Source organism: Vibrio sinus, assembly GCF_023634645.1.
Classification (GTDB): Bacteria; Pseudomonadota; Gammaproteobacteria; order Enterobacterales; family Vibrionaceae; genus Vibrio; species Vibrio sinus.
On the sequence record NZ_JAMKMR010000005.1, the window covers coordinates 230687 to 279794 of the forward strand.

Genomic DNA, 49108 nt, shown 5'->3' on the forward strand with positions numbered 1-49108 from the left:
CCCACCACTCAAGGAACGGGGTTCTTAGGGTTGTTCGGGCCAAAAGAAGTGAAAGGTGAGCCCTTTGCTCAATCTTTGAGTAACAAGCTGAAAAGTGAAGGCTTTGAACAGCCAGACGTAACAGGATACCATGGTGCTGGGGTTAGCTTGTCACAAGAGCATCAGCATCGCCGCATTCCGAAGTCTAAAGAACAAGACGCTCGCTCTTCGACTGTCAAACAACATTTCTACCCCAACCGATTCCCCCTCCTTCAACCCTCCATCAAAAACGGCCACCAACCAGCTGAATTGATACCGGAAACCAGTCACGATAATAATGTGCCATCAAAAAGCTTATCTCCGGAAACTAAAACTTCATCAATTTCAGAACCTAATTCAAGCACTAAGTCAGAAACTATTCCTGTAAATTCTAAATCAGCGGAAAGCTCTTCAGCTAATCCTTCTATATCACAGGTAAAGAGCAGCTCATCGGAAACACAGCATTCCACTTCTGTAATAAGTGGTTTTAATATGGCAGGAACGACTTCTCCTGTTGAGGAGAAACCTCAGAAAGAAGCAGGCAAAAATATAACCAACTCATTACTTGGAGAGTATAGATTTGGGAAATATGCTCCATCAGAACCTATTCCTCAAGGAGCACAAGTAAAATATACTGAACTGTATACAACTAATGAAGTGGTTAAAGAACAAGCCAAGCACTCTTCAAGAACACATGCCACTAGTCGAGATCCAAACCGAAGAGATATCGTTGATTTGCTAAAAGGTACTCAGCAAGCGGACGCTCAGCTTCAAGATGTACGAGATGCGAAAGTAGGGCTTACAGGTATACTAGAAAAACGATCAGCTAAGAAAGAAGCGAAGCAAGAGGTTAGAGAAGCTCAACAAAGGCAAGGGAAATGGGAGCGGGCCTATACCGAGAAATACCGAGAAGAAATTGCCCCTCATGAAAAACGAATGGAATCTGCGATCAGGCAAGTGATGGATGAACATGGTGCCCCTATTGCTGAGAAAGAGCGTAAAGCTAAGCAAAATGCAAACTCATTACTAGAAGACCTTGGTTATGGCACCTACTCCCCATCAGAAGCTGTACCTCCAGAAGCACAAGAGTTATTTAGTCGGTTATATGAAGAGAACGAGGTTGTCGAAAAACGAGCGCATCAATCTGCTAGAGCTTCTGCGATAAGAGCAGATAAGAGCAATATTGACATAGATAAGATAAGGGAAGACGTTAAGCGAGCAACTGCAAACATTGAAGCAGCAAAGGGCAAAAACGATAGCGAAGAAAAGAAAGGAGTTAAGAAAGAACTTCGTGAAGCCCAAGTTAGAGAGTCTAATTGGAATGGTAGATATACAGAGGAATATGAAACTAACATAGCCACTCATAAAAAAAGAATGGACTCTGAGCTCAAGAAGGTGATGGCTAAGTATGGTCCTCCTGAAGCCGAAATAAACCGTGTCTCCAGAAAGTTGGAGGAAGCGATTGCTAAGGGACAAAAAAATGTCAAGTACTACACAAACCCAACAACAGGAGAGATTCGACTCGGAGGTTATAATGGCGCAGATACAGAGATAAAAGGTAAAGTTGAGGATGTCCTAAGAGCAAACCCCCACTATCCGTATGCTAAAGAGGCCCGAGAGGCGGTTTCTTCAGTGAGTAACAGTTTGTATAGTGCATCAGAGGCAAATCTTTCTCAATATCATAGAGATAAAGCGAGACAAGAAGGTGAGGCTTATTACCAAAACCAGCAAGCAATGACGGCGGCAAGGCGTCAAGCTGATGATGAGGCTTACAAAGCAAGAAATGAAGCCGACTATCAACAAAGAAAAGCGATAAAAGAATATGAGCTGGCAGCCAGTATAGCCAAACAAGAATATGATGCGGCAGTGAGAGAATACCAGAAAGCTGAGAAAGCATCGCAATCACAGGAGGCTCAGAAAGTACCTCACTCACAAGAGTCTAGAGAAGTATCATCATCCCAGGGATCTCAAAAAGTACCACCATTACAAGAGACTCAGAAAGCTTCACGCCCTCCTTTAGATGTGAAAAGTTTGGAGGCTCAAAAAGCTAACTTACAGCAACAAATAGATAATATTAATGCCATAAGGGAAAAAGTGTCAGATGCAGTAAGAGAAAAATTAGATAACATGGTGATGGCTCTTGAGACCCAGCACTCTAATGCAACAGTACTTCAAGCTTTAGTCGTATCACATGGCGCATTAGCTGCTAAGAATATGGAAAATATAAGAGCGATGGAAAGTTTCAACCGCCACAGCCCAACCTTCCAATACGATATGACTAAGTTCGATACTAGTGATGGTACCGCCAAATTAGTTACTCCTCCGCACATAGCCGAAGCTTCAACTAGCAATACTGCCCGAAATCCTGGCTTGAAGTTACCTGAGGCTCCCAATATGGACGCTGGAGATAGAATTAAAAGTGGTGCAAGGAGTAAAGTAAAAGCAAAAATACCTTCATAAAAGGTGTGATTGGGGACGGTAAGACGCCACTTCTCTGGATACTTCATAGTTATGTAATTTAACTTGAGCAGAAAAATAGTATTTATTTCCCCATCAGTGATACAGGCGCTAGTAACAATATCATTAATATAAGATGATGAATTTATTACGTAGGTGATAATAGCTAACATTGATATCAGTACTAGCTTCCTTTTCATATTTCCAACCACACCTCCAAACATAATTTTTAATGATAAAACTCACTATTTAGGCACCAAAAACAGTAAGTTTTATAGCAAAGTCATATTTTTCATGCATCAATCAAATCATAGTATCAAAATAATACGATCTTAAGCATATAGTAAAAAATTTGTTAAAATTATTTATTTATAAAATGTTTTACTTAATGTTACATTTTTTCAGAAAATAATTTCCAATCATTATAAATACTAGTAGGAGATAGGTTCATGTTAGCAAAGTTGGTTAAATTAGTTGGAGTTTTGTCAATAGTGACAAGCGTCCATATATATGCACAGGAGGTAGATAGTTTACATTCTACACCTGATCCATCAAATATTACTGATGTAAAAAGATCAATAGCCCAAGATATTAGTACGAATTATGAAGCGCTGAAACCTTTACTAATATCGAAAATTGATAAAGATAACCCCGCTATATCACTCAGTCAGCTTCAGTCTAATAACCTGCCTAATAGTTTCCACAAAAATTTATTGAAAGCAGAACACCAATTTCAAAGTCTAAAAGGAATCAGTGATAGCACTCAGTCTTTGATGGAATTACGAATTGCAAATAAGTCAATGTTGGACGAGTGGAAAAAGGGCGCAGAGCCACTGATCGCTTTTGAGCCGTCTGGTAACGAATCTAGCTGGCAATATATCGAAGCGTATGACGTAACTGGTCAATTGGTTACCTTGGATATATACAATATGCCAAAATCGCCCGTATTTGTGGTCGATAGTGACCGTAAGCAAATGCTTCAAGTTGGGTTGGCGACGCTCAGCGAAGAGATTCAAAAGTTGGGGGTAAAAACTTATTTGGTAGATGATCAAAACTTAAAGCCTCAGATCGAAAAGGCCAGCCAAAACGCGTCAACAGAGCCGCTAGACGTTACGCAGCTTACAAAAATTCGATTAAATGATGACAAAGAACCTTGGATATCTGGCAAAGCAGAAATTTACGCTATTGTGGTAGGTATAGACCCAAGCGCTGACGAAGGGAACATTACCATCGTTGAAATGCCTTATTTAGATTATGACAATACTGATTATTACCCAAACCAAACGATGATTCTGTGGCCAAGATATCGCTGGGGGGCTGTTGATATGGTGTTAATGGAGCAAGATGACGGTACAAATTATAAAGACTTAGCAAAATTACTCGTCGAAGCCATAGGAGATGTCTTGAAAACCATACCGGATGTAAATGCGCAGGGGTATTCAGTGCTTGCTCAAATAACCAACAAGATAATAGATGTGCTTCCTGATGCGTGGTTTACCAATGATGATGATTATGTTGATGTGTATTACACATTAATGAAAGACCAAACATATATCGACCACCTCGGCGCAAGTAGTAACGCCAAGGCAAGCTTTAAGCCACTCATTATACCGCCAACAAACTAAATTTAATGAGTTCATTTTTTGAAAGCGTTCGGTATTAGCATGGTATTTTACACTCAGGTTACAAAACGAAAAAAATGATATGTAGGATCAATCATATCTAGCAAAGAATTGTAAGTTGCAGTCGAGTTAATGGTTGAGCGTAGTCGTTATTTTATAACATTTTATTCGTTCTTATTTGCACTAATTCTTCCTGGGAAAGAATTAGGTCCCAACTTAGAGGGGAGATGGCAAAGACAAAAGCTCGATATATTGGCGTGGCAGGAATCAGAGCGTCGCGTAACTCGCCGAGAGTTAATGAGATTCCCTAAGCGCCTATTTTTGCAACATCCGACATACTCTGACCATATAGTATTTAACTGTCATCAATGTGTTCATTTCTCTTGCAGGGACAACCTACAGTGTATAGTAAGTTTAAATAGTCTTTCATCTATACAAAACTCAACAGCTCATGTGTTGAGTGGGATAAAGCCAGAGAACATTGAACAGGGGTTGTCAGATAAGCTCTATAATGGTCCAAATAATAGCAACTCATATCTAAACTCCAACTCATGTCCAAGCACATCAATGGGTTCATCTTTCGTTCTTGCAATTTTTCTGTTGTTGTTTGCCTCGATAAAAGGATTATATGTAAGAAAACAGCAACTAAAGGAAAAACAGTTTTTGCTCGAGCTATTGACACATGAACTGAGAACTCCAGTTGCGAGTCTTGGGTATACTGTTGAGTTACTTAGAGATCAGTTGAGTGACACTAGTGGACTTAAGGAACATGCAGTGGGTAGATTAATATCAGATCATCAAAGACTCAATCAGATCACTGAAATAAGCAGAGCATATATAAGCAACAGCAGAAAACTGCAATTTAAGACCTTTGAAGCTGATCTATCGGAGTGGCTTGATTCGGTGTGTACTAAATATGGACTTCACTATAGCCTCAACAAAGATATTCGTATCGAGCTTCCATACTATTGGCTATCTATTTGTCTAGAGAATTTAATAAAAAATGCTATTCAGCATGGAAAAGGAGAGGTGAAAATTATAGCGACCGTTACGGATAGAATTTGTATTTCCGTAAGTGATGACGGCCAATTTCCGAGTTTTAGTCGACGGTTAGTAAAAATTATTGCACCGAAAAAATCGCGAAGAAATATGGGTATAGGACTGTCCGTAGTTTCTAGGCTAATGAGAAAGTTAGGTGGAAAACTGGTTATCCACAAAAATCCAACCAGGTGTGTACTTGAGGTTAAAGTTTAATGAATAGTTAATTATACATGTTTTATAAAATAAATCTGTAATAACTAATTTACACAGTTCTATCATTAATGGTAAATAGGTGGATTTTACTTTTAATTGGTTTGATTTTGCTTCCAAATAATATTACTTAGGTGGCCAATAGAAATAGACATTTATATCTATATTTTTATTTTTTCGTTTAAATACAACTGTTTCTGTTGATGTGTTGATTATTTTTATTTCCTACTTTAATTATTTAGATTCCCTTCTAATGTTAATACTTAAGACGTATGCCGTCGTAACAATATCTAATTCATACTAATCGGTTATTGAATTTAAATGTTTCAAAGAGCAGGTGTTAACTAAACTTAATAGAAGGATACCACTATGAGAAGGGTTACTTTAGCTTTATATACTGCAACTGCTGGCATTGTGTTTGCTCTAATCCCAGAATCATTACGAGCAGAGCCTGAGTATGACTCATATCTAGATCCCATCATGACAACCTCTGAGCTCCCAAACATACCGGATGTTAAAAATAAAGAATATGCAGCAGCAAATAGCGTGGAAGAGCTTCAATACAATATTTTTAATGACACGGAGTTTTATGTTCCGCTCGCCTATTTGGGCCATTACCTTGGGTTTGGTTGGGCGGGCGGTACGAACTCTCGTTTCGTCGGCGGAGATATGGAAGTCAATCGAATTGACTCGACGACTTACACTATAAACGCTCGCTATAACTCTAACGATCCATACGCTGATGGCTACAGAGCAAGCGAGCGACTGAAAATCAAACTGAAAGATGTTCAATTAGTGACCAATCCCGCCGATTTAGTATTGGGAGAGCCTGAAGTGCATGATCTAGAAGAATTATCTTCCCTTGACGCCGTTGTTTATAATTGTGGTAATACAGAGGATACTGCTCCCATCGATATTGGATACATCGAGACGAGAAGCTGGTCGAAAAGTTTTGATTACTCCTTCACCGAGTCGGCGAGTGTGACGAACAAATATTCGGTGGGCTTGCCCGGTATTGGGGGTACAGCTTGGGAATTTACGGTAAATTTCGCTGCTAACCAAAAGTGGGGCAGTACTAATGGTGAAACCGTTACGATCAGTCGAAAAGCCCAATACCGGGCGCAAATTCCCTCTATGAGCAAACGTTATATCACCTTAACTTTGTTTAATCAGAAATCCAGTATTCCCTATCATTCCTTTGCGTATCTTAGCTATAACATTGACCTTGAAGGCTTTCTCCGTTGGAGTGGAAATGCTCGTTCAGATCATCCAACCGACCGTCCTTATATAACCTATTCATTTGGGAAAAACGACGGATTGAATGGTCCTCAACAAGTTTTGGATGAATACCAGCACTCTTATATCGAGGGTTACAGTGTTTGGGACTGGCAATGGATGAGCGAGGAGTTTGGCCAATCGAACTTGGAAGTGGTACTCGGGACAGTCGCAAAACGAAAATACGGTGGACCGATGTCAGGTAAGTTTATGATTGAGAGCAGTAGCCAATACAATATCGTCGCAGGTGCGCCTATTCCTTTAACGGCAGATGAAATCGCCACATTACCTCGCTGTACTTCACCAGCCATGTGGTTAACGACGGAGGCGGAAGACAAAGCTTCTAGCTCTGCCGCTTTATCTGGTATATCAATGAGCCTTGGTGAACAATCCGGTGACTAAATGCTTGCAATGACCAGAAGAGAAATAGTAGTTGTTCACTGATAAAGGATTAATAGAAAGTAAAAAGGGCTGAAAAGTCAGCCCTTTGTTGATTGGATGCTAAGCTTAGAAACTATAGCTATATTGGATACCTGTTTCTACGGCATCTGCTTTAGTTACGGCTGTTAATGTTCCCGTGGCTCCAGCTTCTGTGACATTAGTATCTTCGCCCATAATATAAGCAATACCGAAGTCAACTGTATGATGCTCATGGAAGTGATAACTCAACCCTGCGGTAAACCATTGACGGTCGGAGTCTGGTACTGAAATAGACGTCACCTGATCTTGTGCTGCGGTGTCGTACATATAGCCAGCACGTAGTGTCCAGGCTGTATCCAAGTAATAGGTACCACCGATAGCGTAGTGCCAACCATCCTGCCACTGGTAGTTCTTAATAGTTACGTCTGAACCATCGACCGCACTACCTCTAGCATCTAGCGTTTTAAACACGCTCCAGTCAATCCATTGAATAGAGTAGTGCAGGGCAAATTTACTGTTTTCAAATCTATGGTAGCCAGAAAATTCGGCAAAACTTGGAAGAGGTAGGATAACCTCATTGTAGTTGGTACCAGCAAGGCCGTATTGAACAGTGCCTTTTGCCTTTATCTCAGGGCTATAGTGATAGTCTAAACCAAAGCGAGTATTTTTATCGACTTCATATACAACACCAGCATTCCATCCTAGCCCCGTGCCATCAGCATCTATATTGGTAAGCTCAGTAGTGCCTGAGCCTCCTAAATTACGTTGTAGTTTACCGCTGCCATGGACGATATCCAGTCCAGCGCCAAAGGATAGGTGCTCGTTTAGACGATAGGATGTTGTGAGTGCATAGTTAATACTTTTAATTTCGGTAACACCACCCAGTTGATTGGCTGTCGGAGCGCCTGCTCCCCCCCAATTGTCGGGGAAGTCATTTTTAGTACCAAAGTTGGAATATATACCCGCGCCAAATGCCCAAGTGTCATCCAAACGATACACATAATAAATGTTAGGTACTAGAGTGCCTTCTCCATTGTGGGCGTCTTCGACACTGCTTCCACTGAATGTTACGTCTTTAACGCGTATGGAGGTGTTAAGTACGTTCACCCCAGTTGAAAATTGAGACGACTTAAAAAGTGCCATCGCAGCGGGGTTTTTTGCCATTACTGAGGCGTTGTCAGCGATAACGGCATCACCGGCAAAGGCGCGTCCTAGACCGGTGGCTGATTGGGCGTTTAGCTGGAAGCCTGCAGCCATAGCATGTTGAGAAGCAAGGCCGAGTGCCACTGCCAATATCGACTTTTTATACAAACGAGAATGATGCATCGGAGCTTTTCCTTTTGTTAACTTTTTAGCAGGTTCACCTCTGGCGGGTGATTGGGTATATAAAAGTGTTTTAAGGTGGAGTCAGTATACTTATTAGAGCTCTGACCACTAGCTCATTTTTGCTTGTATTTAACAAACTGTTAACTCAGTAGTCAAATGTTGTTAAATTAAACAAGCGTTTAGAGTATTAGCTCTAAACGCTTGTTTAATTTATGCTCTGATAGGCACTGCATGTCAACAAATTATGCAGTGCACTTTTTAGGCAGGACCAATTATGTTGGAGAGTTGTTACGCAGTTTGTTCATTTATTCTCCTTGATTGTGATGAATAAAGTAGTTTCGGTTACCAACTTGGCTTGCCTTGATTGCGTGTTGATTAAAGATCAACAACAATCGTTTTACTGACTTTGGCACCATTATCATCCATCACGGTTAAACGGACTTGATGCTTGCCATAGGTTGGGAAAATAGACGTAAATACGCGTCCTCGTTTAACGTTACTGTTCGGTAAGGTCCATTCCGTATCGACAATTCGTCCATCAGGATCAGAGCTTGTTGACCACATGGTAACCCAACGTCCGAGATGGATATAACGGGCGCTGACCTCCGGTAATGCATTCTTCGCCTCAACAGTGATAGATTTACTTGTTGTATTTTGCTCGCCCTTATCATCCGTGACAGTTAATGTGACGGTATAGCTGCCTGGGTTGAGGTAGGTCCACGTTGGCGACGATTCTGTGCTTGATTCGCCGTTACCGAAGCTCCAGTTGTAACTGACAATTGAGCCATCGCTGTCAGAGCTGGTGTTACTTGCGGTCACAGTTAACCCATCAACGTTTAGTGAAAACGCAGCAGTTGGCGGCTGGTTGGGCTGTTCAGCTTTCGATACTTTAATGACGCCGTAGCTGTTATCAGCGGCTTGATCGATGACCTCAATCTGGACGCCATGCTCAATGAGAAGCCGACCCGCGTCTGGAGCTTGTGGGTTTGAATAGTTTTGGTTGTCGGAGAAATACGCGATGCTGTTTAAGCTTACGTCTTCTAACACGTCACCGTCACGATTTTCGAGGCGCATTGGCGTTTGGTTGTGAAGAGAGAAGGCGGCGTCACGCACTTGATAACGAGTTTGCGCTACGCTGCCAGATTGAGCCCAGATCATCGCGTTTTGATCAGCATCGACGACACCTAACCAGCCTTCTCCAGGGTGCTTGCCAACCCAGTTATCTGACATGGAGTTATCCACATACCAAACAATTAACCCAGGATCGAAAGACATCAAGCTGCCAAATCGTTTGATGTTATTTAAGCCTTCATCCACATCATTATGGCTGCGCCACTGGAGCAGATAGTAATGAGCCGATTCATTGAAGCCATTGTTGAGACGATAACCGTTAAAGGCAAAACTCGAATTCCCTTCTGCGTCATCGATGAGTTTGCTATTACCATCGGTGACGATAGAGATGTTATCGATGTGCAACCCTTCCATGGCTAAGCCACCATCGGTTTGATAATCAAAGCCAAGCTCTATGGTTTGTCCTGCCCACGAAGTGAGATCAAACTCGGCATCCACCCAGCCTTTTGAATCACCAGAAATAGCAGGAATCAGTCCGGTACTGTTCGGGTCATCCATTGTGGTAATGCTGCCCGCTATTTGTTTGCCGTTGATAAGCACGCGCGCATAATCGTAATCTTTTTCAATTTGGTACCAGGCTTTAAATGCCAACTTCACATCGCTACCCACTGGTAGGGTAATTTGGCGAGACATGCTGTTTTTTAAGTCATCACCTTTGCCAGAATAAAAATCGTGCTCACCTTCAAATGGTTTAAGCCCTTCAGTACGTTTTACCGGGAGATCAACACGAATCATGTTTTGTTGATCGTTATCGGTCGTTTGGTGAAGGGTGATTTCTTCACCTTTAGTGGTAAGAGCATCGAAAGCGATGGTCTTGCTATCTATCCATTTACCGCCAATCGACTCTTGCATGAACTGTTTTGCCCATGAGCTGAATGCGGTTGGCTGCGTGCCACCAATTTTGCCTGCCCAGCTACCTGAAGACATGATTGACCAATAGGATACTGGTTCACCTTTTCCGGTGTATTGAGTGTCATATTCGTCAGGTAGGCCAAGATCGTGACCATATTCGTGAGCACAAACCCCTGCTGCTGCATCGATGGGTTGAATTGTGTAATCGAAAGCGGCGTATTGGCCACCAAATCGGCTAGGTACGGTACTTGTCGTTCCTTTTAAAACGTGGGGCTTACCGAGGTTGTAGCGGTGTGACCAAATAGCGTCGCTGCCTAACACGCCACCACCAGCTTCTTCACCAACAGAAGAGTGAAATACCATCAAGTGATCAATGACACCATCTGGCTCTCGATAGTTGCCATTACCATTGTAGTCATAGCGGTCTTCAATATCGTACTCAGCCAAGTTAATGTTGGGATCTTTTGCAAGCTGATTTAGCGCTTCACGAACTAACTCTTGAGCATTGAGATCATTATCTGTTGTTGGTGAATTGCCACCATAATATGAGGCGTTCTTCGAAGCTCGGTACCAACCGGCTGCTTGTCCGGCTACACTGTACGTTTTTCCTGACTCGCTTTCGTAATATTGGCGCATGGAAATGAGGTTTTCACCGTTTGGCCCTAAATATCCTGCGTCTGAAAATAACAGGTTTTGATAGTGCTCTGGTTTGTAGCTATCATAGAGCATTTCGGTGTGTTCTGACGTTAGCCTGTTGTCATTCCAAGGGAGATCAGGAAAATCAACGAGTAGAGCAAGTACTTTGTCAGTTCGCGTTTGGGATAAGTCTAAAGCAAATATATGCGCTTTATGTTGACCCTTTTTGGCTTCTATCAACTTAAGGACTTTGGCTCGTTTCTCCAGCGATTGTTTACCAAATTGAGCATCGCCTTTGAACCCTTTCTTGAGTTTTGATTCAATATAAGAATTCAGCGCTCGTTTTTGTTCTTCAATGGTTGAATGTTCATCGAGAATACCGTTCCTAACCAGCATTTCGATGATTTTGTCTTCATTCATCACACCTAAGTCAATAGGGGTTTGCGCGTGAGCACTGACATTAAATAGAGTCAGCACCGCTGTGGCCAGCAGTGTTTTTCTGATAGGACCCATACTAATTTCCTTATTATATTTTTTTGATTGTTATATACCACTTAATAAAGTGGGTTATATGTTGTGTGAACAACAAACTTCCTTATTGAAGGAAAGGGTTTAAACGTGATTAAAGCTAACCATTATTTTTTTGAAGCTGAAATACACTGTTTATTGGTCGTAGTATCATTTTTATTTGACGTGTTATTACTTTTATCTGCCTTATTATTTTTATTAAATCTTTTGGAAAGATAAATCTGCAAAGACTTTTGATTTTCTTCAAAAGTTTGATTGCCACAAATGACACCACGCTCTATTAACGAGCTAATAAGTTTTTCATCATTAGGAAGCGGGTTTGCAAAAATAATTGACGAAAATAGAGCGAATAAAAAACTGACAAACTTCATTGTTATTTTGCTTTATTATAAAAAACATCAAACTACATTTGTTTACATTATGAATCAATTTGTAAAGTAGTATTCATTATATGTTTCATTGGAATTGAGACATGTTACCAAAAAATATAGGCTCGAATATAAGGCATGAAATAGTTTAATTATCGCTCTAAAGAGGCAATCAGCTACTGATTGACTCCGTTGTGCGGTGTGATCTGCGTGGACCGACGACACCTTCCTACCTGACTGGTGTTCAATCCTTTCGATTTTGCTGAAATTCGCATCTTGACGTCACTTGGACCTATATTTGTATAGGCACTAAAGGAAAGTTAGAAGTAAGGAATGCTTGTCATGATTAAATATACAATCATGTGCGCGCTAGGGTTGTCCATCACCTGGGCTAGTTATGCGAATGAGAGAAACGCAGATGAAGTTGCGATTGGTGTGGCGTGGGTCGGACAGTCTAACATGTCTAACCGGGTGCTTGCAGGAATGACACAGCGATTGAATCAAATTGCGCCAAATGTACAGATTGAAGAGCGGAAAGAGCTCTCATCCCACACCGAGTTGGCAGAGTTGGTTTCACAGTGGAATGAGTCTAAGCAGGGCATGGTGATCATGAGATCTAATGGTTCAAAATGGTTGTCTAACAATCCGCCTGTCATTCCCACGTTTACTGGTGGGCATACTCATCCAAGAACACTGGGTGTCTCTAATTTGCCAAATATAACAGGCGTAACCTATTACTTGCCAAAGGCGTTCCAATTCAATCTGTTGAAGCAACTTATGCCAGATATGAAGTCCATATTATTGTTGCTTGAAGAAGGGCACCCGAGTTCCGCTGTCGATCAAACCGATACAAAATGGGTTACAAACAAAATTGCTCTTCAATATAACGAATATGTTGTATCCGATATTAGTAAACTCGACGGAGTCATCAAAGTTTGGAAAGATAAAGTGGATCTAATCGTGCTTGGTAATCAGGCCCTTATTGCAGATAATGCGGAGCATATCGTTCAGTTGGCTGGTGACACAGTTGTGGTGTCTTATCATAGTGAACCAATTTACAAAGGGGCGCTGGGAGGATTTGTACCTGATGACTACAAGCTAGGGGCTATGTTGGCGGACTCTATAAAGTCGGTGCTAATTGATGGCGTGGACATTACATCTATTCCTTATAAAACGGATGACACGCCTACGTTTTTGGTTAACGGGGAAGCGATGAAACGATACCAATTGGTTCTACCGACTAACGTAAAAAATCGAGTGAAGTTTATCGAGTAGGCTGGGTATATTACTCCATCAAAAAATCGTGATTTCAAAGTTTTGAATTTCTATATTTGAACACTACTATGACAGCTTACGTTGTGCTTGATTCATGCGACTCCAATATCTCTATCGCTTTATCAAAATCAAATTCTTCCAGTGCATTCCTAAGGGCGGTAAAGTCATTGGGGTTGAGCCCAATAGATTGAGGGGCAGGGAGATCGTCTAGATAGGCGAGGGCCTCGGTATCACTTTGCTGTATTAGCTCGATAAGCTCTGTATGACGTTGTGCGTCATACAATGTCGGGGCATTGTCATTGCGCGCTTTAGGGGTGCTAATGCTTAATTCAGGGTGCGACAAAATAGTGGCGATAAGAGTTTCTAGGGCATTGGTTAGCTTATCTTGTATTGCTTGGCTATTCAAATTATTTTCAACAGCTTGGCATAGAGTATGAAGTTCATTAGCGCCTAAGTTTCCTGCCACTCCTTTTAGTGTATGCACATACCGTTTTCTATCTTCAATATTTTCGTTACTGAGCTGTTCGGTTACCTCCGATGTATTTTGGTAGCTAGACACAAATCGTTGGATAAGCTTGATATACAATTTCTGATTTCCATTCGCCCTTGCTAGGCCCTGAACGGTATCTATTCCCAAGATATTCAGTGATGGTGTGTAATTAGAAGATGTATCCTGTTGGCCTACCGATGTCGGTTTTTTGGGGGTTATCCAACGTGATAGAGTTTTAAACATATTATCAACATCAATGGGTTTGGCTACCATGTCATTCATACCGACAGCGATTATTTTCTCCTTATCTTGCTCCATGACGTTCGCTGTCATCGCAATAATGGGAATACTTGTGTCACCTAGCTCTTTTCGAATATACGCTGTGGCTTCGTAACCATCCATGACTGGCATTTGGCAATCCATCAATATGCCATCAAAGTGATGAGATTGATAAAGCTCGACAGCGATTTGGCCATTTTCGGCTACGGTGACATCCATTCGCTGGCCCTGCAAAAGCTCTACTGCAAGCTCTTGGTTAATCTCATTGTCTTCGACTAACAAGAGGTTTGCGCCTTCGAGGTGCTTTGTATAAGCGTTGAGGGAATGGTCATGTTGCTCAGTCTGGCTAATTCGAGAATGCTCATAGCCAAATAGACTGGCAATAGTCGAATAAAGATGTGAGGAAATAATAGGTTTGTCTACAATACTAACGCTGGGCAGGTTGCGCTGACTAATAGCGTCTGATAGCTCCTCTCGGCCGTGAGCGGTCATCATAATCATTTTTGGCATCACTGCCAGTTGTTCTGAGTGCAGGCTTTTCACAAGATCAATACCGTCTCGTGCAGGCATTTTCCAATCAACAATGAGTAAATCATAGGGAATATTCTGGTTAATTCGGTTCTGAATAGCTTTCAACGCATCATCTACACTTGCCACCGCATCATTTTTGAGATGCAATGAGGTTAAAATATCTGACACGATAAGTCGCGAACTCGAGTTATCATCAACGATTAACACGTTGAGGTTGCCAAGCGATTGTGATGAGATTGGTAGGTGTTGTCTCAGGGCGTGGCTGACTTGCATCTTAGTTGTGAAAGTGAAGGTTGAGCCTTTACCTAGTTCACTTGTCACGGAAATATCGCCTCCCATTAGTTGGCTGAGCTCTTTGCTTATGGCCAGTCCAAGTCCAGTACCGCCGTACTTTCTCGTTGTTGATGTGTCGGCCTGAGTAAACTTACTGAACAACTTGCCACATTGTTCAGTAGACATACCAATGCCGCTGTCGCTGACTGAATATTTTAGCGTGACATTCTCATCGGTATGTTCAACGAGCGAAATGTGGATTTTTACTTCTCCTTTCTCGGTGAACTTCACTGCATTGTTGGCTAGGTTGATGAGTATTTGCCCCAGTCGTAGTGGGTCTCCTATGAGTGTGGTTGGTACGTTGTTTTCGACATGGATTAACAGTTCCAGACCTCTTTCTGAAGCCCTTAGACCGACCAGGTTAGAGACGTTATCTAGTACACTTTCGAGGTGGAAATCAACGTGTTCGATGTCCAACTTGCCAGCTTCTATTTTCGAAAAATCTAAAATGTCGTTGATGAGGCCCAGTAGACTATCGGCAGAGAGTTTAACTTTTTGGATGTAGTTTCTTTGGGTTTTTGACAGCTCGGTTTTTAAAGCAAGGTAACTCATACCAATGATTGCATTCATCGGTGTACGTATTTCGTGGCTCATATTAGCCAGAAAATCTGATTTCGCCTGATTGGCAGAGTTGGCTTCATCCCTTGCTTTCGCTAGCTGCTGCGCAAACTTCTCTAAGGCGCGGTGCGACTTATTAGCAAGCCCACCAAGAAGGAGCAACGCTAATAAAAAGCAGCCACCTATAATTGCGATGTAGGTGGTATAACCTTCAGAGTTCTCAACGACATCAAGCTGGTTGTCGTACGTTGGTTTTATAAAAGCGACCATGTTGCCGTAGTATTCGTTCAGTTGATCACGCATGAGATTCATTGCTGACTTTTTGCTGACTAGCTCGCCAAATAGAGAAAGGTAGCGACGAGTATTGGCGGCGATGGTGTCGAGCAACTCGCGGTTATCGCCTAAGTCGAAGTCACTCTGTAATGAGTGAATCGTGGTGAGTGCGCTCTCTAGGTTTGCGGATATGTCCTGAGAAAGCTGACTTTGCTGTGTAGGAGACATCGAAATGGAGAAATCTCGATCGAGTTGTTGGGTATTGCTGATGTCGTTGTGAAGCCTAAGTAGAGATGTGCCAAATGTGATTTTGTCGTTGACATCTTGTTGAAGTTCAGTGAGTTCAGATTGAATATCTTGAATTAGGTTTTGATAATAGTTTTTTAAGCTTATGGTGGAACGAGTCAGTTCATCGGCGGCATTTTCTACATTCTTAATCACCATCTCCTTATGAGTACGTGGTGAGTTGGTAATATTGCTAAGCTGAGCGCTGGTGAGCAAATAGCGATTCACTGCGTTACGTACCAGCAATATCTTACCTCTGCTTACTGCGTCTTTTGACTGATCCAAGAGCAATTTAATAATGTTATTGATGTTGTTTAATTCCCATTGGAATTGAGCGAAATAACGGGATTGCCCAGTTTTGATGTAGGACTGAACATTGGTGGTTGCGCTGTAGTTGTGCTCAATGATTTTTTGCGACTCAAGGGTAATTGTTGTGATTGAGTCTAATTGACGCCTGGCTAGATTAACTTGGGAAATGGTATCTTCGACGAAAGTTTTATGTTGTTGCTGCAACGACTGGATGGTCGATGAAAGATCCTCTGTTGTTGCGGTCATGTTGTTACGAATTGATGAAGCGAGCATGTCGGTGGTGACATACTCCTTGAATTTTAATTCGTAGGCATTAAGTAAATGGTCCACTTTTTCCCGCTCGACAGAAGGGGTGTGGATAGAATGGACTTTAGCGAGGTCAATTTCGTCTAATACGTATTTGGCCACTTGCGGAGTCGGTAAGTTGATATAGTTTTGCTCCCAAAGCTTTACTTTATCAATACTAGAGAGGATTTGAGCATTGTGAGCGTACTGATCAATGGTGTCGAAACGTTGGCTTAAGCTGTACCACCCAACGGCGGCGGCGACGAACAAGAGCAATGACGCGAGAACAAATCCGAACAAAATTCTTTTTGAGTCAATGGCGTAATTTTGTGGTTGAATCATCGAGAAAGCCCGCTCCTTTATAGGTTATCTTTGAAAGACTCTTTAATCGCCAAGATTTCTTCTATTTGCTCCACGAACTTAGGTACCAATTGGGGGTCGAAGTGCTGACCTGATTGCTCCTGCAAAAACAAAATAGCGTCGTCAATCGACCATGCTTTTTTATAGGGCCGCTCACTTGTCAATGCGTCAAACACGTCGGCAATGGCGACGATTCTTGCGCTCAAAGGTATCTCTTCGCCTTTTCGTCCATGCGGGTAGCCGCTGCCATCCCATTTTTCATGATGATTGAGTGCAATTTCTCGTGCTAGCTGAATGAGTTTGGAGTCGCTTTCTCCAATGATGTCACCGCCAATGGTCACGTGCGTTTGCATGATTTTCCATTCGTCCTCGTCCAGCTTTCCGGGTTTGCGGAGTATATGGTCAGGGATACCGATTTTTCCAACATCATGCATTGGTGAAGCTTGGAAAAGCAGCTCTACCCAGCTTTCACTAACCTCAAGTTGCCGAGCAAGGATCTTTGAATAATGACTCATTCGCACGACATGCATGCCGGTCTCATTGTCTTTATATTCCGCGGCTCTACCCAATCGTTGAATGACTTCTAATCGGCTTTGTTCAAGCTGTTGTGTTCTTTCTCTCACTTGATTTGCAAGCGCAAGATTTTGATCGTGTAAGGAAATATGGGTTTTCACGCGTGCAATAACGATCGGAGGACTTACAGGTTTAGTGATATAGTCAACGGCACCAAGCTCAAATCCTTTTTGTTCGTCTATCGTCTCGGATTTAGCGGTAACGAATATGACTGGAATGTCAGCAGTGTAGGGGTTGGATTTCAGAGATTGGCAAACTTGGTAACCATCCATCTCTGGCATCATTATGTCGAGCAATATTAAGTGGGGTTTTGGGGAGGAATTCGCGATTTGAATGGCTTTCGCGCCTTTTGTTGCCGCCTTAATCTTGAAATCCTCTCCGAGGATACCTGAAAGGGTGTGTATGTTATCTGGAATATCGTCCACGATAAGAATAATTGGCTTGGTTGTACTGTCCTGAAACATCGTAACGTTTTCCTTCCACTTGATCTTTTGCTTATCTAATAGGCATTCTTATTCAAAGTTGAAGCGACTTATAGCGCTAAGTGTGCCTTGGCGCGATACAGTAAAGAAAGCCTTGTTAAAAGATAGCCTTAACCACGATGGATGCCAACGTTTAGCATGTAGAAATAAGAGGAAAAGGGACACGCGCACAAAGTAAAGAATTGGTGCGCCAATTCTTTACTTAGCCGCTTAGTATATGCCAAGCGTTTAAGTGGACAAACTTGGTAAATAGCGTTTAGTTATTTCATTGAAGGGCAACAAAACTCTGCTCGCCAAAGTACTTTGCGGCAACCACTACCTTTCATTGTACTAAGCACTTCCTTTCCAGACATTTGTGGGTACGAGTAAATCAACTGCATCTCGTTGTTCAGAGCGTTACCTCGATAAACTCGGATATGAGTAAAAGTATCGCCAAGACGTTCGGACAGCATCGACTTTGACAAACAGATTCCGAAAACGTCACGCTTCATGATTTTTTCCTTTAACCTTGCCATACGTTGTTCCTTTGACTTTTTTGCTTGTGAATACCGTTATTTATGTAATTGGTTTTGTCGGTTTCGCACAAAGGGTCTTAAGCGTCACTAGATACCACATCATTATACGTTTTTGTTGTTTGTCTGTACAAAAAATGCACTACAGGTTGTGTGAGTAGTTTCAAATAATCTTATGTATATCCTATACAACTAGACGGCTTGCTAATCCACACCTACATTTTAATGATCAGGATATGGGTTTATGAGGCGGAGAGATGAAATGGAAAGTGCAGTGTTACTTGGCTGCCATTTTAGTGTTCAACTCAGGTGCTTTACATGCTGACCATTCGACTTCGTTGGATCGGCTGACTTATGTAACAGAAGAATACCCCCCCTACAATTATACGTTCGACAATGAGCTGACAGGTATTGCTGTTGATTTGTTGCTAAGAGCCTCTGAGATTTCCGGCGATGTCATCCCACTTTCTGGCATATCAGTTCTGCCCTGGTCCGAAGGGTATCGAGCTGCTCTGGTTGGAGATGATACCGTGGTTTTTTCTACCACGCGCACTAAATTGAGAGAGCATTTATTTCAGTGGGTTGGCCCAATTAGCAAAACACGCATTGTTGTCCTTGCCCATCGAGAGAGCGGCATTTCCATTAATAGCGTACAAGATCTTATGAATCATAGTATTGGAGTCATTCGCGATGATGTAGGAGAACAGCTACTGCTTGAGCTCGGCGTGCCTCGAGAATCGATGCAAGAGCGCAGTGGTGCGCAAGCATTGGCGAGGTCGTTGAAGAAAAAACGTATCGACTTGTGGGCCTATGAAGAGAACGTTGCTCGCTGGTGGTTTGATAAGTCTGGCTACAATCAAAAAGACTTCGAGGTAGTTTATCTGCTAAAAGAGAGCGAATTGTACTACGCTTTTAATAAAAACATAGACCTAGTTTTGATTAATAAGCTGCAACGAGCACTCAATATTATTAAAGAAAATGTCGATCAAAATGGGTTAACGGAATATCAAACGATTATAAATAAGTATCGGTGAAGAAACAGCATGGCCAATTCGAACAGCACAATTTTAACCGAAAGCGGAACTAACGAATTAGAAATTATAGAGTTTCACCTTAACAAGCAACTCCCTGATGGTGGCAGTAAGATTTGTTATTACGGGATTAATGTCGCGAAAGTACGGGAAGTGATTCAAGTACCTGAAACTACCGATTACCCAAATGCTCAGCCTCATATGATAGGTGTGTTTTCTTCTCGCGATATTTTAACTCCACTAGTGGACTTGGCAGGTTGGCTTGGTGTGCCAACACCACAAGACATCAACAAAAAATTTGTCATCGTTACCGATTTCAACAAAATGACCAATGGCTTTTTGATTGATAGTATCAGCCGTATTCACAGGATTTCATGGAATGACGTTGAATCGCCAAGTCAATTTCTTGAAGCGGGAGAGCAAGATTGCGTGGTAGCGGTGGTTCGTAAAGATGAAAATCTGATTATGATTCTTGATTTCGAAAAAATCATTGCGGACATCAACCCAGAACTCAGTATGGAGAAATACGACATCAAGGTGGATCGTTCGGTCGACTTGAATGAAGATATGGTCGATAAGCGCAACAGTAAGACTATCATGGTAGTTGACGACTCTGCGTTTATTCGTAGTTTGATTCAAGATACCTTGTCTTCGGCTGGCTACAATATCATTGCCTGTAAAGATGGTGGCGAGGCGCACGAAAAATTGATAGAGATACAAAAGGTCTCTGAACAAGAAGATGTGTCGGTGTTTGATGTGGTGAATGCTGTGGTGACCGATGTGGAAATGCCAAGAATGGACGGTATGCACTTAGTCAAACGTTTACGCGATAATGAGGTCTACATGGAGTTACCTATAGTGATGTTTTCCTCTTTGATGAGCGAAGACAACCGTATGAAAGCACTGGCTCTAGGCGCGAATGACACAATTACTAAACCTGAAATTGGCAAAATAGTTTCTATGATGGATAAATTTATTTTTGGTGAGGAGTAGACTAGCCACCAGTTTTTGAATGAGTATACTTAAATCCATGGACCCCAACTGTATTGAATATCAGGGATTTGATGGAAAATATCATTATAATTTTTGTTCTTCTGGTTGTGTTTTTCATTCTTGCTCAAAAGAAATTGGTCAAGCAAGACACGCTACAAGAAAGTTCTTATAAAAAGAAAGGCCCCTTACTTAACTTAAAAGAAGGTGCCTTTTTTAATGCGCTCAAAACGGCAGTGGGTGACAATGGCGTGGTCATGGCGAAAGTTAACATGGCCTCCATCGTCGGCCCTGAAGCGAAAAGCAAGAAACAATGGTTTGTGGCAAATAATAGAATTGCTAAAAGCTATTTTGACTATGTCGTTTGTGACCCTCGGACGTTGGAAGTAAGGGTTGTCATCGAATTAGACAACGGGTTTGAGCTAAATAAAGGCAAAGTAGAAAGAGAAAAATTGCTCATTCACGTCTGTAAATCCGCCAATATTCCTCTTATTGGCACATCCATCAAACATAGTTATCAAGTGAGTCGCTTACGTCGTTTACTCGCCACTCACATTGATCTTATTGAAGAAGATGCCGATGTTCGTTTTTGCAAAAAGTGTGGTAGCCCTATGGTTATCAAGGTTGCAACGGTTGGTGAGTTTAAAGGGAGACGCTTTTTTACCTGCAGTAGGCAACCTCAGTGCTCTTACACAGAAAACTATAACGTCGTGTTTGACAGTGAAGACGATGAGAAAGACTCGATCTAGGCTCAGGTGTGCTTTGCATAAATTGCATATCAAACCTGATATAGATGTTTGTTTTTACTCGGTGTTGTTGGTGCTCATAATTGGCCGCATAAAGCCTGAATAATTGGAAATTCCCGACCTTACAGCCATACTGAATAATGCGAATCGAATCGCGTTTAATGCCTAAGGAAGGATTAGATGGAAAGGTTATTGGCAAAGTCCAACAAAATATTTAATCGGCGAAGCCTATCTAATAAAATTCTCTTTTACATTCTTTTGTGCAGTACTTTTCTCGCTCTAATCATTACAGTGCTGCAACTTCTATGGGATTATCGCCATGATGTCAGCCGAATTCGCAACAATATCGACCAAATAGAAGCCAGTTTTCTAGAGCCTATTGCAGCAAGCTATTGGAGCTTGGACGAAGACCAAATACGTGTCCAAGTCGATGGCATCATGAATTTCCCAAGTATGAAATACGTCATGGTCTCCGAAGGCACCGAGGAGAGTGACGCGCCACTCATTGAACGTGGGAGTCTAGACGGCGGATTTGACATACAACGAGAGTTCGAACTGGTATTTGAAGGAGAAGTCGTTGGGCGGCTGTTGGTAGCAGCATCCTTGAAAGAAGTGTATCAACGACTGATGGAAAAGTCAGTTTTGCTTTTAGCGAGCCAAATGATTAAGACATTTATCGTGTCTGTAGCCATATTGTGGATTATTTATATGGTGCTTATTCGCCACTTAAACAGGATGGTGAATTTTACCTATGCGTTAGACTTCGAAGGTCAGCTGATACCTTTACAACTAAAAGGGCGCTCGCTAGACCCCAAAAACCCAGATGAGCTGGATATTCTCACCAAAACCATTAACGACATGAGTGAGAAGATTCATGATGAGTTGGAGGAGCGAAAACTAGCCAATCAACGGCTTAGCCAAGAAAAAGAATTCTCGGAAACAATCATTGAGTCATCCAGTACCATCATTTGTTGTATGGACGAAGACCTTGCCATCAACACTGTTAACAGTGCTGGCGAAAAGCTCTCTAGTACCATTAGAGAGGATTTGGTTGGAAAAAACTGGCTGGATATATTCACTTTCGATCAAAACTCTAACGCTCTAGCCTCGAAAATAAAAAGTTCTGCGAGCTTGCAGGAGCATGAAATTCCGATGAATACTACAGAGCATGGTGTCAGCACATTAATCTGGAGTTTTGTGCCATTTTACCAACAAGGGCAGCTTCAACAGTACATTGCGTTCGGCTACAACGTAACGCATCTGAAGAAAATTCAATCAGAGCTCAATGCGCTCAATGACAGTTTAGAATCCAAGGTAGCCGAGCGAACGGAAAGTTTGGAAAAGAGTAATGCGCAACTTGCAGAAGCTTTTGAACAGTTAAAACAAACGCAAAATATCTTAGTGGAGTCTGAAAAAATGGCCAGTTTGGGTGGCTTAGTCGCAGGGATTGCACACGAGATTAATACACCTTTAGGGATCAGCCTCACTGCTGCTTCATTCTTACGCGATCAGAGTCGCGACTTTGACCGTATTTTAGAAAGTCGCGAGATAACGGAAAACGACCTGAAAGAGTTTATAGACGGTGTAGGAGAGTCCACGGATTTGCTTATTGGCAGCTTAAATCGTGCTTCTCAACTTGTTCGTAGCTTTAAACAGGTCGCTGTCGATCAGTCCAGCGAAGCTTGTTATCGTTTCCACGTAGCCGATAATCTCGAGCAGGTTCTGACTTCACTTAATCACAAATTGAAAAAGGCCAATTGTAACGTAGTCTCTAACTGCGATCCTGAACTAACGATAACCAGTTTCCCCGGCAGTTTTGCACAAATTTACTCTAATTTGGTGATCAACTCTCTGATACATGGTTTTGAAGATTGGGAAGGTGACAGAAAAATTCTTATCTCAATTGAGCAAAAAGAGGGAAAACTCTTTATCGATTATAGTGATACAGGGAAAGGCATCAATGCCGAAATTGCAGGTAAGATATTTGATCCCTTTGTGACGACTAAACGTGGTGAAGGAGGAAGTGGGTTAGGAACGCACGTTATCTATAATCTTGTTGTACAGCTGCTGAAAGGGAGCATTGTTTGTAAGCATGATGTCCCACAAGGAGTACAATTTCTAATTGAACTGCCATACAAAGAGTAAAGTTACCTCATCTGGTGATATATAGGGTTGAAAATTTTAAGAATTTTAGATCTATATAACTGTGTAAAATTGGAAAAATTTCAAGCTCCAGCCATACTTTGTTAGGAGCGGGTAATTGATCGTCTATGATGCAGTTAATGGCCGCCTAAATATTTGAAGGAAGAGATAATACTCCTGGGCAAAGGTAATATGAATGCTTAAATTGAAGCCGAGTTTCAAGAATGTCGCTGGTCAGAAAAGCCTTTCGTTTAGCCTATTGTCCTATATTCTGCTCTGCAGTAGTTTACTCGCTATCATCATTACTGCGATTCAATTACTGTGGGATTATCGTCAAGACGTTAGCCAAATCGAAAATAGCATAGACCAAATAGAAATCAGTTTTTTAGAGTCCATCGCCACGAGTTACTGGAATCTCGATCAGGCGCAAGTTGAAGTTCAGCTCGATGGAATCATGCGTTTGCCGAACATGCAGTATGTCGTGGTCAAAGAGATTTTAGGTGATGCACTTGTGCCACTGATTGAGCGGGGAGAGCTTAAGAAAAACTACGACATTAGTCGCGAGTTTGATTTAGTGTACCAAGGGCAAATGGTTGGAAAGCTCTTCGTTGCTGCAACCTTAGATGAAGTGTATGACAGAATTTTTAATAAGACTCTTCTCATCTTGGTCACTCAGGCCATCAAAACCTTTGTTGTTTCTATTGTTATCTTGTGGCTTATCTATGTGTTAGTTATACGCCATATCAACAAACTCGCCAATTACACCAAAAATATGGACCTCACTCCAGACGGTACACCACTGCTTCTAGACGGCAGAGTCCATTCTCCTAACTCTTCTGATGAACTCGACATTTTAACCAGCAGTATCAATGAAATGCGGGAAAAAATTATTGATGAGTTAGAGGCTAAAAAACAATCTAACGTGCAATTACAGCAAGAAAGGGATTTTTCAACCACTATCATAAAGACATCAAGCACTATCATTTGTTGCCTTAACGAAGACTTCACCATTTCGAGTATTAATCCTAGCGGGGAAAAAATCACCGGTTTAGATTCAAATAAGCTGTTAGGGAGAAATTGGCTGAACTTGTTTGCCAGAGACGATAATAAGCAAGGCATCGTTGACAAAATTCGTAGCAGCGGGAAAATTAAAGACCTCGAAATAGTGATGATGAGTCATGCTGGCCATTTATGCACTCTTATCTGGAACTTCATTCCCTTTCTACAAAATGATGAGCTTGAATATTACATAGGTTTTGGTTACGACGTCACGGATTTAAAAGAGGTCCAGGCGGAGTTCAAACTGTTGAACGAGCAGTTAGAACAAAAAGTCGCAGAACGCACTGCAAGTTTGGAACAAAGCAACGAGCAGTTGACCAATGCAGTGACAGAACTAAAACAAACTCAGGATATATTGGTTGAATCGGAAAAGATGGCCAGTTTAGGTGAACTGGTTGCTGGTGTCGCTCATGAAGTAAATACCCCACTTGGTGTGTGCGTAACGGCTTCCTCTTTCTTGAAAGAACAAACGGAGATATTTGAAGGCAAATATAAAGAAGAAACTTTGACCGAAAACGATCTTGTGGATTTTTTGGCGTGTATTAATGATTCATCCGATATTTTGTCCAACAGTTTAAACCGGGCATCTGAGCTGATTAAGAGCTTTAAGCAAGTGGCGGTGGATCAGTCAAGCGAGGCCAGTTACAACTTCAACATGGCTGAAAACCTAGGCCAAGTGATTGCTTCCTTACATCACAAAATCAAAAAGGCGAGCTGTGAGGTGATCATTGATTGTGAAAAGAGCCTCAACATTACAAGCTATCCGGGAAGCTTTGTGCAGATTTATTCCAACTTAATTATTAACTCTGTGATCCATGGTTTTGATGACTGGGATGGTGAAAAAAAGATTTTTATCTCAATTAAGAAACAAGACGACTACCTTTATATAGACTATAGAGATACCGGAAAGGGCTTAGATCCAGATATCGCTCACCGAATATTCGATCCTTTCGTGACGTCCAAAAGAGGGCTTGGAGGAAGTGGCTTAGGAACCCATGTTGTCTATAATTTAGTTGTGCAGCTACTAAAAGGTAAAATTGATTGTAATGCAGAGGTGAATCAAGGAGTCCAATTCAATATCGTGATTCCGTATACTGCCTAGTAGCATTGAAGCCTTATCTATTTCGTTGAAACTCGCAGCTGGACGTAACTTCGGGACACATTAGTTTTTGTACAAAAAGATCGAAAAAACGTCATTCAGGTGATATGTTCACCAGTTGGTTCATGAATCAATAAATTATACTTGCACCCACACAAAACAATCGTTAATATCCACCCCGTTCCCAAGGAATGCGTCCGTAGCTCAGTTGGTTAGAGCACCACCTTGACATGGTGGGGGTCGGTGATTCGAGTTCACTCGGACGCACCATTCCTGACTGCATAACAGTCACTAGAACACAAAATTTGGGTCCGTAGCTCAGTTGGTTAGAGTACTACCTTGACATGGTAGGGGTCGGCGATTCGAGTTCGCCCGGACCCACCAAATTTACAATAAAGCCCGCTTTACGCGGGCTTTATTGTTTCTGGCGATCGGATATAGAGTTACATAGCCTATCGATCCAATCGAGCGTCAGTTTTTACATCAATCGTTGCTCTGATTCCTGCATCTTAAAGTTACTACCTGATTCATGTATGCCGCAATCTGAAAGATTACTTTCTTGAGCTTTTAAGTTATACCCGGTTCCTTGGTGTGACGGCAATCGCGGTCGTGCCTATGTGTACTCTATGGGACAGAGCCTTGCTTAGATCTAACAGCTCAAAATTTTGAACTGTTAGAAAGCAACAATTTGGTGCTGGCTTAACCAGATCTCAGGCTGGTTAGTTTGGGCTTTCCCACGATATCACTCACTGTCAAAACTGAAATGATAAGAGGAAGCGTTTACGTTAGCCATTAACTTCCTCAAGGGTGTTGCAATTTATTTGACAGAGGGCACCTGACTATTGTTGATCAGACGGCGCAGAAGCGGGATCAGGATAGCCAGTACAACAGCCAGGGCGACCGCGCTCCATCCCAGGTGGCCAAACACAGTGCTGTAGCCGGGGTTGGTCTCAAGGACGGTCTGACCCGCAGTGTGTTGTGGCATTAGCCCTGAGAAGTAGGAGGAGAGTACGGAGGCAACCCCTGTCACCATCATCCAGCTTCCCATCATCAAGCCCTGGTAGCGGCTTGGAGCGAGACGACCAATCATAGCGTAGCCGATGGGAGAAATCAGTAGCTCACCAAAGGACTGCAGTACATAGCTCCAGGCGATCCAGGAGAAGGCTACCATGCCCGTCGGCCCTGCTAGGGAGATCCCCATAGGCAGCAGCAAAAAGCCTGCACCGATCAGCAACAAGGAGAGAGAGAACTGCAGCGGGATATCGATACACCAGCCGCGCTCACGTAGCTTGTTAAACAGAATCGTCATTAGCGGGCCACCAATGACGATCACTATGGTATTGATGTTCTGGATCCACTGAGGGGCGATGGTGATGCCCATCACATGGCGGTTAATGTTGTATTCGGCGAATAGCTCCAGTCCCATCGGCGCAAGCTGATAGAGGGACCAGAAAAGAAGCGAGCCCAGCGCAAGGATCAGATAGGCCGCCATGCGTTTTTTCTCATCCAGGGGTTTGTGGCGCACGGTCAGGAAAATTAAAAACAGCAGTACCAGGATCCCCAGGCTAATCACAAAGGAGTTACTGAAATTTGCATGCTGGAGCAAAGAGCGGATCACCGGAACCAGCCCGATCAAGATCAAGATGGAGATCCCAAAGCGGATACGGAATCCTGCCGATGACTGTTGGAGCAGGGGAGTGTCGGTATCAGCGATAACTTTCCAGCGAAGCAGAGCCAGTACTGTGGCGATTACATTACCAATGGCTGCAAACATGAACAGGGCATGGTAGTTCTCACTGAGCTGATAGTAACCGGCCACGGCAAATCCGATAAAGAATCCGAGATTCATCCCGGCGTAGTTCCAGATGAAAGCGGTTTCCCGGCGTGGGTCTTCAGGGGTAAAGCGCTGGGTCAGCATCATATTGATGCAGGTGACGTTCAGGCCGCTACCGGTGAGAAACATCCCCAGTCCCCAATAGAGGTTGGCCACCGTTCCGCTGGCGATCAGGGCACAACCGATCCCCTGGAGGATCATCCCAAAGACAAACAGATTTCGGTTACTGAGAAAACGTCCGCCGAGGCATCCTCCAAAGAGATGTAGCCCGTAGTTGAAAGCGCCGAAGACCCCCATGATCGCGGTGGCCTCTTTGGGGGTGAACCCGAGTTTTTTTGTGGTGTAGAGGACCAGGGTTGAATAAAGAACGGCGAACGCTAAGGTGGAAAAGATCTGAATAAAGAAAAGCGCTGCCGCGCCTCGAGGTATCCGATCCTGAAGAGGGAGGCGGTTTGCTGTTGAAGCTAAGGACATAGAAGTACTACCCGTTTCCTGTAATTAGTCAAATGAAAAGAAAAACTTGTTTGTTTTATATAGTGCTCTCGGATCAGCTTATGAATATAAATTGCAAATGCTATCTTGCTGTAAATTATCGGTATAAATTGCCTGAATATCCGAACACAATTTGCTCACTTTGCCCTGCTGGCCAATGGCGAGCATTTATCAATAACAACTCCTTGAACTAAAATCAATGTTCATTTTTTTGTTTGTCCTATTTTGGTAACGATAATCTAGGTATATAACAGTTAACACTGTATAAGTCTCTTAGAGTTAAAATCGATGTAATGGATACTCAATTTTTTTCGATTTTATTATTAACTCAGTTTTGTAATCTATGCTTTCACATATCAATCATTGAACACGTCTGACCATTAATTAGTCTTTTGATGATGAAAGTGTTATTACGCTATTGATAAACATCAATAATAACTCTGTTTAGTTTCTGCACTAAAAATGAGTTGAATATTAACCATATTTATCCTATTTGATATATTTAATACTACTGTTATATAGAAAAAACCGGCATAAATTCAATAGTTTTGGTTAAAAAATTTAACCAATTAAAGTGTTTATTATTTATCCAGGAAACCAGATTAATTGTAATGTGTGTAAGGGTTAAGGCTCTATATTGACTAAATTATCACTAAAGTCAGGAGGCTGAGATAGCCAACGCTCTCCTGGCTGGCGCAATGGATAACAGCATGTGAAGGTATTGATTTTTTTTATTTATTATATATCATTGTCGAAAATATATAAGAGCTGATCATTTTTTAATCAGTCAATAATAAAAACAAAAAAATAATATTAATTAAGCTAGGGAAAATATAACTTTCCGTAATTGAATAATATTTGTCCACATCATTAAATTTGTCAGTATTAATGATAGAAGAGACAAGAAAAGATTAGTTGCTAATAGTATTGCCTAAAATTTGGACACTGACCAAATATATCTAATCTACCTGGTCATGTAATCAAAAATTAACCAGGTATAATTGTAAACACGGAGAGATATAATGTCGAAAGAGGGCAGCGTAGCGCCTAAGGAACGTATTAATATTAAGTACGTTCCTAGTACCGGTGATGTACAGTCAGAAATTGAACTTCCACTAAAAACTTTGGTTGTCGGAGACTTTAAAGGGGGAGCTGAAGAAACACTTCTGGAAGAACGCAAAACCATGTCTATTGATAAGAATAACTTCGAATCAGTCATGCGTGAAAATAATTTAGGCGTTAAAACGGTAGTGAAAAACAAGCTTTCTCAAGAAGCCTCTGATCTATCTATAGACGTATCATTTAAGTCATTGCAAGATTTTTCCCCAGATTCGATTGCAAAACAAGTACCTGATCTAAAAAAGCTTATTGAGTTAAGAGAAGCGCTCGTCGCACTGAAAGGCCCGTTAGGAAATATTCCTGCGTTCCGTTCTCGTTTGCAGGAAATTGTTTCATCTGAAGAGTCACGCAAACAGTTGCTAGACGAACTGCAATTGGCGAGCAATGACTCAGATAGCTAATCAATCGATATTTATAGATCTAACTTAGGCTTCAGGTGGCTGGAAAATGACTGTACAACAGGCTGAAAAAATCACGAATGCAAACAGCGGAAGTTTACTCGACGAAATTATGGCGAACACTAGGATGGAACCTGGTGAAGAAGGCTATGACATCGCCAAAAAAGGCGTGACGGCGTTTATTGAAAATCTTCTTGGTAACGGTTCGGATATTGAACGAGTCAACAAAACGCTTGTTGATCAAATGCTGGTCGAGCTGGATAACAAGATAAGTGCCCAAATGGATGAAATTCTTCACAATGAAGAAATTCAAGAAATGGAGTCGGCATGGCGCGGCGTTAAAATGCTGGTCGAACGCACAGATTTCAACGAAAACAACAAAGTTGAACTGCTACACGTAACGAAAGAAGAGTTACTTGACGACTTTGAATTCGCTACGGAAACGTCGCAGTCGGGCCTATATAAACATGTATACTCGTCTGGTTACGGACAATTTGGTGGTGAGCCTGTCGGAGCGATAATTGCGAACTACGCTTTTACACCATCTGGTCCTGACATGAAGTTGCTTCAATATGCGAGCGCAGTTGGTGCAATGTCTCATGCTCCTTTTATCTCCGGAGTTGCGCCTGAGTTCTTTGGAATTGAGTCGTTTGAAGAGCTTCCAAATATTAAAGATATTAAGTCGATTTTCGAAAGCCCGCGTTACATCAAGTGGCGTCAACTAAGAGAATCGGATGACGCACGCTATTTGGGCTTAACTGCGCCTAGATTCTTGTTGCGTACACCGTATGACCCAATAGAAAACCCAGTAAAAACCTTTAACTATCGTGAGGACGTCAGTGAGTCGCACGAAAGTTACCTTTGGGGTAACACGGCGTTTGCTTTTGCAACGCGTTTAACCGATAGCTTCGCAAAGTACCGTTGGTGTCCAAACATTATAGGACCACAAAGTGGCGGCACAGTTGAAGGTCTACCCGTTCATTTATTTGAATCTATGGGCGAGTTACAAGCCAAAATTCCAACTGAAGTACTCATTACCGACCGTAAGGAATTTGAGTTGGCGGAAGAAGGGTTTATTGCTCTTACCATGAGAAAAGGCAGTGATAACGCCGCATTCTTCTCGGCTAACTCTGTACAAGCGCCAAAGCTTTTCCCAAATACCAAAGAAGGCCGTGAGGCAGAAACAAATTTCAAACTCGGTACACAGCTTCCTTACATGATGATCATCAATCGTCTCGCACACTATGTAAAAGTATTGCAGCGCGAACAAATTGGTGCATGGAAAGAGCGTCAGGATTTGGAACGTGAGTTGAACTCTTGGATCAAACAATTTGTTGCCGATCAAGAGAATCCGCCAGCGGATGTTCGTAGCTTGCGTCCTCTTCGCGCCGCCAAAATCGAAGTGCTAGAGGTAGAAGGTGATCCAGGCTGGTATCAAGTGGCCATGTCTGTTCGCCCACACTTCAAATATATGGGTGCGAACTTTGAGCTATCCTTGGTTGGTCGCCTAGATCAGGCATAACCTGCATGACGTACATTCCACTAGAGGATAGTGTGTATGGTGTCAGCCTCTTTGAGTCATTAGAGGCTGACAGTCCATCGAGATCCGTCATTAAAGGGCCAGAACCCCAACGAGTCGTCGATTCAATAAAGCGTAATATCTCTCAGTTACTCAATACTCGCAGTGGCGAGTCATTGAGTGCCCCTGAATTAGGCTTGATTGACTTTAACGATGCAACGTTGGGTTGTCATGATTTAGCGGTTCAAATCAAACTCGCCATACGACAATGTTTAGAGCGGTATGAACCTCGATTGAAAAACATCGATATTCGTTATACGCCTGACAGTGATAGTCCACTTAATTTGAGGTTTCAGATTAAGGCGAGTGTGAATACCCAAGCAATACATGACTCTGTTCAGATCGATTTGCTATTGGATAACAGCCGAAAATACAGAGTAGTTTGACTGTGTCACGAGAAAAATATTTCCGCGATGAGCTTGCTTTTTTGAAAGAGCAAGGTGTGGTTTTTACTGAAGCCCATCCGCAGCTCTCGAGATTTCTAAATGGACGTACTACGGACCCGGATGTTGAAAGGTTGTTGGAAGGCTTTGCTTTTCTGACAGCACGATTGCGCGAAAAAGTAGAAGATGAGTTTCCTGAGCTTACGCATTCACTGATAAACATGCTCTGGCCGAATTATCTCAGGCCAGTACCAAGTTTAAGCATTGTTCAGTTTACTCCTCACAAGACAGTGTTGAGTAATGGCCAAACCGTTGCGTCGCGAACCAATTTAGACAGCGAACCGGTTATGGATACAGTTTGCCATTTTCAGACCTGTCGTGATGTGGAAGTCTACCCCATTGTACAAACAGGCGTAGAGGCCAATCGCAGTCGAGAGTCCACGAGTATTGATGTTAATCTCAAAGTCCTTGGCGAGCAGAGTCTCGCTGATATAGAGCTCAAGAAACTGCAGTTTTATATTGGCGGACACACTTATAGTGCGCAGATGCTGTATCTGTGGCTCAATCATTATTTAGCTCGTATCGAACTCATATGTGGCAAGAAGCATTTAGCGATTCCTGCAAAGCACTTTAAAAGTGTTGGATTTGAAAGCGGCGATGGATTCATGCCATACCCGAAGAATGTGCACGAAGGGTATCGCGTTTTACAAGAATACCTCACGTTCCCCGAAGCATTTTTATTTGGAGAGGTGAATGGGCTTGATCGCTTTATCACGGCAGATATGGGAGAAGAGTTCTCGTTAAGGTTTCTGTTTACTAAAACTTTGCCGCCGGAAGTTCGGGTTAGGAAAGAGAGCTTTTCCTTATACTGCACACCGGTGATCAATTTGTTTCGTCACGATGTTGAGCCGATAGACCTGACTGGAAAAGGTTCAGAATATCGAGTATTACCGTCAAGCCGATACCCCACGCACTATGAGGTATTCAGTGTTGATCGCGTTGAAGGATGGCAAGAGGCCCATGCTGGCCGAGTTCGTGGCCAAAAACGAGTATATACGCCGTTTGAAAGCTTCCAACACGAGCTAGAACGAACCAACCATGGTCAATCGCTCTATTACCGCACCCGGGTAAAAGACAGCTCGAGAGGTGATGGCTTCGATCATTACATATCCTTTGTGCGTAGTGATGAAGTCTCAAGTATTGGTATTAGTGAAGCGATTTCAATACAAGCGACATGCACGAATAGACAACTGCCAGTTGAATTGGGTATTGGAGATATAAAGCATTCTACAGAAAACTCTCCTTCGTTCGTCGAGTTTGAAAATATCATTGAGCCGACTCAACCATTGCGTCCCAATATTGATGGTACTTTGCTATGGCGATTGATTTCTAATCTATCACTGAATTATTTATCGTTGCTATCGAAGGGCGCGCTGTGCTCTGTCATCCGTGCTTATGACTTCAGAGCTTTGGTAGATAAACATGCTGAACGAATTTCAAAACATCGTTTTGATGGGATTGTAAGCATTACCTCTAAACCCATTGAGAGAATTCTAAAAGGATTACCTGTACGCGGGCTTCAGTCGGAGATAGAACTCGATCAAAGTGCGTTTGGCTCTGAAGGTGATTTGTATCTATTTGGTTCGGTGCTTAGTCGTTTCTTTGCTTTATATGCCAGCATCAATTCGTTCCACGAACTGATCGTGATTAACAGTGCGAGTCGGGAAAAATATTCATGGGGAACACAAACTGGTCAACAGCCATTGATCTAGATGATCAAGCTGAACTACCCAACAACGAGACAGCACTTCCAAGCGCTTTGAAACCATTCGAATACTTGCAAAATAATGCTCGAAAGTATGATTTCTACCAGCTTGTTGAGTTGATACATGATTTAGCGGAAGCAGACCCGGGTAGTGAAGAGTGGGAAATGAACTGCCAACTGCTGTTTAGTGCAAATCCAAGCTTAGGCTTTGCTTCAAGTGATGTATCCAGTTTGCAGTCAATTTCAGCAGAGCGTCAGCAATTAGAAACCAATTTCTTGGGCTTAAATGGGGCGCATTCGCCATTGCCTGGATTCCTGCTTGACCAAATTGCAACGGAAAGCGAGAAGGGCTTGCGCCGTGCGTTTTTGGATTTCTTTAATAATAGGTTGCTGTCACTCGTCTATCGAATCTGGCGAAAGTATCGTTATTACATACGATACAAGCCGAACGCGAGCGATGATTTCTCCGATCAATTGTTTTCATTGGTTGGGTTAGCCGATAAAGATTTGCAGGGTAAGACGGCACTCAACAAAAGCAAAATGCTCGCGTATGCCGGTACATTGGCAGGTCGGAGCCGATCTCCACAGGTCGTTGCGGGGATCATTGCTCATTACTTTGACTTGCAACATGTATCAATTCGCCAGTGGGAGCTACGTACCGTTGCCATCGAAAATGATCAGCGAATGCAGTTAGGCATCAACAAATGTGAGTTGGGAGAAGATGTGACACTTGGCTCGAAAGTGGAGGATCGGTCGGGCAAGTTTGTCATAGAAATCAGCAATCTTACTTACAGTAGATTCAACGACTTTTTGCCAACTGGAAAGGAATACGAACCGTTTTGTAGGCTAGTGGAGTTTGTTTTACGTGAGCAGCTTGCTTATGACCTTGAGCTAGAGCTGAAGGAAGAAGAAGTCCCTGAAATGTGTATCAAACAACAATCGACGAATTCATTAGGCTGCTCCTCCTTTTTAGGCGGCCCTAGCTACAATCGCCGAGTGAAAATTCAAATTTGCCCATAGAGAATAAATGTATGCCAAATTTAGGAACATTAAGACTCACCATTACAAATAGCCAGAACCTGTTACCAGGAATCGAAGTACAAAAACAGTTTGATGAAGAAGGTGGGATGATTGGGTCCGAGCCATCCAGTTATTGGTACGTAAAGGACAACAAGAACCAAATTCACAATACTCATTGCCAAATATCAATTGTCGATGGCTTTTTCTGTTTGAGTGATAACAGCAATAAGACGTTCATTAATGGTGCGACGTTTGCGTTAGGGTGGGGGAAATTAGCCAAGCTTAACGACGGTGACACGATTTCTATTGGCTCATTAATGATAAGAGTGTCTATGCAACACGAGAATGACGATTCGGACCTGGACTTAGGGCAAGTCATCATTGAAGAAGATGACTTTGATTTGGATGAAGCGCTGTCTTTTTCGGCAAAAGAGAAAGAAGAAGAAGTGAATATTGAAGACCCAATAGCGGCGCTTAACCTACATAACCCAAGCGATGACCCCGATTCGTTGTTGTTGTCACCAGAAGAGAGTAAAGCACTCACATTAGAAAAAGATGTCGCCAACCCTGCCCAAGGTTCTGGCCATCAGCTAGTTAGTCAAGCCGATACAGAGAGAGAAATGTCTTCTGCGTTCGCGATTTCGTCATCCCAGTCTAATGGCTCTTCACACTCTGCAAGCAATATTCAGATAAATAACTACAAGGACAATCTAATGGATGAACAAGCGCTTGATTTACTAGAAGAGGAAATGCAAAGCGGTTTTTCTAATCAACCTGACAGTCAGTCGGTAGATAAGGGACATTTGGTTACAGGGCCGTTATTACGTGGCTTAGGAACTCAAACAACCAATCAAAACGACTTGGCTGCAATGCATCATCTGTCCGAAGAAATGGGGGCGTCGTTAAAGTCGGCCATTCAAGGTTTATTGGATCTGCACCAGCATGTTTCTGCAAGCCGTTATGGCGTGATGAACAAAAATTTACAGCCGATAGAAGACAACCCTTTGCGTCTGGGTATGAGCTACGAAGAGACAGTAAAGATGATGTTCGATGGTAACCCAAGTCCCGTTCATTTATCTGCTCCTGAAGCGATAGATGAAAGCTTAAAACTCATCAAGCATCATAATGAAGCGGTACAAAACGCAATTTCCACTGCTTTGAACCAAATACTGCAGGCATTTTCACCCGAGGTGTTGATGAGACGTTTTAATCGCTATCGACGTTCTAGCCAAGTTCAAACAGACACTGCGGAATCTTGGGCATGGGATATGTACCAGAACTACTACCAAGAACTGACCTCAAACCGCCAAAATGGTTTTGAGAAACTGTTTTGGGAAATCTTCGAACAGGCTTATGACAAAGATCTAAGACAACAGCAGGGGTCGTAAGGTGAAAATCAAACTCTCGACTCGCTGGTTTGTTTGGTTGTTTGCGGTCGCCACACTGTCTGGATGCAGCTCGTGGTTTCATTCTGACCCGCCGCCTGTTCCAGACCAAGATACAACGCCTAGCACGATGACGTTCAGTATGGTAACGACGAACACAATCAATCCAAATGCGAAGGGCAATGCCTCTCCAGTTGAGTTAAGAGTGTTTGAATTACAAGATGATTCGATGTTTACCTCAGCGTCTTATGATCAGCTTATCAATGACTTTAAACAAGCACTGAAAAGTAACTTCATTAAAGACTACGACTACGTGGTGTTGCCTAACCACTTTAAGTTCGTTGAGCCTTTAACGCTGAACAATGACACACGGTATATCGGTGTTATGGCCTTTTACTCAGACTCTGATCATAGCGAGTGGAAAAAAGTCGTCGAAGTGAAACCTTTTGGGCATGACTACCACATATTGATCTACTTAAACAACAATGATGTGACATTAGAAAGGGTACAGTAATTATGTCCGCTCACAATCGCATTGTATGGAACGAAGGGCTTTTTATTAAGCCTCAACATTTTCAACAGCAACAGCGCTATCTTGAACATCTTATCGATGAGCGAGTGAATTCGGTTGGCCACTACCTATACGGTTTGACAGAGTTATCACTCAATTTGGACCATTTGAGTTTCGGGCGCATATCGATTGAACGTGCCCGAGGAGTGATGCCAGATGGGTCGGTCTTTAATATTCCTCAAGAGGACTTGGTGCAAAATGCTTTGGACATTGTTGACAATACCCAAGCCAACCAAATTGTATACCTTGCCATTCCTTTACGCAGTGACTCGATAAGAGAAATCGGCTGGTCGGAAGAGGAAACCAGCCGTTATAAAGCGATTCGGCATGAGGCTCGTGACGTTCATTCACGGCAAGGAGACTCGTGCATGATCGACGTAAGTCCAGCACAACTTCGCCTTGTACTTGAGCAAGAAGACCGCAGTGCTTACGCATACATTGCTATCGCACGAATAGTTGAAAAACGTCCTGGTGGTAGCTTGGTATTGGACGACAGTTTTATTCCATGTCATCTAAACATACATTCCGTACCCATGCTGAAGCAGTTTGTGAGTGAAATTGCGGGTTTAATGCGAGAGCGTGCAAAAAACATCGCCCAAAGAATCGATTCTCCAAATCAAAGTGGGGTGGCCGATGTTGCTGATTTCATGTTGCTTCAATCGCTAAACAAAATGCAACCTAGATTGTTGCATATGGCGAACTGTCGCAGTGTACACCCAGAAAGCTTATACCGAGAATTAATATCAATCTGTGGAGAGCTGGCTACGTTTACTGATGAAAGCCGCGTCTCTGCGGAATTTACTAGTTACGATCATGAATTACCGCATCGGTGCTTTACTCCGGTAATCAGTATGTTGCGTCAGTCGTTAAGTATTGTTTTGGAGCCGAAAGCGGTATCAATACAACTTCATCAACGGAAATATGGCCTCATTGTTGCGCCGATTCAGGATCCTCAGCTGATTCAAGAGGGCGAGTTTATTTTGGCAGTACGGGCACGAATGCCATTGGAAGAGCTGCGTAAGCTTTTTGTACAACAAACCAAGATTGCCTCCGTAGAAAAAATTCGAGATCTTATTTCGCTACAACTGCCAGGTATTCCATTGAATACTTTGCCAGTTGCACCTAGACAGCTTCCCTATCACGCAGGGTATACCTACTTCCAGTTAGATAAGACCAGTCAGGCTTGGAATATGGTCGCGAACTCTAGTGGTTTTGCTTTCCATGTAGCCGGTGAATTCCAGGATATCGATTTGCAATTCTGGGCAATTAGGAGCTAAGCGATGGCAGCGACACTAGACAGTTCAGCAGGTGGGCAAGGTGCTCATTACGACAATATATTGTTTGAAAATGCAGAGAATATTAACCAAGACCAAGATTTTTGGTTTCAACTGCGTGGCCATAACAACAACCCATTTATTGATGCTGCCACCCCTTTATTAGGCGTGACGCTGAGGATCCGGAATCTGACCGTTTGCGATAACGTGAGCAGCGTCTATCAACAAATCGTAGAAGAAATCAGAGGGATTGAAGTTGAGCTAAATGAAGCGGGTGTTGATAGAGCTGAGCTCTTAGCCTATCGGTATGTCCTGTGCTCATTTATTGATGAAGCCGTCATGAGCACACCATGGGGAGCGGATGGGATTTGGGCTGAGTGCTCATTGCTTACCAAATTTCACAATGAAACCTGGGGGGGTGAAAAGGTCTTCTCAATCCTGGCTCGATTAGAGTCTGATGCTGAGAAGTATAAGGCTCTGCTGAACTTCATCTTTCTCTGTCTAACGTTAGGTTTCGAAGGACGATACAAAGTCATGAATAATGGCAAGGAAGCGTTCGAAAAAGTCGTGCTCAATTTACATCAAACGTTAGAACGTCTAAACGGCAACGAACCGGATTCGCTAACCAATGCAAAACAGAACGTGGTGCCAACAGAATTGAAGCTGCCTAAACAATGGTCTGCATGGTCAGTGTTATCTGGATTTTCGGCGGTATTAGTCGTGATTTTCGCTTGTTATTTTGTCGTACTGCACGATACATCCGTTGATGTATTAAACCAGTTAAATCAATTGATTAAGTAGGATTGGGTTGTGATTAGAATAGAAATTTCAGTACTAATAGACAAATTAAATTCGCAAACAAAACTGGCATTAGAGCAGGCAGCGGCTTTGTGTGTTAGCCGAGAAAACAGTGAAGTAACGTTTGATCATTTCTTATACAACTTGCTTGATAACCCATTGTCGGATGTAAGAGAAATCTTAAGGCACAGCCAAATAGACAGCGAGCAGATTAAGCAAATTAATAGCACTACATTGCCTAACGATAAGGGATTCGATACTTACCCGGTATTTTCCCCACTCCTTATCGAGCTTATGCAGGATGCGTGGCTTTTAGCAACTACTGAATTTAATCACTCCGAACTGCGATCAGGCATTATTTTTCTCGCGGCGCTTCTGCGAGTTGAACGCTACATTAAACCAGGCCTGGCATCGGAGCTTGACGCAATAAATCGTGAATCAGTCCGCAAACACTTTACTCGCTTTGTCGCAGACTCATCAGAAACAGTGCGAGAAGAGTCTGAGCAGCGGAACAAAAGCCTTAAACCAAACGCGAATACTGCACTCGATAAATACTGCAGCAATGTCACCGGTCAAGCCCGAGATGGCAAGTTAGACCCAGTTTTATGTCGAGATGACGAAATCAATTTGATGATTGATATTTTATGCCGACGCCGAAAAAACAATCCAATTGTAGTGGGGGATGCAGGTGTTGGTAAAAGCGCGGTCGTGGAAGGGCTGGCGTTACGTATTGTGGAAGGCAGTGTGCCAGACAGACTAAAGTCAGTTGAACTTTGGTCACTCGACTTAGGGCTCATGCAGGCGGGCGCATCTGTCAAAGGGGAATTCGAGAAGCGATTGAAATCCATTCTGCAAGAGGTGAAGGAAGCGCCAATTCCGATCATATTGTTTATCGATGAAGCGCATACCTTGATTGGCGCAGGTAACCAAGAAGGCAGTGGTGATGCGGCTAATCTACTGAAGCCAGCGCTAGCGCGCGGTGAATTATGTACTGTAGCGGCAACGACTTGGAAAGAATACAAAAAGTATTTTGAAAAAGATCCTGCACTCACTCGTCGATTCCAATTAGTCAAACTAGATGAACCGACCACAGAGCAAACCGTTGATATCATGCGAGGCTTGCACTCTGTTTATGAGAAAGCACATGGTGTATTGATAAGTGACGATGCGCTACGTGCCGCAGCAGAGTTATCTGCTCGTTATGTCTCAGGTAGACAGCTACCAGACAAAGCCATTGATGTGTTAGATACGGCGTGCGCGCGCATTGCCATCAACTTAACCGCGCCCCCTCGACGTATTTCGGCCATTGAAAGTCAGTGCCATCAACGAAAACTGGAATTGGATTTGCTCGAGCGTAAACAAACGCTTGGTCTGGATTATGACATTGAGCGGCTAAACGAATTAATGAGCCAAGACCTGCAAGATCAAGCTGATAAACAGCAGCTTTACTCTGATTGGCAAGCGCAAAAGAGCATGGTTGAGCAATTGATAGACGTTAGACGTTCATTGCTAGAACTCAACACAGATACCAGTGATCTTGAGTCAGCGCTTGCATTGAAAGAGCAATCTAAAGTATTGCAAGAAAAACTGGAAGCGATTCCAAGCAACGAAGCTCTGATACACCCTGAAGTCAATGCACAACAAATAGCCAGTGTGATAGCTGATTGGACAGGTGTTCCTGTTAACCAAATGAATACGGACGAGCTCAGTAAGCTTATTTCACTGCCAAACATACTTGCAGAATCCATTAAAGGCCAAGATGTTGCAATCGAACGTATACATCGGCATTTGTTGACCGCTCGCGCGGATTTACGTCGCTCTGGTCGACCAAAAGGTGCATTTCTACTTGTTGGTCCAAGTGGTGTGGGTAAAACAGAAACTGTGGTGCAGCTGGCTGAGCAGTTATATGGTGGCAAGCAATTTCTTACCACGATCAACATGTCGGAATATCAAGAGAAGCATACCGTTTCTCGCTTGATTGGTTCACCACCGGGCTATGTCGGGTTTGGTGAAGGTGGCGTATTGACCGAAGCGATTCGCAAAATGCCTTATTCTGTAGTGCTGCTTGATGAAGTAGAAAAAGCCCATCCTGAAGTGCTGAACTTGTTTTATCAAGCCTTTGATAAAGGAGAGCTGGCCGATGGCGAGGGAAGGTTGATCGACTGTCAGAATATTGTGTTTTTTTTGACATCCAATCTCGGTTATCAAACCATTGTTGAGAATGCAGCGACCCCTAGTGAACTAGAAGAGAGGCTCTACCCTGATCTTGCCGCTTTCTTTAAACCTGCGCTGCTCGCTCGCATGGAAGTCGTGCCTTATTTGCCTCTGGGCCCAGAGGTTTTACAAGAGATCGTGCTAGCCAAGTTGACCAAGCTGCAATCGTTGATGGCTGAACGCTACAAAGCACAAGTGCACATTGAAGACTGCTTAACGCAAGAGATTTTGCTTCGTGCTACTCGGTCTGAAAATGGCGCACGAATGTTAGAGGCGATTATTGAAGGCCAAGTGCTACCACCAGTTTCATTAGCTCTATTGGATAAACTCGCGCACCAACAGTCATTCTCGTCCATTCGCCTAACGATGCGAGATGGCGAGTTTGTTGGCGAAGTGGAGTAGGAGCCGTGAAGCAGTGGCTAGAATTAGCGTCAGAACTTGTCAGCTATAGAGAGCAGCATAAGCTGACGGCTTTCTACTTACAGGCGATCGAGCAACATTGGCAACTGTCTTGTTGTTATTTACTTCATCCCTCGCCTGATGGTAGGCATCTAACCACTCGAGGTAACGAGAATCACGATGATGGCTTACAGTTAGAGTGGAGTGTTGATGATTTCGACCAGCCTTTTGCCCATGTCGTTCAACAAGCTAAGTTGATGCTTATCAGTCAAACGCAGTTGGCTTTTTGGCAACAAAACCAGAGCTTCATTACCTTTTCATCACAAGTGAAGAGAAATGAGAGCCTGCTGATCTTACCCTTGCTAGACGGTGCAAATCATGTGAAATCTATGGTTGTCGTTATCGGCGAGCAAACAAGGGTAGGTCACTTACTGAGTGATGAGTATTGGCAGCAATTTGCGGATATGTACCTTTCCCATAGGCTGTTGCTCCAAGATATTAAAAGCCAGCATGAGCAAAAGCAGGTGTTGAATGAATCGCTGTCACGCCTCATGTTGCAACGCAATGAACAATGCAATGGTTTCGATCTGTCACAGCACTTGCTAGGAGCAAGTACTGCTATGGAGCAGTTAAGAGACCAAATAGCCGTGGCCGCCAAATCCAATCTTACGGTGTTAATCCAAGGGGAAACAGGGGTTGGCAAAGAACTCGTGGCCAAAGCCGTTCATGCACTGTCAGACAAACACAGTGAGCCGTTTGTTGTCATTAACTGTGCAGCGATACCTGAAAACTTATTAGAAAGCGAGTTGTTTGGTTATGAGAAAGGGGCATTTACTGGTGCCTTGAAATCGCGGACAGGTTTGATCGCCCAAGCTGATGGAGGGACGTTGTTCCTAGATGAAATGGGGGAATTGCCCATTGCATTGCAAGCCAAGCTATTGCGGGTATTGGAAACCTATCAATATCGTCCTTTGGGATCAAACCAAGAACGATCGTCACGTTTTCGTTTGATAGCGGCAACCCATGTGAATTTGCGCCAAAGTGTTGACGAAGGCAGCTTTAGGTTGGACTTGTATTACCGGTTATATCAGTACCCCTTGTTCGTCCCTAACCTGCAAAGCAGAGCTCAAGATATCGAGCTGCTTTCTAGTTATTTTATCGATCAGTATAACGCTCGTGAGAGTCGCAATGTCGCTGGATTGTCGAAGGATGTACTCGACGTTCTGAAAACCTATGACTATCCGGGCAATGTACGAGAGTTACGTTCGCTTGTCGAATTTGCTTGTGTTCAGACGCCTGACACTAAATACGTTCAACTAGAATGCCTACCCGCTGACAAGCAAAACACCGCTAGTTCGCAGGGTGCTGAAGGGGAGTTCAAGTTTGGTAGCAGGACACGTGAGCAAAAAGAGCGAGCAGGAATTTCGGATCTTAAGCTCGCTCTAGAAGCGTATGAAAAGCAAATCATTGTCGAGAGACTTCGAAAATACAATGGACATCGAGCCAAAACAGCAGAAAGCCTTGGACTGCCAAAGCGGACGTTAGCACACAAATGTCAAAAGTTGGAGATCCAATAGAAATGAAAAAGGCGGTATGGATAGCGGTTAGTTTGGTTGCGGCTAGTACCAGTGTATCGGCCTGGGCAGTCAATGATTCCCCACAACGCTTGTTAGAACAAAACCAATGGGCCCAAGCCCAGGTGTGCCGGAAGATAAATAACAATTTAGGCCGATTAGCTTGCTTTGATAAAACGTTTGATACGCCGGTTAAGGTGGGCCTCAATGATGAGAACCTGCCAGCCAAACCAAAGTCTTGGCAGTGGGCGATGCAAAGTGAACATCGACGTAACCCTAGTGAACCTGGCTCGAAGGAGTTTTTACTCAATAAACAAAACACTCCGGGTTTAGGCATGCATATTTGGTTAACCGCGCCGGCGATAAATAGTCGATATAACACTCATAACCATAAGCAGCCTCCTGTTCTTATGCTTAGCTGCGTTGAAAACATCAGCCGTGTGGAGTTGGTTTTCCCTACACCGATGAAAGAAAATCGTATTAGTGTCACGGTACCCAATTCACCCGTGGTGACTCAACAATGGCAAAGTGATAGCAGTGGCTACATATTGCGTTCGGGCCGGGGACTATCGGCGGTCAGGATCATGAAATCCATTTTATCCTCATCACAGCTAACGTTGAGGTCAGACGTTGAGGCAGTTAATGGGCTGACCTTTGATACTGAGCATTTATCGAAACTGATAAAACCAATGCGAAGTGCATGTAGTTGGTAGGAACAAGCAATGATGACAATAACTAACTATCGAGATCAGTTACGTAAACCTATATCAGAGAACGCCCCAGCTGGCGAGCGAATTACCGACGATCCAGAATTAGACTTTATTGAAACGCAGATGATGAAAGTGGGTTCTCTGTCCCATGCTGAAGTGTTGTGGCAAGAAGTAGAGGAGAAAACCGTCTCACTACTATCTGAACAAACTAAAGACATCAAGCTACTTACGGTCCTACTTCAATGTCTGCAGTATCAAGCGATGCCTGAACGTTTTTCGTTGTCACTGGCTGTCTTTGTTGACTTCCTTGAGCTGTATTGGGAGGTGGCATATCCAATCCCCGGAAATAGAGGGTTGAACCACAGAAAGAAATTTTTTTCACAGATTTGTCAGCGTACGTCCAAAGCCGCTGAGAAACTTGACGGTTCACTGTTTAATGCAGAGTTAAAAGAGCAAGTTGAAACAGAATTAACCAACTTAAGTCATGTCGCGACCAAATATCAATTAGATCAAGACTTGGTCGACGATATCGGCGCAAAAACTCATCGCCAGTTGGCTCAGATAAGAGAAGAGGAAAAAAGGCAAGAGCTCGGTGAAGAATTTGAGCCGAAGTCTGACCAAGAGCCTACACGCGAGTCCGTGACTGATGCAGTTCACTCTAAACCGAGAGTCGCGAGTACCCCACCACCCACCAAATTAGATATAGACGGAAGCAATGACCGTTCGATACGCACGTCGTTATTGAAGATGGCCGACTATCTATCGGAAATGGGTGGAGAGGGGACAGCGTTAAGTATTCGGCTCAGAAGGTTCGCGGTTTGGTTTTCTATTTCAAGCTTACCTGAGGCCAATAACAACAACGAAACACAGTTAATGTCGGTATCAACAGACAGAATCAGTGAGTATGAAGAGCAGCTGCAAAGAGGGGCTGATTTGACATTATGGAAAAGGGTAGAGCAGAGCTTGACCGTGTCACCCTTTTGGTTGGATGGCCATCATCTCAGCTACAGAATTGCAAAGCAGTTGAATCAGCACGACTGGGCCAACAATATTCGAGATGAGCTATCGCGTTTCGTTGCGCGATTACCGGAATTAACTCAATACACCTTTAAAGGTGGCGTTCCATTTACCAGTGCCAGTACATTGAAATGGTTAAAAGAAGAGCAAGCTGCTTTATCACAAGACGCTCAGCAGGTGGGTAGTTGGTCTGAGAAACGTAGCGAAGCTTTGCAACTTGTTAGCGACGAAGGCTTACCCGCGGCAATGGCAATGGTTAATGATGGCTTAAGCCATGCGTCTGAGCCACGCGACAGCTTTTATTGGCGCTTGATCTCCGCTGACTTAATGCAAGCGAACCAGCTAGAAGCGATTGCGCAGCAACAATATCAAACCTTGTATTCACAGGTAAAGAAGGTATCCGTTATCGACTGGGAGCCATCGTTACTTGAACAGTTAGAACACAATCTAGTGAATTCCCCCGACTAAACCACGAATCTCACTCGTTTATTAACGTAGATTCATCGCAGGACAATTAAAGAAATGTGGAATATATCTTTAACCTTTCTTAAATGGTTACAACCTAGGATTAAGGCCTCGGTTCCAGTGCTGATTGGCATTACCTTCATATTGGTCAATGTGGCCATCTGGTGGGCTGGTCCTTGGCTTAAAGTCAAAGGTATCACGCCTTTGACTAGCCTTACATCTCGTGCCGTCACGAGTGTGATCTTTTCATTGAGTTGCTTCACCGTTTGGGGTGCCTTGCAATGGCGTAAGGTACACAAAATAAACCAAGAAAACGCCAAACAATCTGAGTTAGAAAATGACCCAGCGCTTGGCTATGTAGAAACTCAGGAAGCTGAGCTGAATGACGTCATTCACGAAATGAAAGCCAGCCTGGACAACGATAACTACCTTTACACCTTACCGTGGTATTTGGTTCTGGGTCTTGAAGAGTCTGGCAAAACCAGTCTTATTAACCGTTCAGGACAAAATTATGTGTTCACTTCGGTGAGGCGAGCGTCGGGAAAAATCAGCAAGAACCCCCATAGCTTTGACTGGTGGGTCGGTGACGATTCAGTATTGATAGATCCTGATGGAGAATTGCTCACGCAGAGACAGCATACGCAAGGAGAAAATGGCGAAGTTGAACGTCGTCTATGGCAACATTTTGTCGGCTGGCTAGGTAAAACGAGAAAGCGTAAGCCACTGAATGGAGTTGTGCTGGCGGTGGATTTTGCGCATCTCCTCAACGCTGATGTCGCTGAAAGGCAAGCTTACTCAAGCTTGATTCGTGCCAGATTAAGTGAATTAACCGACGCATTGTCTGTCAAGTTGCCTATCTACATTGCTTTCACTAAGCTTGATTTGCTTTATGGCTTTGAGCCATTGTTCCGATATTTTAATCGAGAGCAGCGTCAACAAGCACTGGGCTTTACTTTCACCTTAGATCCAGTACGAGAGTCAGACAGTTGGTTGGTTGAATTTGAACAAAATTACTCTCAGTTTGTGCAAAGGTTAAATGACATGCTACCAGTGACGCTAAAGCATGTATCGAACGCTGAAGAGCGAGCTGGAATATACAGCTTCTCGCGTCAGATAGCGGGCATGCAAAGTGTACTGAAGAAGTTTTTGTCCGACGCTCTCGTGAGTGATCAGTTTGACCATAATACGCTAGTTCGTGGGGCTTATTTCACTTCTGTCTACCAGCAAGGTGTGCCGACGGACGCGTTCGTGAATGCTGCGGCCCGCAGGTATAACTTATCTGAATCCGTGCACAGTGCCCAACAATCTAATAACTCTACGACCTTTTTTGTAAAAGAGTTATTTGAGGAGATTATTTATCCTGAAGCAGGCTTAGCGACGGACAATTCAAAAGCCGCTGAGCAAAAGAAAAAAGTTCTGGCGTTGTCATTTCTGGCCTGTGCGATAGGCTCTGCGTTAATTATTGGTAGTTGGCAGAAAGATTACGAGAAGAACCTAGCAAAAGAAAACGACATACTTGAGCACATCAGTGAATACAACAATGAGGTGACGGACGACAGCATTCTTCAGTCCGAGCTTTCCATGCTGGTGCCTTTGGAAACCATGCGCAGTGCGGTTTTAGATTATGGGGATTTCAAAGAAAAACCGAAGTTTGTCACCGACATGGGCCTGTATCAAGGCCGTACAGTCGGTCCTGCCGTACAAAAAGCGTATCTTGACTTGCTAGATTATCACTTTATTCCAGCACTGATGCGCCAGTTAGCCGTGGACTTGTCTTTGGCAAAAACGCAAGAAGAGAAGCTCGATACTTTACGAGTATTCCGTATGTTAACTGATAAAAGTGGTCGGCAAAATCAAGTGGTAGAGAATTATTTTGATCAAGTATGGCAGAAGGAGTTCCCGACTAATCTAAGTGCAAGAGAGCAGTTACAATCGCAGCTTAGCTATGCGTTAAACAACACTGACTTACAAGCCAAAAAAGATGCAGGAGATCCAAAAGCAGTTAACGTTCTTCAACCGTTTCATGGGCTTATTCAACAAACACAACAATCCCTGGGTTCTATTTCCGTTGCAGATAGGGTATATCGCCACTTACAGAAAAAAGCGAATGCCGAAATGGGCATGCCACTGGATGTAAAAACGGCTATTGGTCCGGTGTTTGATCTAGTGTTTAACGAACGTGAGGTGGGTGCGAACGGTTTACATGTTCCGCTGCTCTATACCGCTCTAGGTTTCAACAGCTATTTCTTAACCCAATCTGGTGCAATTTCTAAGTTAGCTTCTGTTGACAGTTGGGTGCTTGGTCAAAGCAACAATGGGCAACTTAGCCAACAAGATAAGCAAGCATTACGTGACAAGATCCGCGATTTGTATGTCGAAGACTACACCAACAAATGGCGAACGGTTATTAACGATATTAATATCAAATACTTCCCTGATTTAGATAGTGCTGTAAGTGTGCTAAGTAGTTTGATTGGCCCACAGCAGCCATTGCTACGTTTGCTCAACACCTTGAGCTTAAATACTCGTCTGTTCCCGGATTTACCCAAAAACAGTCAAGCGAGAATGGTTCTAATGCAGTCACCGCAATATAAAATAGCGTCAATGATCGCTTTGCCGTTTACCAATCTGGACTCTATGACAGCGAAGCAGAATAAACAACCTGCTTATATTACGGAAGTGATGAAGTCTGTTGCACAGGTTTACAATTATCTTAAAGCGATTCAAGATGCTCCAGATGTTGGAAAAGCAGCACTTGCTGCCGCAAAAGCTCGGGTTCAGCTTAAGAGTACCGATCCCATTTATACGTTACAACGCATTGCTTCTGGTTTGCCTGCCCCACTAAATACTATGATGAAAAGGATCGCGGATCAGAGTTGGTTTGTCGTAAAACAAACCGCGTTGAACTATTTACAAAGTCGTTGGCAAAGCCAAGTTTACAGTGTGTTTGAAAAGCAATTGGCATCACGTTATCCGTTCAACCCACATTCGGATAAAGACGTTTCGCTCAAAGACTTTGAAAACTTCTTTGCCCCGAATGGCACGCTTGAAAACTTTTATAACAGTCAACTAAAAGTATTTGTCGACGCTGGCGTCCCTCTGAGTCTTAACCCAGAGCCAGGAAGTGTACTCAATAAAACCGTAGCCCAAGAGTTTGCTGCCGCGAAGGAGATCCAATCTGCCTTTTTTGATCGCAAAGGTAACCTAGATGTGGAGTTTTCGATCAAACCGATTGAGTTAAGTGCAAATCAACGTCGAAGCGTGCTAAATGTTGATGGGCAGTACGTGGAATTTAGCCATGGCCCAAGACGATCAGTGGATTTGATTTGGCCCAATACATTGCGTGCCGGAACAACATCTTCTTTATCACTTGTCCCAGATGATATCGATCAATCACCACGAGGATACTCGATTCATGGTCCGTGGGCGTTCTTTAGATTGCTTGATCAAGGAACCATAGTCGGCTCAAGTTCTTCTACCGTCGACTATCAATTTAACGCAAACAAAGGGGAAGTAGAGTACAGAATCACTTCTGACTCTGACGCCAATCCTTTTACTGATTCTATATTAAAAACGTTTACCTTATCTAAGCATCTGTCTTGATGCAGTAATGAATTCAAATTTCCTGTGCGGACGAACCGATATCCAAGTCATTTGGGTATCGGTTCGCAGGGACAAAAACTCTAGGGTTAATCATGCCGAATATTAATGAGTTATTAAAACAAGATCCTATTAAGACACTAAGAAAATATCCAATAATTCAAAGCCACCCCGTACCGGAAACAGGCGTAAGGAAATTATACTTCAAGTACCGAGAAGACCACTTTATGTATAAAAAAGAGGATTCTAGTCCCTCTGCTTCCCCTTGGTACTGGTTAAATTGGGAGCCACAAAATATCACCAAACTCACCCTAGGCAATGAATGTGACTTTTTCATCACAGCTCAACTTGCTGGCTGCCGAGTGATAATCAATTCCAATTTTAATATGAGATGGCCGACCGTTTACCACGTTGCTGGTGATGGGGAGATTCAATCGTTTGAAAGGAAATTGATGAAGAAGCGTACGGAATCTTGTGCGGCCCACACATGGAGGGAACAGGTCTCAGAGCAACGCAATATTATAGATTTTGGGGCAGTAAGAAAAATCACTTCTACAGTATATGACTCCACCGAACACACGTATACGTATAAAGGTGAAGGAATGAATATTATCGGTGTTCGAAGAAACCACATATGGCGTTTTTACTTTCAAAAGTTACGTTATGTCGGGTATGATTTTTTGGTTGATTATGTGGGAGAAATTGATATGAGTCGAAGGGGCGAAGTACTGCGCGCTCCAAGGAACTATACGGTAGAAGGAATGGATTCGGCATTGACAGGTGATCAAATCCGGTGCCTCATTGCAATTATCGAACGATTGTTATCATCGGGGTCTACAAGACATAGAAAGTTCGGATCTGGGCGAAAAGAAGGCGCGTTTCGCGAACTGCTTTCATCTATAAAGCAATATAGACAAAACGTGACCAAGTCGGTGGCCAGTGAAACACTTAGAATTATCTGTAGAAGTTCAGACTTGATCTAACAGTTACCAGTTTTATACAGGTGCCCTGTTAG

General features: G+C 43.0%; 32 protein-coding genes, 2 tRNA genes and 1 pseudogene (1 of these 35 only partly in view). 28 read left to right on the top strand and 7 right to left on the bottom strand.

Annotated elements, in window-relative coordinates:
• The 4 genes from M9194_RS07775 to M9194_RS07790 form a co-directional block, all read left to right on the top strand.
• Positions 1–2478 carry the 3' portion of a hypothetical protein gene (locus M9194_RS07775; RefSeq protein ID WP_250612057.1) on the top strand. The gene continues 741 nt to the left of window position 1, outside the view, so the window shows 2478 of its 3219 coding nt (coding positions 742–3219); its start codon lies beyond the left edge, outside the window; its stop codon occupies positions 2476–2478.
• Between the two features lie 446 nt (positions 2479–2924).
• Positions 2925–4100 carry a DUF3103 family protein gene (locus M9194_RS07780; protein ID WP_250612058.1) on the top strand — a complete coding sequence of 392 codons (1176 nt, stop codon included), beginning with the start codon at positions 2925–2927 and terminating at the stop codon, positions 4098–4100.
• A 564-nt stretch (positions 4101–4664) separates the two neighbouring features.
• Positions 4665–5351, top strand: coding sequence for a sensor histidine kinase (locus M9194_RS07785; RefSeq protein ID WP_250612059.1), 687 nt, complete (start codon positions 4665–4667; stop codon positions 5349–5351).
• Positions 5352–5717: 366 nt separating this feature from the next.
• A complete protein-coding gene (locus tag M9194_RS07790; protein ID WP_250612060.1) occupies positions 5718–7025 on the top strand; it encodes an aerolysin family beta-barrel pore-forming toxin in 1308 nt (435 codons plus the stop codon).
• Between the two features lie 105 nt (positions 7026–7130).
• Here the strand turns inward: M9194_RS07790 and M9194_RS07795 are convergent, their stop codons facing one another.
• From M9194_RS07795 to M9194_RS07805, 3 genes are all read right to left on the bottom strand, one after another.
• On the bottom strand, positions 7131–8369 hold the full coding sequence (locus M9194_RS07795; RefSeq protein ID WP_250612061.1) for an OmpP1/FadL family transporter: 1239 nt from the start codon (positions 8367–8369) through the stop codon (positions 7131–7133).
• Positions 8370–8744: 375 nt separating this feature from the next.
• Positions 8745–11501, bottom strand: a complete 2757-nt coding sequence (locus M9194_RS07800; protein WP_250612062.1) for an immune inhibitor A domain-containing protein — start codon at positions 11499–11501, stop codon at positions 8745–8747.
• 122 nt (positions 11502–11623) lie between these two features.
• Positions 11624–11887, bottom strand: coding sequence for a hypothetical protein (locus M9194_RS07805; RefSeq protein ID WP_250612063.1), 264 nt, complete (start codon positions 11885–11887; stop codon positions 11624–11626).
• 339 nt (positions 11888–12226) lie between these two features.
• Between M9194_RS07805 and M9194_RS07810 the strand changes: the two genes are divergently transcribed.
• Entirely contained in the window at positions 12227–13159 is a 933-nt protein-coding gene (locus tag M9194_RS07810) for an ABC transporter substrate-binding protein (RefSeq protein WP_250612064.1), read from the top strand.
• A gap of 76 nt (positions 13160–13235) precedes the next feature.
• Here M9194_RS07810 and M9194_RS07815 read toward each other — a convergent pair whose 3' ends face one another.
• The 3 genes from M9194_RS07815 to M9194_RS07825 all read right to left on the bottom strand — a co-directional run bounded on the left by M9194_RS07815 (position 13236) and on the right by M9194_RS07825 (position 18408).
• The gene (locus M9194_RS07815) at positions 13236–16844 is read right to left on the bottom strand and encodes a response regulator (protein ID WP_250612065.1); all 3609 of its coding nucleotides are present in this window, start codon (positions 16842–16844) and stop codon (positions 13236–13238) included.
• Between the two features lie 17 nt (positions 16845–16861).
• A complete protein-coding gene (locus M9194_RS07820) occupies positions 16862–17899 on the bottom strand; it encodes a response regulator (protein WP_250612066.1) in 1038 nt (345 codons plus the stop codon).
• Positions 17900–18177: 278 nt separating this feature from the next.
• Positions 18178–18408 (bottom strand): hypothetical protein, encoded by a 231-nt coding sequence (locus M9194_RS07825; RefSeq protein WP_250612095.1) that lies wholly within the window; start codon positions 18406–18408, stop codon positions 18178–18180.
• Positions 18409–18686: 278 nt separating this feature from the next.
• Between M9194_RS07825 and M9194_RS07830 the strand changes: the two genes are divergently transcribed.
• From M9194_RS07830 to M9194_RS21820, 8 genes and pseudogenes are all read left to right on the top strand, one after another.
• The gene (locus M9194_RS07830) at positions 18687–19463 is read left to right on the top strand and encodes a substrate-binding periplasmic protein (protein WP_250612067.1); all 777 of its coding nucleotides are present in this window, start codon (positions 18687–18689) and stop codon (positions 19461–19463) included.
• A 9-nt stretch (positions 19464–19472) separates the two neighbouring features.
• Positions 19473–20453 (top strand): chemotaxis protein CheV, encoded by a 981-nt coding sequence (locus M9194_RS07835; protein WP_250612068.1) that lies wholly within the window; start codon positions 19473–19475, stop codon positions 20451–20453.
• A gap of 71 nt (positions 20454–20524) precedes the next feature.
• Positions 20525–21199, top strand: a complete 675-nt coding sequence (locus M9194_RS07840) for a DUF2726 domain-containing protein (protein WP_250612069.1) — start codon at positions 20525–20527, stop codon at positions 21197–21199.
• Between the two features lie 177 nt (positions 21200–21376).
• The gene (locus tag M9194_RS07845; RefSeq protein ID WP_250612070.1) at positions 21377–23341 is read left to right on the top strand and encodes an ATP-binding protein; all 1965 of its coding nucleotides are present in this window, start codon (positions 21377–21379) and stop codon (positions 23339–23341) included.
• Positions 23342–23534: 193 nt separating this feature from the next.
• Positions 23535–25499: an ATP-binding protein gene (locus M9194_RS07850; protein ID WP_250612071.1), complete on the top strand. Its 1965-nt coding sequence runs from the start codon at positions 23535–23537 to the stop codon at positions 25497–25499.
• Positions 25500–25689: 190 nt separating this feature from the next.
• Positions 25690–25766, top strand: a tRNA-Val gene (locus tag M9194_RS07855).
• Positions 25767–25803: 37 nt separating this feature from the next.
• A tRNA-Val gene (locus M9194_RS07860) sits at positions 25804–25880 on the top strand.
• Positions 25881–26009: 129 nt separating this feature from the next.
• A pseudogene (locus M9194_RS21820) lies at positions 26010–26120 on the top strand (IS982 family transposase); the annotation flags it as partial.
• A gap of 193 nt (positions 26121–26313) precedes the next feature.
• Here the strand turns inward: M9194_RS21820 and M9194_RS07865 are convergent.
• Complete coding sequence (locus M9194_RS07865; RefSeq protein WP_250612072.1) at positions 26314–27804, bottom strand: peptide MFS transporter; 1491 nt, start codon at positions 27802–27804, stop codon at positions 26314–26316.
• Between the two features lie 1040 nt (positions 27805–28844).
• On the opposite strand from M9194_RS07865, the gene tssB reads away from it, so the two are divergent.
• The 15 genes from tssB (at position 28845) to M9194_RS07940 (ending at position 49076) form a co-directional block, all read left to right on the top strand.
• Entirely contained in the window at positions 28845–29342 is a 498-nt protein-coding gene (gene tssB, locus M9194_RS07870; RefSeq protein ID WP_250612073.1) for a type VI secretion system contractile sheath small subunit, read from the top strand.
• 46 nt (positions 29343–29388) lie between these two features.
• Positions 29389–30861, top strand: coding sequence for a type VI secretion system contractile sheath large subunit (tssC, locus tag M9194_RS07875; RefSeq protein ID WP_250612074.1), 1473 nt, complete (start codon positions 29389–29391; stop codon positions 30859–30861).
• Between the two features lie 5 nt (positions 30862–30866).
• Positions 30867–31304 carry a type VI secretion system baseplate subunit TssE gene (gene tssE, locus M9194_RS07880; protein WP_250612075.1) on the top strand — a complete coding sequence of 146 codons (438 nt, stop codon included), beginning with the start codon at positions 30867–30869 and terminating at the stop codon, positions 31302–31304.
• A 2-nt stretch (positions 31305–31306) separates the two neighbouring features.
• Positions 31307–33073 (top strand): type VI secretion system baseplate subunit TssF, encoded by a 1767-nt coding sequence (gene tssF / locus M9194_RS07885; RefSeq protein WP_250612076.1) that lies wholly within the window; start codon positions 31307–31309, stop codon positions 33071–33073.
• Positions 33037–34086, top strand: coding sequence for a type VI secretion system baseplate subunit TssG (tssG, locus tag M9194_RS07890; protein ID WP_250612077.1), 1050 nt, complete (start codon positions 33037–33039; stop codon positions 34084–34086). The genes tssF and tssG overlap by 37 nt, the downstream gene beginning before the upstream one ends.
• Positions 34087–34097: 11 nt before the next feature.
• Complete coding sequence (gene tagH / locus M9194_RS07895; protein ID WP_250612078.1) at positions 34098–35474, top strand: type VI secretion system-associated FHA domain protein TagH; 1377 nt, start codon at positions 34098–34100, stop codon at positions 35472–35474.
• Between the two features lies 1 nt (position 35475).
• Complete coding sequence (gene tssJ / locus M9194_RS07900) at positions 35476–35985, top strand: type VI secretion system lipoprotein TssJ (RefSeq protein ID WP_250612079.1); 510 nt, start codon at positions 35476–35478, stop codon at positions 35983–35985.
• A 2-nt stretch (positions 35986–35987) separates the two neighbouring features.
• Positions 35988–37319: a type VI secretion system baseplate subunit TssK gene (tssK, locus tag M9194_RS07905; RefSeq protein WP_250612080.1), complete on the top strand. Its 1332-nt coding sequence runs from the start codon at positions 35988–35990 to the stop codon at positions 37317–37319.
• Between the two features lie 3 nt (positions 37320–37322).
• Entirely contained in the window at positions 37323–38117 is a 795-nt protein-coding gene (icmH, locus tag M9194_RS07910; protein WP_250612081.1) for a type IVB secretion system protein IcmH/DotU, read from the top strand.
• A 9-nt stretch (positions 38118–38126) separates the two neighbouring features.
• Entirely contained in the window at positions 38127–40730 is a 2604-nt protein-coding gene (tssH, locus tag M9194_RS07915; RefSeq protein ID WP_250612082.1) for a type VI secretion system ATPase TssH, read from the top strand.
• Positions 40731–40735: 5 nt separating this feature from the next.
• On the top strand, positions 40736–42304 hold the full coding sequence (locus tag M9194_RS07920) for a sigma-54 interaction domain-containing protein (RefSeq protein ID WP_250612083.1): 1569 nt from the start codon (positions 40736–40738) through the stop codon (positions 42302–42304).
• Positions 42305–42306: 2 nt separating this feature from the next.
• Positions 42307–43014, top strand: coding sequence for a type VI secretion system-associated protein VasI (gene vasI / locus M9194_RS07925; protein ID WP_250612084.1), 708 nt, complete (start codon positions 42307–42309; stop codon positions 43012–43014).
• Between the two features lie 9 nt (positions 43015–43023).
• Entirely contained in the window at positions 43024–44496 is a 1473-nt protein-coding gene (gene tssA / locus M9194_RS07930; protein ID WP_250612085.1) for a type VI secretion system protein TssA, read from the top strand.
• Positions 44497–44550: 54 nt separating this feature from the next.
• Positions 44551–48096 carry a type VI secretion system membrane subunit TssM gene (tssM, locus tag M9194_RS07935; protein WP_250612086.1) on the top strand — a complete coding sequence of 1182 codons (3546 nt, stop codon included), beginning with the start codon at positions 44551–44553 and terminating at the stop codon, positions 48094–48096.
• Positions 48097–48188: 92 nt separating this feature from the next.
• Entirely contained in the window at positions 48189–49076 is an 888-nt protein-coding gene (locus M9194_RS07940) for a hypothetical protein (RefSeq protein ID WP_250612087.1), read from the top strand.
• The last annotated feature ends 32 nt before the right edge of the window (positions 49077–49108 follow it).

Excerpts from the sequence above, each read along its gene's own strand:
- M9194_RS07780 (WP_250612058.1), top strand. The coding sequence starts at position 2,925 with ATGTTAGCAAAGTTGGTTAAATTAGTTGGAGTTTTGTCAATAGTGACA.
- M9194_RS07785 (WP_250612059.1), top strand. The coding sequence starts at position 4,665 with ATGGGTTCATCTTTCGTTCTTGCAATTTTTCTGTTGTTGTTTGCCTCG.
- M9194_RS07790 (WP_250612060.1), top strand. The coding sequence starts at position 5,718 with ATGAGAAGGGTTACTTTAGCTTTATATACTGCAACTGCTGGCATTGTG.
- M9194_RS07795 (WP_250612061.1), bottom strand. The coding sequence starts at position 8,369 with ATGCATCATTCTCGTTTGTATAAAAAGTCGATATTGGCAGTGGCACTC.
- M9194_RS07800 (WP_250612062.1), bottom strand. The coding sequence starts at position 11,501 with ATGGGTCCTATCAGAAAAACACTGCTGGCCACAGCGGTGCTGACTCTA.
- M9194_RS07805 (WP_250612063.1), bottom strand. The coding sequence starts at position 11,887 with ATGAAGTTTGTCAGTTTTTTATTCGCTCTATTTTCGTCAATTATTTTT.
- M9194_RS07810 (WP_250612064.1), top strand. The coding sequence starts at position 12,227 with ATGATTAAATATACAATCATGTGCGCGCTAGGGTTGTCCATCACCTGG.
- M9194_RS07815 (WP_250612065.1), bottom strand. The coding sequence starts at position 16,844 with ATGATTCAACCACAAAATTACGCCATTGACTCAAAAAGAATTTTGTTC.
- M9194_RS07820 (WP_250612066.1), bottom strand. The coding sequence starts at position 17,899 with ATGTTTCAGGACAGTACAACCAAGCCAATTATTCTTATCGTGGACGAT.
- M9194_RS07825 (WP_250612095.1), bottom strand. The coding sequence starts at position 18,408 with ATGAAGCGTGACGTTTTCGGAATCTGTTTGTCAAAGTCGATGCTGTCC.
- M9194_RS07830 (WP_250612067.1), top strand. The coding sequence starts at position 18,687 with ATGAAATGGAAAGTGCAGTGTTACTTGGCTGCCATTTTAGTGTTCAAC.
- M9194_RS07835 (WP_250612068.1), top strand. The coding sequence starts at position 19,473 with ATGGCCAATTCGAACAGCACAATTTTAACCGAAAGCGGAACTAACGAA.
- M9194_RS07840 (WP_250612069.1), top strand. The coding sequence starts at position 20,525 with ATGGAAAATATCATTATAATTTTTGTTCTTCTGGTTGTGTTTTTCATT.
- M9194_RS07845 (WP_250612070.1), top strand. The coding sequence starts at position 21,377 with ATGGAAAGGTTATTGGCAAAGTCCAACAAAATATTTAATCGGCGAAGC.
- M9194_RS07850 (WP_250612071.1), top strand. The coding sequence starts at position 23,535 with ATGCTTAAATTGAAGCCGAGTTTCAAGAATGTCGCTGGTCAGAAAAGC.
- M9194_RS07865 (WP_250612072.1), bottom strand. The coding sequence starts at position 27,804 with ATGTCCTTAGCTTCAACAGCAAACCGCCTCCCTCTTCAGGATCGGATA.
- tssB (WP_250612073.1), top strand. The coding sequence starts at position 28,845 with ATGTCGAAAGAGGGCAGCGTAGCGCCTAAGGAACGTATTAATATTAAG.
- tssC (WP_250612074.1), top strand. The coding sequence starts at position 29,389 with ATGACTGTACAACAGGCTGAAAAAATCACGAATGCAAACAGCGGAAGT.
- tssE (WP_250612075.1), top strand. The coding sequence starts at position 30,867 with ATGACGTACATTCCACTAGAGGATAGTGTGTATGGTGTCAGCCTCTTT.
- tssG (WP_250612077.1), top strand. The coding sequence starts at position 33,037 with ATGGGGAACACAAACTGGTCAACAGCCATTGATCTAGATGATCAAGCT.
- tagH (WP_250612078.1), top strand. The coding sequence starts at position 34,098 with ATGCCAAATTTAGGAACATTAAGACTCACCATTACAAATAGCCAGAAC.
- tssK (WP_250612080.1), top strand. The coding sequence starts at position 35,988 with ATGTCCGCTCACAATCGCATTGTATGGAACGAAGGGCTTTTTATTAAG.
- icmH (WP_250612081.1), top strand. The coding sequence starts at position 37,323 with ATGGCAGCGACACTAGACAGTTCAGCAGGTGGGCAAGGTGCTCATTAC.
- vasI (WP_250612084.1), top strand. The coding sequence starts at position 42,307 with ATGAAAAAGGCGGTATGGATAGCGGTTAGTTTGGTTGCGGCTAGTACC.
- tssA (WP_250612085.1), top strand. The coding sequence starts at position 43,024 with ATGATGACAATAACTAACTATCGAGATCAGTTACGTAAACCTATATCA.
- tssM (WP_250612086.1), top strand. The coding sequence starts at position 44,551 with ATGTGGAATATATCTTTAACCTTTCTTAAATGGTTACAACCTAGGATT.
- M9194_RS07940 (WP_250612087.1), top strand. The coding sequence starts at position 48,189 with ATGCCGAATATTAATGAGTTATTAAAACAAGATCCTATTAAGACACTA.